Below are 57,671 nucleotides of genomic sequence, written 5' to 3'. Positions count from 1 at the left end.
CCCACCGGTTGCTATAGTCAACTTTGTGAAAGCACAAACTTTTGAAAGTACGTCACTTTCTAACTGGCGAAACCCTGCTTCACCTTCTTGTGCAAATAACTGATTGATAGATTTACCTGTTGCTTGGGCAATGACATTATCCGTATCCACAAATCCATAATTCAGTTCCTTTGCCAGTAAGCGCCCAACTGTCGTTTTACCAACGCCCATAATGCCAATTAAGTACAGGTTGACTCCTTGTAATAAGCTGCTCACCAGTTACTTCGCTCCAATTGTGAGTTTTGAGTCACAGTTTCTAATTATAAACTTAATGACTCATATATGCCTATTCAAGCAATGCCTGGGTTGGGCTTGACTAACGCACTTTATTATGTATGACTGGAGAAGAGCGATCGCTTCTTTGACTAGCTAGATTGCTGCAAATATAAAATTACTTGATTTCTAATTAAGCGACTGCACTTAACAAAGACACAATATACTGATTGAGATTTACACCTTCATGTTCAGCAGTCTCAGCTAAACGACGATGTAGAGATTTTGGCATCCGCACTAACAACTTACCTCTATAACTATTATCACTGCTGGGTAAAGGAATATCATCGCTAGCTTCATAAGCTGTTTCAATCCACAATTCTCGTGCCTAATTAATGTTTGCCATTGTCTCTTCTAGGGACGGCTTCGGCTTCTCAATCTGCTTGTTATTCTGGTTCAGTGTCTTCATTAATCCACTCTTCTAAATTTAATAGTTCAACTATTTGCTGTACATAAACTCCTTTAACTTTTTCAGGACTTACGTAACTGGCACATTGCGATCGCTAGCAGATAGTACTTTATTACTATATAGGACTTACGCAACTGGCACAAACAATGGGTGGTACGGGACTGCATAACGGAAGAATCTAACTCAAACCAAGGTCATACGAATATCGGGGCGTTTGAGTTGCTGAATCAAATAATTAGAAAGTAATTTATGCTTAATTTGATAAATAGTATCACCCGTTTGATAGGCTATATTCTTTAATCGAACCCAAACCAACATTGCACAAGCAATATGATTTATTTGAAGACGAGCTTTACGACATTGACAATATTGAATGCCTGTTAATTGTTTTATTTCTCTGTGAAACTCTTCAATTTTCCAACGAATTTTACACACCTCTTGTACAACATCCGTGGAACTTTGAGATAAATCGTTAGTTACGACATAATCCGTTTTGTTGATAGAAACAGTAACCCTGCCAGCTATGTCATTAAGTTGCATAATAAGAACATGAAGCTCTTTAAAAGTAACTATGCCACCACCAGCCAAGAACTTTTTAACGACGGAACAAGTCACACAGCTTCATGTTGATCTAAAAGAGAGCGACCAACCGCATGTTAGAGAAAGAATTCTAATTATTCTGCTCCAGAATGATGGTAAACCGCAACACGAAATTGCTAAATTTTTAGGTTGTTCAGCAAGAACAGTAGCATATTGGTGTATGCATGGAGATCCAGATAATTTAGAAACTCTACATAATAAAAGAGAATACGAACATTACCGAAAAGCTACGCCTGAATATATTGAACTGTTATTAAAAACTGTTGACCAAGAAGCATCAGATTTAGGTTATGAATTTGGGAAATGGACAGCAGAAAGATTAGCTACATATTTAACCGAGAAGACAGGTATTGATTTAAGCAGTTCTCAAGTGAGGAGAATATTAAAGAGAAAAAAGTATAGTTATATTTGGGCGAAATATTGGTTAGAAGATAAATAAAAACCAATAGAAAGGGCCGAGTTTAAAGAAAAGCTGGCTCAATATTTAACAATAGCACGAGAAGAACCAGAGCGTTTACAGGTGTGGTTTTGGGACGAGAGCGGGTTTAGTTTACGTGTGATTCGCCGGAAGAATTGGGGTAAAAAGGGAAAACGAAAAAATGTTCCAGGGCAACGGCGCTGTGGTCGCGTTAATGTGATGGGAGCAATCAGAGAATCAGACCGGAAACGGGTATGCTTTTTTGTCAAAAAAGGTAATGCAGATATTTTTTATGAGCAATTACAACAATTAAATGAATTAATTAAACAAGAGTGGCTAAGTAAAGGGAACCTTGGGAGAGATTTCTCCAAGCATGGGTCGAAGATTATTTTAATTTTAGACAATGCTAGTTTTCATAAGCGCAAAGATATTATAGCTAAAATATCTCAAGAATTTCCCAACTTTGTTTTAGAATTTTTGCCTGCTTACAGCCCTGATTACAACATTATCGAATTAGTTTGGCACTCATGTGAAGAATATATTGCTTACCGCCTGTTTAAATCAGTAGATGAATTGCAAGCACTACTAGATAAACTGTTAAACCAAGATGAGTTACTGATTAAGTGGCATCGGAAAATCAAAAATAAAGGCAATGTCAACTATGTTGCAGCTTAAATGCTGATTAGCTTACCAGTCAGGGGATCGACGATGGCAGGAGCCTTCCCACTCACAACTGTAAGATTATTTGTGTTAGCCATCTTATTCTCCTTGCTTAAATGATCTTTGAAACCTGTTGATGTTTTAATCTAACAGGATGTCTCAAAAGTAAGAAAGCTCACTCAACCGTATCCTGCCAGTAGAAAAAATACTTAAGTAGGACAGCATTACGAGAGCCATGAATCGACCGTACCATATTACGTAACAATTTCGTCGAACTTAAGAGGGTCATAATTGTAGCAATTAAGCCGGAAAAAAGACGAGAATTTACTACCCCTATTGCTTGAATCACACCATGCTCGTTACCACTATATTGACGTTTAGTTGTTTTTATTTCTATGGCATATCGCTTATCAATTACCGTATCATCAAAAACTAGACATGCGTTATCACTCACTTGGATGATATTTTTAACATTATCCCAAAGCAAACGTGGTGTTAGCTTTTCGTTCTTGAGATAGCCGTTAATTTTATCATGACTAATCTGATCTAAATGCTCCGCCAGATTTGTCAGAGTATAATTAATCTGACTACTTAACAAGTACTGGCAATAGTTAAGTTTAGTAAATCTCATAAACTAGAGAATTTATTTTATGCATCCTCAAATAATTTTCTCATGATTTGAAGAATATTTAACACAGCCGATTCCTGTGACTAATTTCTGCAACTCATTCCAGATACGCCACTTTTCTATAGTACGTAAATACTATAAAATAGCGATTGCCCTGTGCCAGTTGCGTAAGTCCTGATCAACATAAATAATAAATCGTAAATTTATAACAAATTTAATAACTTTCTTTAGGTGACTTGACAATTGCTGGTTAGGTATTTTTAGAGTTAATGAAAAAATTAACAGAACTTGTTTGAAACTTTATTCAAACAAGTTCTGTCTATCTAAATAATCCGGATTTTTACTGTGGTGGGTCATTTTAAGTATACAAAATACTTTGTTTCTAACAGCACATTGTCGTTATTCTAAAAGTTTGGTTATGACAAGCACTAAGCAATTAAATGTTGATGATAAAGGTATAAATGATGACTAATCTACTGCGCTCGCCTAAAAAATAATGCAAATTTGAAGTTTTGACACAAAAACTACTGCATATTTCACCCCAATAAGCCTGAATTAATAAATAGTAGGATGAATGAGGCATCAACTATGACTCGAATTCGTGACGTTGTACAAAAAGCCTTAGCAACTGGCTATTTGACAGTGGAAGCTGAAAATCAACTACGACAACTGTTGACTACCCGGTATGGCTTGGAAGATTTTAATGCTTTCATGACTTTGCAGGAAGCTGCAATGACTGGTGAGGTCAAGCAGGAGTCTAGAGAGCGGTGTGGCATCAAGTAGAGACGTAGCCTACTACATCATCACCGACGGGGGCGTTTACCATCATTTTCAAAATCATCATCATCATCAAAAAATTCCCAATCATCATCATCTGCTTGATTGGTAGTCGGTGGCTGATAAGGGGGAATGATTACTCGATAATCAGCATCGTAAATTGATTCAGTTTTTCCCGCAGCCGTATTTTTTGGCTCACGGTAGCTGTAGGAATAAACTGAACTAGATTGAGAATTGCTTTTGGCTTCTGATTGAGTTTCGTAAGTTGTTGAGTCTCTAGGCTGTTGAGTTTGAGGATTAGGCGCTGACTCTGACTTTTTATCAAAGTTCCAATCATCATCTTTATTGCTATTTGTCTCCCAATCATCAAATACATCACTGCTAGGCTCTTGTTTTTTACTAGCTGGTGGTGGAGGACTGACAGGGCGAGATGTAGGTTCTTCTCTCCGGGTTGCCTTTGCACGAGGTGAAGTCGCGCTTGCTTTGTTAGGAGTTTGGCGTTGTCCTCCCACAAAATAATTGGATAAGTTAAATAAAGTAGCAATCAATATAGATGTGAAAGCACCAGTGGCAGTACTGAACAAAATCCATATCGCTAGTGGTAATGGTTGAGTTCGCACTCCCAAAAATACTAGCGATATGGCAGGAGACCAATTTTGGAGTAATAACAGCGTTAGTCCTCCTAGTACCGCCACCAATAGAATTAAGCGAATTACAGCCATAGCAATTGTGTCAGTTGTCAGTTATCAGTGGTCAGTTGTCAGTTGTCAGCTATCAGTTATGAGTCTGATTATTCTTCACTGACTACTGACACTAACAGCCATCTCTATGATTACCCTTTTAAGATGATTGTGAAATTTATGATAAATCCACTGAGGGCGTTAGCGACGGCCTTGCCATCTCTGAATTGGGATGCAGTCAATATCTAGTTGATCTAAAGCACGGGCAACTACAAAATCAACTAAATCCTCGATGGTTTGAGGATTGTGATACCAGGCGGGAATAGCGGGGACAATTCTAACTCCAACTTCTGCTAAAGAGGTTAAGTTACGTAGGTGGATGAGGCTAAAAGGCGTTTCACGAGGAACAATGACCAGCTTTCGCCCTTCTTTGAGTTGGACATCTGCTGCCCGTTCTAGTAAATCGGAACTCAAGCCAACCGCTAGCTTTGCCACTGTACTCATGCTGCATGGAATGATCATCATCCCCAGAGTGGCAAAGGAACCACTGGCAATACCGGCTCCAATATCACTCCAAGGATGGCAGCGCAGTTTCCCCAAAAGTGCCACTCCAGCTTGCTCTCGCCAAAATTGTTCTTGTTGAGTTGGTTCTGGTGGCATCCGAATTTCCTGTTCTGACTGCCAAACCATGTAAGTTGATTTAGAGGCAACCAATTCAATACTATACTCCGCTTCTAGCAAAAATTTGATCGCGCGAACAGCGTAAATCAGACCAGATGCGCCCGATACGCCTAAAATTAAAGGACTAGTGTTATTTGACACGCAACATTTACTGGATTTTACTCATCCTCAGAGTAAGAGTCTAGGTCATCAGACTCAAGATCATTTGGTAAGTAGAGGTCTGAAAGCTCCTCATGGGAACCATTGCCAGTTGAACCTTTGGCTAGACCATCGCTGCCAACTGTTACCAAATCAATTTGCTGACGGTAGTAATCGACACTTTTAACTTGCACGGCGACGCGATCGCCTAGTCTATAGGAAGCGCGATTTTTGCGACCAAATAGTGCTTGTTGTCTGGCGCGATATTCATACCAATCATCTTTAAGAGAACTGACGTGTACCAACCCTTCCACGCGCAAAGGCACACCAGGATTACTGTTGGATTCCACCTCAGCTGCTGGTACTTCAATTTCCACAAAGAAACCGTAGGATTGGACACCAGTAATCACGCCTTGAAATACCTGACCGATGCGCTGCTTCATCAGTTGGGCTTTTTGTAGCCCGGCTAAATCGGCTTCAGCTTCTTGGACTTCTTTTTCTCGGTCGTTGATTTGGACGATTACCCTAGTTAAATCGCTTTGAAGTTCTTGTTGCAATTCTGGGGGTAAAACGTTCCAGTTAATTTCCTCGTGGCTGGAGGAGTGGCGCAGGTTAACGCGCTCTCTCACACGGGTATTGCGGCGATCGCGTCCGTTTTCGAGTAGCGTGTAATACACTCTCTGCATGAGCAAATCTGGGTAACGCCGTAAGGGAGCGCTAAAGTGAACATATTGCGCTAGTGCCAGACCAAAGTGAGATCCTTTGGTGGTGCTGTACGCCGATGCCTTGAGTGTATCTTGTAATAAGTATGTTAGAACTTGCTCCGAGGGAGATTCCCCAAAAGCTGTGGTCAAATGCTGATAATCTAAGGGTTGGATATCAACTTCTGGATCTAGTGTGAGGTCAACGCCTAAATTGACTGCCAATTTCAGCATTTCCTGGACATCTTCAACATCGGGTGTGCCTTGGACTCGCCAGATGGCGGGAACACCAAGAGCATTTAAGTGAGTTGCAGTCAGTTGATTAACTAGCAGCACCAATTCCGTGAGTAGCGATCGCACTGGTAAATCATTCACCGCCACAGTCCCTAGAATCCCCTCATCATAATAGGCGTTTTGACTGGGCGGCAGATTCAACTGGAGGCTACCACGAGTCAAACGTACCTGTTTGACAGCTTTTTGCAAGGCTTGAAGGTCTTGCAGTATTTGGGAAACCTGTGGTGATTGATCTTTAGCTTCACCTGTAAGAATTGCTTGGGCAAGTTCAGTACTCAGTGCCGTTTCTACATTAATTACACTGGATTGAATTTCCCACTCCAACACTTGTCCCGATTGGGGATCAATTGTAATTAAAAAAGAGATAGTTAAGCGATCGCTCCCAGGTACTAAAGAACAGCGTTCTGCCACACTTGCGGGCAACATTGGCAGCACCAATTCTCCTAAATACACTGATTTTCCGCGTTTGAATGCTTCTCTATCTAGGGCTTCGTCAGGTTGGACATAGTGACAAACATCGGTGATATGAACGCCCAAAAGCCAATTTCCGGCTAGGTTTTTTTCTAAACTAAAAGCGTTTTCTACAACTTTGGTGTCGCCGCCATTTACCCCTTCAATAGTGAGAGTAAACAAATTACGTAAATCTAAGCGATTTTTCAGGTCTGCTTTCAGCAGCTTTTTGGGTAACTTAGCGGCTGCTTCTAGGACATTATCTGGAAAAGTCCGGGAAAGGTCGTGTTTGCACGTAACTAAATCTATATCAGCAGCTGCTTCGGCATCGCTGCCGAGAATTTGCACGACTCGACCGAGGGGAGGATATTGTGCCAAGGGGTAACGCAAAACTTCCACATGAACCAGGTGATCGATCGCTTCTTCCAACTTCGCCCCGTTAGGTTGGATTTTGAGTTCAAACAGCAATCGATCATCTAAAGGCACAGCCCGGAAACCGCTTTCCACCTGCTTAATTCGTGCCAGTAATGTGTGGTTGGAACGTTCTAGAATCAGCTTCACCTCCCCTTCAGGAGAGCGACGGCGACTGCCTTCTTTGAGAACTCTGACCAAAACGCGATCGCCATTCCAAGCATTACTCAGATGACTTTCGCGGATGTAAATATCCTCAGCTCCTTCCACATCTTGAATAGCAAAGCAAAAGCCTTTACTAGAACAACGGAGTTTTGCCTCGATTATTCCCTCTTCTGAGACACGGCGGTACTTGCCCCGTTCTTTCACCAAAAGACCGATTTTTTCGAGAACATCTAAGGCAATGTGAAGTTTTTGTAAACTTTTTTCATCTTCACAGCCAAGTTTCTTTTCTAAAACTTTCCGAGCTACCAATTTATCATCGGTGAAATTGGCCAGGAGTGTAGCGATTGAAAATTCCATGCAGTGAACCGACCTTTGGTCAAAACATCATTTTTTGTTTAATCTGGTTCTTTTCTGTATACCCTCACGGCTTACAGAAACAAGCTGGAAACGAATTACCCTCAGACAAAGCTTCCTCAGTTCTAAGGAAAGGAAGCCCGACCCAGCAAGAGCGGGAAACTACTTCCGCAGTTCCTTTGCAAGGAAGCCGACTCACGGACAACTCTGAGCGTATCCGAACTTCTCACTGCACGATGCTCTCAGAGTTCGCCTGCGTTCAAGTCTCTTCACCTAACCAAACTTCAGATTGCACGCCTGATTAAAATTTAGCCCCGCTAGGTAATTACGCGACGGGTTTTTGAGAAGCTGGGTTTAGAGAATCCATGCTGCCCAAAAGCGCTATGCAGGGGAGCCACTGCGGTGAGGCAGCCGCAGTATTGGCGGGTTCCCGTCGATAGCGCCACGGAGAGCGAGTCATCGAGCGTCTGGGGGACTGCCGAACCCGAAAGGTCTTGGGGTCTCCCCAAGTGGAGGAGCCAGCTGCGTGGGCGGGTCTCCTGACTTGAGCGGACTGGCGTCAAGTGGCGTGGAAACTACAGGTGTTTGATTGTCTAGAGTGAAGGTAATTTTACGCCATTAGACTCTGATTTTTAACTAGGAGGAACTGCCGGTGAACCCAATTTTCCCACATGTAGAATCGGTAACAATTAGGTCAGCAGGTTAATAAGCAGTGAGGGCGAACCTTATCTTCATTATTGTAGATTTAGAGCGCATTTCCAGAAAATAGTTCTAGATATCCCGTTGGGTAATTAGTATAGCATTGCAGGCAAGACTACCCACGTCAGTTAGCACTAACCAAAAATTTCCTCAAAAAAGAGCTATTGCTACAATTGGGACACAAGGCAAAGCAAGAATATTACCTTGATGGCCTAGAGCAAATTATGAATTATTTTAATTGCTGACTATCAGCCAAAAAAAAAGGAGTCTAAATTAGGCTCCTAAGTTAACTTCAGGTGAAAGGGCGGTTTTTAACTAACCGCCAGTTGATTGTCGCAGTTGACACTACAGAAATCAGGTGACACCAAAGACAATCACTAAGCCCAAAACAGCCCCAAACACAATCAAGGCGTAAAATTGAGCGCGACCGTTTTCTAGGTACTTCAGACCTTCACCACTGACAAGGGTAAAAAAGCCTGTGAGGTTAACAGCACCATCGACAACCCGGAAATCAACTTCCATAACTTGTCTAGCTAGGCGACGCAAGCCGAGGACAAAAACGCGATGGTAAATGTCATCGAAGTACCACTTATTGAGGGATAACTCGTAAAGTGGTTTGATTTTAGCAGCGATCGCCGCCGGGTCAATTTTCCCTCGCAAATACATCAGCGAAGCTAAGGTAATTGCAATCAAGGAAATTCCCACTGAGGCACCCGCCATGATGTAGAATTCCGTCGGATTGAACTCGGAAGCTTTTTCTATAACTTCGGTGATTTCGCTAGGAGGAAAGATAAACTCTTCAAAATAGTTGGCGTAGGGAGTTCCTAGCAAACCAATCAAAATCGAAGGCACAGCTAACAGTGCCAACGGTAGAGTCATTGTCCACGGCGACTCGTGAGGAGAATCACTATGATGCTCGTGGGAGTCATGGGAGTCATGGGAATCATGGTGTTCACCAGTGGCAGCCAATTCTCCTTTTTTCATCGCCCCAGGCCCAAAATTCGGGGCTGGTTCTTCTGATTCTAATTCCAGGACAATTGTCGCTGCCGCCTTCTTGAGTTTTTGCTTGATTTTCTCGTTATTGCCCCGGAATTCGCCTTCAAATGTCGAGAAATACATCCTAAACATATAGAAAGCCGTAATCCCGGCAGTTAGCCAGCCAATGAACCAGAGGAGTGGGTTAGCTTCAAAAGCTTTGCCCAGAATTTCATCTTTTGACCAGAAGCCAGCAAAGGGCGGAATACCAGAAATTGCCAAGCAACCAATCAAGAAGGTAATTGCCGTGATCGGCATATACTTCCGGAGACTGCCCATCAAGCGCATATCTTGCGCCAAAGCGGGATCGTGACCCACAACACCTTCCATGCCGTGAATTACTGAACCTGAACCCAAGAACAGCATCGCCTTAAAATAGGCGTGGGTCATCAGGTGGAATAGTCCAGCACTGTAAGCACCAATTCCCATTGCCATCACCATGTAACCGAGTTGGGAAATGGTGGAGTAAGCCAAGCCTTTCTTAATATCGTTTTGAGTAATCGCAATGCTTGCCCCTAAAAACGCCGTAAACGCCCCAGTAAAGGCAATCACGTTCATTGCTGCTGGAACGTGTTCAAACACTGGGTACATCCGCGCAATCAGGAAAACACCTGCTGCCACCATCGTTGCTGCGTGAATCAAGGCAGAAATGGGGGTGGGGCCTTCCATTGCATCTGGTAGCCAGACGTGGAGGGGGAATTGGGCAGATTTCGCCACTGGCCCTAAGAAAACTAAAATCGCAAACAGGATAGCGAGAAAATTGCTGATAGAACCTGATTGGACTAGTTGGGACAGGCGATCGCCCATGACATTAAATTCAAAGCTTCCTGTTGCCCAGTACAGCCCCAAAATGCCCAGTAATAGACCAAAGTCACCGACGCGGTTGGTGACAAAGGCTTTTTGAGCGGCATTGGCTGCTGATTTGCGATCGTACCAAAAACCGACCAGCAAGTAGGAACACATCCCGACCAGTTCCCAGAATATATAAATCTGTACTAGGTTGGGGCTGAGTACCAGACCTAACATTGAAGAACCAAACAAACTCAGATAAGCATAAAACCGCACGTAACCGGGATCGTGAGCCATGTAGCCATCGGTGTAAACCATGACTAAGAAGGCTACCGTGGTAACAATCACCAGCATTAGGGCTGTCAGGTGGTCAATAGTGTAGCCCATGTTCAGGTGAAAATTACCTGCTGCTGCCCACTCCAAGGTGCGGTTATAAGTCGCGTGTCCTTGAATTTGACTCCATAGCAAGGCAAACGACAGCCCCATAGCTGCTCCCATCAGGGAGATAATCACCACAGCGTTAAGCTGCCGTAAGCCGTTTGTCACCTGATTGAACGAGATTAATCCTAGACCGACCAGCATTGCCCCAAAAAGAGGTAATACTGGAATCAGCCAGGCATACTGATAGATTACTTCCATCACTGACGCCTACTTTTAGAATTCTTAACTAACGTGTCGGAACTGTTAATAATTGTGACACACACCCTTTAGGATAAAAATAACCCACCCAATGATGATTGGGTGGGGTGTTAAGCATGGCTTTAGATTTGGTCATTGGTCATTTGTCATTTGTCATTGGTCATTAGTCCCATGCGCCATACTTCTCTACGAGAGGCTGCGCCAACGACAACGCTCAGTACAAGTGCCCCATGCCCAATGCCCATCAAGCTGACCGATACTCTAAGTCCACTGTTTTTGAACTTTTGTAGATTTTGGGGCAACTGCTATATCTGGCTTTAATGTTTTCTAAAGCTAGACGTAAATCTTCTGTGCCGCGAAAGCTTTCTAAGCGATCGCCAATAGTGCCATTTTCAATCAATAGTAAAGTGGGTAGTGATTTTAGCCTATAAGTTGTAGACAATTTAAAATTTTGATCGGCGTTAACTGTAACTAATTTAATTTCCTCCCCACATTGGGCTTGAAATTGCAACAATAATGGGTGGATAATCCGACACAAGCCACACCAAGGTGCTTCAAAATTAACTAAAACAGGAATAGGAGATTCTAAAACTTCTTGAGTAAATGTCCGTTCACTAACCGACAAAACCATGACGCCTCTTGGATTATAGGGTTTTTATATGAAACTACCTATCAGCTTTAAAGTGAAGGATTGCCAAGTCAGTAACTGCCGATAGATGCTTTTAGGAAGTAAATCTCAGGACACAGAATAATTAGGCAAAAATTCAGCGCGTTAATCTGTCTCTGAATCAAAAAGCCAGCGCTACTTTCACGGTGGCTTTTTTGAATGTTAAACTCCTGATTACCGTCTTTACCTGAGAATTTGACTGAATCTGTCACTTACTCCCAAGTACAAAGCAACTGATCAACAACTACCAATCTAAAATCTTTAGCTGACTGAACGCACCTCCACTAGATAGATCCTTGAACTTATCCTACATTGATTTTGGGGCAATTGATCATCTGAAATTCTCATTTATTTGTGATTTTATGCTGACATTGGGGATCGCCTAGATTTACCATTTTATTCTACTAGTTGCTGCCAGCAACAGTGGGTGCGACCACCAAAGCAAAGCGATAAAAATCGCAACTCCCAAATAGGCAGGGCGGAGAAATTCATACCATTTGAGAGATTGACGTCCATCGATAATTGCTTTGAAGGGAATAATTGAAGTCCGTTGTTTGGCAATTTCAAAAGCTTCGCCATAGCGATCGCTTAAACGCCGATCCCCGTGCCAAACCCCAAACAAGTGATGCAACACCAACCCAATGGAAGTCACAATGGTAAAGGTAGTACCTAGCCACAGAGTATGGGCAACACACCAAATTATTTGTCCCACCATCTGGGGATGACGGGTAATCCGAATAATTCCTGTTTCGTAAAGATGAACTTGGGGCTTTTGAATAGCAGCAATTTCTAGTAGATTGAAGGTAGCAGGATATAAAAACAAAAACGAGATCGCTGATAGCACCCAAACAAATTCTTGCACTCCTGGCACTCCTTGTACCTGCCAAAGTTGCAAACCATCATAGCGGTGTCCAAAAAAGTAAATAATTAATATTACAGCCAACGGGAGGCTAACTAATGCAAAGAGAATGCGATAAAGCCTTGGGCCAATGTATTTTTCTGCCCAAGGGCGTAAAGCAGCGCCTCCACTGTGAGCGATCACAAAAACTATTTGTAACGCCAGTATGACAAAATGACTAGGTGTCAACCAAGAAATCAGCAGCATATTACACGGGTGAAATAATTTAAAGAAAATCGAACTCAGTACAACCAATACCACAAAGTATTCCAAAGGAGACTTTAGTCAAGATGTTGTGCCACTGTCTTTTTCGAGTCAAGCTTTCAAGTTTAATATGCAACAAATCATCACTGGCTGATTGTTGCCCAAGCTGATTTGTTGTGTGCATCCGCTCCTTTTAAAGTTTGTGGTTTGAGCCTTATGTCTGACCTTCCTTTCACTTTAGATCAATTACGTATTCTGAAAGCGATCGCTCAAGAAGGAAGCTTCAAGCGTGCCGCCGATAGTCTTTACGTCTCGCAACCTGCGGTGAGTTTGCAAGTTCAAAATCTCGAACGGCAGCTAGATGTCCCCTTATTCGATCGGGGAGGACGACGCGCCCAATTAACCGAAGCAGGGCATTTACTCCTAAGCTACGGGGAAAAAATCCTCAGTCTGTGTCAAGAAACCTGCCGCGCGATCGAGGATTTACAAAATCTCCAAGGCGGTACTTTGATTGTCGGTGCTTCTCAAACGACTGGCACTTATCTTTTGCCCAGAATGATCGGAATGTTCCGACAAAAATATCCCGATGTGGCAGTGCAATTACACGTCCACTCTACCCGACGGACAGCTTGGAGTGTCGCTAACGGACAAGTTGATCTGGCAATTATCGGCGGTGAAATTCCGGGTGAACTATCAGAATCTTTAGAAGTTATTCCTTACGCTGAAGACGAACTAGCGCTGATTTTACCTGTCTTTCATCCCTTTGCAAAACTGGAAAAAATTCACAAAGAAGACTTATATAAATTACAATTCATTGCCTTAGATTCCCAATCGACTATTCGCAAAGTAATTGACCAAGTGCTATCACGCTGTGAGATTGATACCAGACGTTTTAAGGTTGAAATGGAACTAAATTCCATTGAAGCAATTAAAAATGCTGTGCAATCTGGTTTGGGGGCTGCCTTTGTCTCAACTAGTGCGATCGCTAAAGAGTTACAAATGGGCGTTCTGCACTGTGCCAACATTGAAGGCGTCGTCGTCAAACGGACACTGTGGCTGATTTTTAATCCTAATCGGTATAGATCCAAGGCCGCAGAAGCTTTTAGTCGGGAAATTTTGCCCGAATTTGCTAATCCTGGATGGAATCAAGATGTGTTAATATTGGCACAAAAAAGCATCGTGGTAAGTACTTTGGATGGAGCAACGCCCATCTCATCCGGCGAAGGCTAAAATCAGGTCATTTGTCCTTTGTTTTTTGGTAAACGACCAATGACCAAATAATTCGTAACACTCGCCAAACGCGAGAAGCAAGCTACGTAATTCGTAATTCGTAATTATTAACCCATCGCTGTTCGTGCAGAGTGCTGTAGGCAAGCCAGAGGTTAGACATCACTTAAAAAGTTTCCTGTTCCTGATAAAGAAATTTAGTTTCTATGTAATCTGAATGAAGTAATTACGAATTATTAATTATGAATTATTTTAAATAATCACGAAAATGGAAGTTTACTGCACTCGTCCCCGTTGCCCACGCCCACAAAACTATTTTGTCGATTTAGATGATATTACGACGCTGAGAACAATGCAGCAGAAGTACTGTACTACCTGCGGTATGCCACTGATGCTAGATGGTCGATATGTGACAACGAAGCTGCTCGGCAGGGGCGGGTTTGGAGCAGCCTTTTTGGCACGCGATCGCCGAATACCTGGAATGCGTCAATGCGTAGTTAAGCAGTTTCAACCAGCCGGTAATTTAAGCCCAACTCAATTGCAACAAGCACAGCTGATGTTTGAGAGAGAGGCGGAAGTTTTAGCACAACTTGGTAACGATCACGAGCAAATTCCTGATTTATTTGCCTTCTTTCCAGTAATAGTTAATGGCTTGCAAGCAGGACAGCAAGACCAATTTTTTTACTTGGCACAAGAATACATTGATGGGCAAAACTTAGAGGAAGAATTAATTCAAAATGGCAAATTTTCTGAGCAGCAAGTGTTGGAGGTGCTGCAAGAAATCCTGAAGGTGCTAAAGTTTGTCCATGATCGAGGCATTATCCACAGAGACATCAAACCTTCTAACATCATGCGTCGTCGTGATGGTAAACTTTTTTTACTCGATTTTGGTGCAGTTAAACAAGTAACAAACGCTGCACTTGGTTCTGCGGCTTCTTCCACAGGAATTTATTCTATGGGATTTGCACCACCTGAGCAGATGGCTAGGGGTCAAGTATTCCCATCTACGGATTTATACTCATTGGCTGTAACTCTAGTTACTTTGTTGACAAATCAGGAAGCAATTGAATTATTTGATGCTTATAGCAACCAGTGGAAATGGCGAACGCAAGTGACTGTCAACCCTCGCCTTGCTGACATTTTAGACAAGATGCTGCTACCTGCTCCTAATCAGCGCTTCCAGTCAGCCCAGGAGGTTTTAGATGCACTTAACTCACAGCCTCAAGCCCCTACACAACTTAATTCGGCTTCTGTAACACCTTCTGTAACACTTTTGCCACAACCACAACCAGCCAAAAGTTCTAGTCCCGTCGTCCCCCAGCGTTCATCAACTCAACCAGTGTTTTCTACACTGGAATTATTAGGTGGGGCGGCATTTAGTGGATTTGAGGGTGCATTGATCGCGATCGCCCTCTTCAGTCTAGTAAAATCACCAATAGCTACTTTCATTGTCGCATCTGTAATTTTGGGGATACTGATATTTGTCCAAACCAGGCGGTGGATTGAAAAGTTCGATTTATTAATTATTCCGGCAATTACTTTTGCGATTATTTTTTTTATCCCCTTTTTACAAGGAGGTATTGGCATTCAGGCAGTAGTTGTTTTAGCAGTTGCAGCAGGCTTAGTAACTATTTCATTAACAGCCGTATTTCGACTTATTTATAATTTATTATCTCTCTTGCTTTAAAAAAAACCTGGTGCTAACAGCTATCTATGTCTCAGAAAAACGAAACACTTAGCCTTTTCTTAGCCGCTGTCATCACCATTGGCTTCATCTTTGGTGGCTTATGGTTTTTGATGGAACGATGGGCGCAAATAAATGGAACTGTTCCTAAACCTTCAGAGACTGGCAACACAAGCAACACAAGCAATCCCCTAAACCAGTTTGTCAACAGATGTAACGTGGCAAATCTCCCAGAGGGGACATTCAACTATGGTGGTAGCACAACCTGGGCACCCATCCGTAAAGAGGCAGACTCCGTTCTGCAAAGCCTGTGTCCTCGGTTTATTTTACGCTACACTCAACCTCCGTCAGGTCAACCAGGATCAGGAACTGGCATTCGGATGTTGATAGATAATCAACTAGCTTTTTCTCAATCTTCTCGCTCAGTTAAAGCTGAAGAAAATGCAGAAGCTAAACAAAAAGAATTTAGTTTAAAAGAAATTCCGGTGGCAATTGATGGTATTGCGATCGCAGTTAACCAGAGTCTCAATATCCCTGGCTTAACTGTCGCCCAACTCAAAGACATCTACACAGGCAAGATTACCAACTGGCAAGAAGTCGGTGGGCTAAATTTACCAATTACAGTCTACTCTCGCAGCAAAGAAGCTGGGGGTACAGCAGAGTTTTTTGTCGAAAATATTTTAAATAAAGAGAATTTTGGGACTAACGTTAGTTATATTAACACCACCACTGAAGCGGTACGAAAAGTAGCTGCAAGTCCTGGAGGAATTTACTATGCTTCTGCCCCAGAGATTGTACCTCAGTGTATGATTAAGTCCATACCACTAGGGCGCACAAGCGGTCAATTTGTGCCTCCCTACCAAGAACCCTTTATACCTCCATCTGAATGTCCTAATAAACGTAATCAGTTGAATAGTCAAGCATTTCGGAGTGGAGACTATGCAATTACCCGCAATTTATTTATAATCGTTAAACAAAATAATCAAACAGATCAGCAAGCTGGAGAAGCTTATGCAAATTGGCTGCTGACACCTCAAGGTCAAGAACTGATCGAAAAAGCTGGATTTGTTAGACTTAAATGATCAAAGTGGTTAGATTTAGCAAAATAATCAAATTAGGACTTACGCAAAAACTCTCTTAAACTCTTATTTCTCAGTGTTATCTGCCTCTGGAGTAGTTCGTTTTTTATCTCAAGACCTAAGTTCTACAAATAATAAACATTTTTACTTTATTCAAATTTGTTCATGTCCCAAAAGAATGAAACCACAGTTTTAGCCTTGGCTCTGTTGCTGACAGTTGGAATAATTGGCGGTGGTTTTTGGTGGTTTACTAACAACTCTGGTTTCAAACTTGGTAATACTCCAAATCAGGAGACAGGTAGCAATCCATCCTTACAAGACCGCATTAGTTTTGGGGAAAAATCCTTGACTCCGGGTGAAATTTCTCCAGTTAAAAAATCGGGAGTACAGGCGATCGCTGCTAAAAGTTATGATCAGGCGATCGCCAATTTCACAGCTGCCCTAAAACTCAACCGTAACGATCCAGAAGCGTTGATCTTTCTTAACAATGCCCGAATCAAATCTTCAAAGAGCTACACCATTGTGGCTTCTGTACCAATAGGCACTGACCCGAATACTTCTTTAGAAGTTTTACGTGGTATCGCTCAAGCCCAAAATGAAATTAATACCTCTGGGGGAATCAAAGGAGTGCCGTTGAAGGTAGGGATAGCTAACGACAACGACAATCCAGAAATAGCCAAGCAAATCGCTTCCAGCCTAGTCAGCAATTCAGAAGTATTAGGTGTAGTTGGGCCGATTACTAGCGATTCCACCTTAGCCGCAGGTACTATTTATACTTCTGGAAAACTTGTAGCAATTTCCCCTACCAGCACATCTGTAAAAATTTCTAACTTTAGCCGCTACGTTTTTCGCACGGTTCCCAGTGATTTTATCGCTGCTAGAAGTTTGGCCAACTATATGGTGAAAACCTTGCAGAAAAAAAATGCCGCAGTTTTCTTTAATTCTCAGAGTAACTATAGCCAGTCTTTAAAGTCTGAGTTTGTTTCATCTGTTTTACTGGAGGGTGGACAGGTATCCAGCGAATTTGACTTATCCAAGGTGGATTTTAGTGCGGCTAAAAGTGTAGAACAAGCAACTAAACAAGGTGCAGAAGTGTTGATGTTAGCTGCTAACGCTGAAAGTTTGGATAAAGCGCTGCAAGTAGTTCAAATTAACCAGAAACGGTTAATTCTACTCTCTGGAGATGATGTTTACACCACCAAAACTTTAGAAATTGGCAGACAGCAAGCTGCGGGGATGATACTAGCAGTTCCGTGGCATATTGATGGCGATCGCAAGTCAGATTTTCCCCAGAAATCTCGGCAGTTATGGGGTGCTGATGTGAGTTGGCGAAGCGCCCTCAGCGATGATGCCACTGTAGCTTTGATTGCGGCATTAGAACGCAATCCCACGCGATCTGGAGTTCAAGAAGCACTAACTTCCTCTGAGTTTTCTGCCACTGGCGCTTCTGGTACAATTCGGTTTTTAGCATCAGGCGATCGCAATGCCCCAGTCCAACTTGTAAAAATCGTTCCTGGTTCTCGTTCCCGCACTGGTTATGACTTTGAACCAGTGCGCTCGTCAGCAATAAAAAATTAAAAATTAACCAATAGTTAACCTGGAAAAACTCTCAACATGGGAAATTCAGCTTTATGGGCAATACTTTCGTTTCTTGATGAGTATTCCCATAGAGCAAACCTAAGATTTTACACGCTTGTTTCTGCCATCAGGCAAAAAACTGAGCCAATAAAATTCTGTATGGTTAGTGAGAAATCCGGGTAATACTGCCCTGACTATTTAATAAACTTTGCCTTTCCTTAACTTGTCATTAATTTTCAGGTAACAAAATACAGAAGTGGGGATTTTTAGCACCTGGTTAGGTAGTGCAGTCTTGAGGTTTTTTCAAGTAAGTAACTGCCGAACCCAGACGGCTAATGGACAAGTGGTTTAATACCTTGTCCCTTGTGAAGAAAATCAAGAATTAAGAGCAAAATTATGCTGAATACAACACCTTTAAAAAGGTTATTGCAAGCAACCGCAGTACTTGGTTTCGCTATGCTTGCAGTTATTGGCACAGATCCTGCTCAGGCTGTTAATTTGAAAACATTTAATATTTCGGGAAATTTTGCTCCTACGCCTCTTGATGGTTCAGTAGGGCTACCTGTGAATTTAGTAAATGCTTCTTTTAATGGGACTTACACAGTGGATCTGGATCAATTACCCGCTTCTAGTTCTTTTGTAGATTTGACAAGTTGGACTCTCAACTTAGTTAATGATAATACTGTTTTGCGAACATTATCCAACAGTTTAGCTGGCAATACAGCTTACATTGAAGAGAACATACTTGCTTTTGCAGACGCAGGCTTATTAACAGAGCAAAACAAGAATTTGTACAGTTTTGAACTGTATTTTGACAAGAATTTTACAGGTCTGGGTAGTACCACTGATGGAAAATTTTTGGACAACAGCGACTTTGGAAGTGTGCAAAGCTCCGGCATTACTGCCGTTACTTTCGCTAAAAGTGAGCCTGTTCCTGAACCTGGAAATTTTGGTGGAATAGTAGTTGTTGGTACTATCGCTTTGTGGCTGAAAAGAAAGCAAAAAGCTTAAGTAGCGGCATAACTTTGCTTATGCTCAACGGTGTTAAGTTTTTCGGAATTTCGGAACAAATAAAACACGGCGTCAGCAAACTACCTATTTTAAATCAATGAAACGCTTGCAGTAGATGAATGACGAATTACAAATTACGCATAGCGATATTAGCGAGATAAAAATTACCAAGGAGATGTGCTTTGAAACGATTTACAAAGTTCTATTTTGCTCTAACATTTTTGCTACTACCGTCCTCGATCATACCGTCGATGTTTCTCGGCTCGGCGATCGCAGAGGATTCCTCTCCACACGAAGCAAACTCAACCATCAGAAATCAGCCAGATGCAGCGCCAGACGTGGTGCGATACTTAAATGATCCAGCCAAGGAACCCAATCTGCCGCCGAAGTTGCTCAAAAAACTGCTTCAGGAGCGGATTAAATACGTCTTCGTAATCTTTAACGAGAACCACTCCTTCGACAACGAGTATGGAACGTTGCCCGGTGTTAACGGACTCTACTCAGATGGACAAAAGCCTCGTGACCCAAAGAAAACGCCGGGCTTCACCCAAACCTACACAGATGCTAACGGCGTGAACGTCACAGTTCAGCCATTCCGGATTGGGTCTGAGCAGAACGCCAGCGCCGTTGATAGCGTTGACCACTCGCACATCGGACTTGCAACCAAGATCCACGTTGTGGACGGCAAGCCACAAATGGATCAGTTCGTCTACGACGAATACACACGCTTCGCGTCGAAGGGTGGAGCCGCCAACATTGCTGAGGGCAAGCAGTTTGCGCGTCTAGTAATGTCGCACATCGACTGCGACACCATTCCATTCTTCTGGAAGTGGGCTAGTCGTTTCACAGTCTTCGACAACATCTTTGCAACTGAAGACACGCCCTCAACCCCGAATGCAGTGGCGATGATCGCGGGACAGGCGGGTGAAACGCAGTGGGTCAAGCACGGTTCAAGCGGCAAATCTTACACCGTGGGCAGCCACACTGGCACGACGCAGGGTGTACCCCTGGTCAACGACCCACAGCCATTCTATGGCTCCCAGTTCGACACAACAACGAACAACAAGCAACCTGCTGGCACGAAAGAGAGCTACGCCGATAACAACATCTCCTCGAACCTGACCTTCGCCAGCCTGCCGCTCACCTTCCAAGGACGCAATATTCGGTCGGTCTTGGCTGGCAACAGGAATCCTTCATTCGATCTAGCCGACATCCAGCAGGATATTCCCTATATCCAGAAACTCCAGACTGAGCCTGTCAGTTGGCGCTGGTATCAAGAAGGCTACAATCTTGAGCCGACCGATACCAACGGGATCGCTTCCCACAATGCCTACGTCACCCATCACAACGGCGCACAGTATTTCGGCTATATTTCCAACACGCCGGAGGTGAGCAAAAATCTCCGTGGGCTTGGTGACTTATTTAGCGACATAGCCAACAATGCGCTGCCCAAAGGCGGCGTGTTTTACATTCGTGGCGGCTACACGAACCAGCAGGGTCTGAAGCCACCGATCACGAACCCCAAGACGCCTGCGGATGAGATCGCCGCGATTAATGCGGCGAAGTCGGGCGATGACGATCATCCGGGCTACAGCGATCGCCAACTCAGTGAGGGGATGGCGGCCAGGGCGATCAATGCGATCGTGTCAAATCCGAAGGTCTGGCAGCAGAGTGCTATCATCATTACCTACGACGAGTCCGATGGCTTCTACGACCATGTGCCACCGAGGATCTTGTCCTATGGGCCTGACGGGTTGCCACTCTCCCGTGGTGTCCGTGTACCACTGATCCTAATTTCACCCTACGCCCGGACGCACGCTGTCTCCCACGTCGAGGGCGATCACAACTCGGTGATCGAGACGATCAACACGATCTTTGATTTGCCTGCGCTTGCCAGCCTGCCCGATGAGGCACAGGCACTCGCTGCCGGCAACTCCCCGGAGTTCAACAAGTTCGGTCCGCCAGGATTTGAGCAGAAGTACCTCGGACCACGAGACATCAATTCGCCGATCACCGACAGCCTGCTGTCGGGCTTCGATCCGAAGCGTCTGCTAGGCATCTCGCCGCCACTGCCAGCCTCCTTTGCGAAGATTCCAGATAGCGTTGTGAACACACTACCGCACTACGGTGGTGAAGGCTGCCGAGCGATCGGGATCACGCCGGAGGACAAGCGCCAGGGGATAGTCAACAAAATCCCCAAGGGCTTCAACCCACTACCAAGTACTTATCCAGCAGCTAACCCTTAAAGTGCTGTGTGCTGAGTAAAAAAGTGAGATTTCCCACTCAGCACCCTTCAATATCCCTGACTTTTCATGGTATCTGGAAAACCTCTCTCTAAATCTCTCTCCTAAAAGGAGAGAGACTTTGAATTTTCCCCCTTAGAGTGCCGGGAAGGGAGTTAGGTTTTTCGTGGGCTTTTCCACATGAACTGAATTGTCAGTTCAATATCCTGGTTTTTCGACATTCCTTAAGGAGAATTCATGCGCTTTGTGTTAGTCTTCGTGACTCTGCTTGGTGTCTGCTGCTCGATTTCCCCCGCTCAGGCAGGTTCGGTGATTAAACGTGTGAAGGAACACAATGTGGTTCGCTGTGGCAGCGTCGAGCGGACAGGTCTGGCAACTGAAGCCGAATCAGGTGGCTGGAGTGGTCTCAACGTCGATATCTGCCGTGCGATCGCTGCCGCCGTCCTCGGATCTTCTGACCGCATCGAATATCATCAGTACGAGACGCCGAAGGACTTCGACGCTGTGCGTAACCAGCAGGATGATGTATACTTCCTTACAGGCTCGGAGATTGAGGAGCAGAAGCTGGCTGGTAAACTGCTGCCTGGTCCGACTGTCTTCGTAGAATCCAATGCGGTGATGGTGGCATCCACCTCGGCTGCACACCATGTCAGCGACTTGGCCGGAGAAAGCATCTGCTTCATGATTGGCAGTTCAGTCGAGCGGAGCCTCACAGCTTACTTCGGTGCGCTCCACAAGAACTGGTTCCGTCGGGCATTCTCTGAGGATGGGGAGATGATTGATACATACAACGTGCAAAATTGCCACGAGATCGCTGGTGAAATCACGACCCTTGCAAATATCCGCCTCGACTCTGGGGTGAACCGATTATCGAGCCGCATCCTCCCGGAGTCGCTGACGACTTTTCCGGTAATCGCTGCCACCGGAACCGAGGACGCTCAGTGGTCTGCGATCGTCGCGTGGACAGTGCATACATTGATCAACGCCGAAAGACCGGAAACACCCTGGTATGCAGGCGGTGCTGGGGCGATGCCGATTTCTGCACCAGAACTCGGTCTTGATAAGGAGTGGCAACAACGAGTTCTCACATCTGTAGGTAACTATGGCAACATCTTTGATCGCCATCTGGGGAAAGGCTCACTACTCAAGCTTGATCGCGGATTAAATACGAACCATTTCCGAGGAGGACTTCTTCTAAGCCCATTCCTCGAATAATTTCAACCAAGAATAAATGTTTTTAATTTTGAATTTTGAATCGTTAATATAACTTGGCTTTTAAAGTAGTTAGAAGTGAGGATTTGTCAGAATTCGTTAATAAAACACCCGTTCTCCAAATACAATCTCAAGTAGCAAGCACCTATCAAGTCAAGCACTTGTATTGAATCGACGCGCGGGTAATTTACTATGTCCCAAAAAAACGAAATACCTATTCTTGTCTTATCCATCCTAATCACGGTCGGGCTAGTAGCTGGCGGTTTTTGGTGGTTCAGCAAAAAGTCTGGTCTTGAGCTAAATACAATTAATTCTGGTAACATCAAAACGCCCCAAACTGCATCAGAACAAGCTAGTGGCAAGATTTTCACCTCAGTACAGGATGTTCCTACAGGATTATTTAATTACGGAGGCAGTACATCTTGGGCACCGATTCGACTAGTAGTTGATCCAGCAATTCAAGCGGCGCGACCAGAGTTTCGGCTGCGTTATGTAGAACCTAGCAATGCATCTCCTGGTTCTGGTACTGGTATCCAGTTGCTGATAGACGGTCAATTAGCTTTTGCCCAGTCGTCCCGACCAGTTCTAGATCAGGAATTAAGCCGTGCCCAGCAGCGTGGGTTCACTTTAAAACAAATTCCTGTAGCAATTGATGGTTTGGCGATCGCAGTTAACCCGACTATCAACATACCTGGACTAACGATAGACCAGTTAAAGTCAATTTACATAGGCAAAGTTAATAATTGGAGCCAGGTGGGCGGCCCCAATATTCCGATTAAGCCTTATTCCCGCCGTATTGCTGATGGCGGTACGGTTGAGCTTTTTGTCCAAGACATCTTGGGTGGTCAAGCTTTCAGCTCCAATGTGGAATTTATCTCCACAACCACCCAAGCCTTGCAAAAATTAGCTGGTAGTCCTGGTGGTATCTATTACGCTTCTGCCCCAGAGGTGATTCCTCAATGCTCAATCAAAGCCTTGCCGTTGGGGCGGACGCAAGGGACATATATTGCTCCTTACCAAGAACCTTCTGTCCTCCCGTCGGAATGTCCTGGTAAACGGAACAAATTGAACATTGAGGCTTTCCAATCAGGAAAATACCCGATTACCCGCAATCTGTTTGTGGTGGTCAAACAGAATGGTCAGACTGAGCAGCAAGCAGGTGTCGCTTACGCCAACTTACTGCTAACTCAGCAGGGACAGGAACTGATTACCCAAGCTGGGTTTGTCAAAATTCGCTGACACTGCGATCCACTCAAGGCAGAGTGGCGAAAATCGCCGCTCTGAACTGTGCTTTAACCAGCTCTATTAATTGACTCTGCTGGCAAGCATATTAGATTATCCCCTTGAGTGAGGATTAAGCCGCGTTGACGCAGCTTGCCCATCAAGCGGGTGACGGTGACACGAGTGGAACCAATCGCGCTACCAATTTGGGCATGGGTGAGGGGAAAAGGCAGACAATAACCGCGAATCACATCTGGATCAGTGTCGCTCATTGCTGGCTCTCCATATTCCTCAATCAACAATGTGAGAAATCCTAAGAGTCGGTCAATTGTGCGGCGTTGTCCCAAGGCACTCAGCCACAGTAGCTTACGCTGGTGCTGATACCTAAAGGCATCCATAACTTCACGACGGAAGTGAGGCCAATTATCTAGGTCGTGCCAATACATCCACAGCACCGCAGTTTGGTCAACATGGGCGTAAGCCTGGAGTGTAAATGGTGATTGAGCAACAATTTCAAATGGCTGTCCCGCTCCCACAAAACCCAAGAACGCTTCTTCTGGGGTTCTGTTGATTCGTCGAGACGTTAACTGACTAGCAGTCGCACTAACTTGTGCGGTTCCTACCATGCGGATCGCACCCCTTTGCACTAAATATAGCAATCCAGGTCGAGCTGGAATGCGCTCATCTTTGCTAAAGGTGCGGCAGCGGTAGTGTTCTTGAGCCCAGTCAAGAATTCGTTGCCAAGTCAAAAAAGGCCGTGATGCCTCAGAAAAGGAGGATTGAGATTGCATAGGTAACAAAGAGCGATCGGCTGAAAACAAAGACGTGTAAATAAAAAGGTGCAAGGAGTGTCTTTGTGTTGGCGAGGCAGGCTTAACGCCCAACAGCGCCAGCCATACAAAGAATAGAAAGCAAATTACTCTCTACTCTTTTGTTATACTTCCTACTGTACAATGATGGTAGTAAAGTTTACTTACTATTCATCGATTATTCATCAAATTTTATCCTCTTCTCATTTTTCTTCATCTAAATTTAACTTATACCGCAAGATAGATGATAAAAATTTAGAAAATATATTTTACATGGTTATTTAAATAAAATTACGTGCATCATAAATTACTAGATAGCAAATATACATCAATCAAACAGCTACTATATAGTTATTTAATAAATATCTTAAGTATTGATACTTATGAAATAAAAAACACAATCATAAAAAATGAAGAAAAGAATCTATATAAAGGTAGAGATAATAGTAGAGTTTTGTATATTTCAGGTGTGGCTCTGCGACTGTCAAAATCTCAGAATCGAAAAGCTATGGAGCTTGCCAGTGCGATCGCCTCAGATGTATCAGGGATCTGTAGGGGCATTTTTAGTATCCAAGTAGTTCCCCCTGGTTGGATACATTTTGAATTGACTCACTCCACGTTAGCGACTTGGTTACAAAGTCTGGTAGTGGGGAGTTTAGGGGGAGACAAGGGAGACAAGGGGAATAACCCATGCCCCATGCCCCATGCCCAATGCCCCATGCCCAATGCCCCATACTTCTCTACGAGAGGCTACGCCAATGACAACGCTACTTCGACGCCGCTCAGTACAAGTCAGTACAAGTGCTCAATGCCCAATACTTCTCTACGACAGGCTACGCCAACGACAACGCTCAGTACAAGTGCCCAATGCCCAATGCCCAATTCGTTATTTGCTGTTCAATATGCCCATGCACGCTGCTGTTCGCTAGTGTTGCTGGCTCACCGAGAGGGATTGATTCAACTTAGAAAACCTGTTCCAAATGCTAGTCCAGCTTTTTGGAGTGTTATCGCCCCCAACCCCATATCTTGGCTCAACTGTGATGGAACACTGCGGTTAAATCACCCAGATGAGCGTCAGCTAATTGCCGAGTTAGTACAAGTGGTAGATAACATAAAATGCCCTGATATTAGCGGTTCTGTGAAATGGGAAAAAATAGCGCTGAATTTGAGCCAAGCTTTTGAAAAGTTCTGGTCTAATTGCCGGATCTGGGGTGAAGTGAAAATTACGTCACCAGAGGTAGCCCAAGCCAGACTTGGATTGCTGATGGCTACTCAGTCAGTATTAAGATATGTGCTAGAGGAACATTTGGGGGTTTTTGCGCCCTTGGAGCTATAAATAGGTAATGTGGCTTAGTACAACATTTCCGAAATTGTTAGTTTTTTTAAACGCAGAGGGGAGGCAGCGCGTTGCGTATTTTCCCACGCCACTCCCTCCAACGGAGGGAACCTCCGCAAGGGGGTGGTTCCCCGTTGTAGCGACTGCCGTCACGCTGAGGGAAGCGCAGAGGGGCGCTGAGAATTCACTATGAATTTATGAAGTTCTGTAGTTAGGCAGAAAATAAAAACTTTTATCACAGCTATTGACTCAATGCATCACCTCGGCTACATTAGCAAGTGTGTGAGGAGCGAACCAGCAGGGACACCGAGACGAAACACGGCCAGTCGTCGGTGTCCTTTCTGATTTATATGGGTTAGGTTTCAAAAAGTGCCCTGACTACAGCAAAAACTTTTCAATTGCTACTGCTGCTCCGTCTTCCTCTACACTAGGAGCTACCCACTGCGCGATCGCTTGCACTCCTGCTGGTGCGTTACCCATAGCTACACCAAGTCCAACATATTCCAGCATTTCTATATCATTGAAGTTATCGCCAATCGCCATAACGTTGGCTAACTGTAATCCCAGCAATTCTTCGGCTAGGTAACGCACAGCAGTTCCCTTATTCACAGAGGCGTTAGTTGCTTCAAAAAAGGTAGCAACAGATGTTGTCAGATAAAGTTCGGCAGGTGTGTATTGACGGCGCAAATTCCCCAATAGCTGGTTGATCACATCAGTGTCATCAGACAAAGCAAGAATTTTTGTCGGTTCATTGGTTAAGGTTTGGCGCAAATCACCCACGGGAATCGGGATAACACCAGAACGTTCTGCATAAATTTGGGTTTCTCTAGTTAACTCACGGACGTATAGCTGATCATTGATGTAAAAGTGGACAGATAGAAGCGATCGCAATTCAGGTTGTTCAAAATAGTCGATTAGCTGGTGGGCAATTTCCCTGGAAACAACCCAATGGCGATGAATTTTTTGGGTAATTGGGTCTTGAATCCAGCCTCCTTGATAAGCCATTAATGGTAGAGTAGAGCCGATATCTTGGTGAAAGCGCAAGGCGGAACGATACATTCTACCTGTAGCGATCGCCACTTGAATTCCTCGTGCTTGGGCGGCAATAATCGCTTGCTTTACACCTGTACTGACGGTGTTAGACTCTCCAGCGATTGTGCCATCTATATCCAAAACTAGTAGTTTAATGTCTTTTGCAGCAGCCTGATGATCAGTAGATGCCAAATGTGTGGCAGATGCTTTCTGCATGATTTCCTAGATTTTAAGTTTCAATAAGAGGTTAACAGGCTCTAGCAAGCAGTGGGGAGTAGTAGAAAAAATTCGGTTCTCTAGTCACTTACGTACTTATAGATACCTATTAAAAGTTGGTTGTCCTGGGCTTACGTACTAAAACTGTAAATACGTAGACATCACTTTGTCTAAAATTATATGCAAGAGCAATTAGGGGCTGGCAAATAAAAAATACTCAACTAGGATTGGGTAATTTATTTGTTGGAAGTCCCTTAGTACGCAAAAACGGCGCTATTGTTGCCAAAGCCAAGCTGAACGAGCATCTGAAATTGCTAAAATAGCGCTATGTCTGAAACTTTCACTCCTGCAACCGCAACACGCCCCACGTTCATCCTCGTCGATGGACACTCCCTTGCTTATCGTTCATACTTTGCTTTCGCTAAAGGGCGAGATGGAGGACTGCGTACCCAAACGGGGATTCCTACCAGTATATGTTTTGGTTTTGTGAAGTGCCTGCTAGAGGTAATGGCAACACAACAGCCCCAAGCAATGGCGATCGCTTTTGATTTGGGTGAGGCAACTTTTCGCCACGAAGCTGACGAGACTTATAAAGCCGATCGCCCGGAAACCCCAGAAGACTTCATTCCCGACTTAGCAAACCTGCATGAGTTGCTCAATGGCTTCAATCTACCATTTTTTACTGCCCCTGGTTTTGAGGCAGATGATGTTTTGGGAACCTTAGCACAGCGAGTAACTGCTGCTGGGTATAGGGTGAAGATTCTTACGGGCGATCGCGATTTATTTCAACTGATCGACTCTGACAAAGAAATCACTGTTCTGAATTTTAGTCCAGATGCCCTCAAGCGCTCTACAAATAGCATCACGGAATTTGAAGCAGCACAAGTCAAAGAAAAAATGGGCGTTTTACCTTCACAAATTGTTGATTTCAAAGCTCTTTGTGGCGATAAATCAGATAATATTCCTGGAGTCAAGGGAATTGGTGAAAAGACAGCAGTTCAGCTGCTAAATACCTATGGTTCTCTTGATCATATTTATGATGCCTTAGATGAAATTAAAGGCGCAACTCAGAAAAAACTCGCAAGTGGTAAAGAAGATGCCGATAAGTCTCGCTATTTGGCAACCATAGTTTTAGATGTTCCGATAGAATTTGATTTAGAAGGTTGCAAATTAAAAGGGTTTGATACAAGCGTCTTATCACCAATTTTAGAAAAGTTAGAATTCAAGTCTTTTTTAGGCAAAATCAACAACCTTCAACAACGTTTTGGTGGCAAGATTGAAGAAAAACAAGAAGCCAAAATAGATGCAATTAATCTCAACTCTAGTAACTCAGAATTTAGTGCTGATGAAGATAATGATTTGTGGTTTTTCAGTGCTAGTGATACAGCAGCAGTTCCACAACAATCTACTTCTCCACTTACACCACGCATTATCAATACCGAAGCCAAACTAACTGAGTTAGTGAAACTTTTGCAAAAATTCACTAATCCAGAGACTCCCATTGCTTGGGATACTGAAACCACCGATTTAGAACCAAGAGATGCTGATTTAGTAGGAATTGGTTGCTGTTGGGGAACGCAACCAGATGAGGTAGCCTATATTCCTGTGGGACACAAAACTGGGGAAAATTTGCATAAAGATTTGGCGCTAGAAGCATTACGCCCAATTCTTGAAAGTGCCGATTATCCCAAAGCTCTACAAAATGCCAAATTTGACCGCTTAGTTCTAAGGTGTCAAGGAATTAATTTGGTAGGAGTAGTGTTTGATACCATGCTAGCAAGTTACATTCTAAATCCAGATTCTAGCCATAATTTGATGGATTTGGGGCAGCGATATTTGGGATTGATAGCTAAAAGTTATTTAGATTTAGTTCCTAAAGGCAAAACCATCGCGGATATAGACATTCCCGCCGTAGCAGATTACTGCGGTATGGATGGTTATTCTACCTTTGGCTTAGTGCCAAAATTGCGTGAGGAACTGGAGAAATTTCCAGCTTTATCTAGGCTATTAGTGGAAGTGGAACAGCCACTAGAAGCCGTTTTAGCCCAAATGGAATATACAGGCGTTCGGATTAATTCAGCTTATTTGCAAGAACTTTCGCAGCATTTAGAAACTGAGTTAGCCAGGTTAAAAGAGAAAGCAACTGAAATAGCTGGGGAAAATTTTAACTTGGGTTCTCCGAAGCAAATGAGCCAAATTTTGTTTGAAAAGTTGGGGTTAAGTACTAGACATTCTCGTAAAATTCAAACGGGCTATTCTACAGATGCAGCAACACTAGAAAGACTTCAAGAAGATGATAACACTGGATTTGTTGAGGCGATCATTGAGTATCGGACCCTATCTAAATTAAAGTCTACTTATGTTGATGCATTACCTGCATTAGTGCGTCCAGATACCCAACGCGTGCATACTGATTTTAATCAAGCAGCAACATCAACTGGTAGGTTATCTTCTTCTAATCCAAATTTACAAAATATTCCCATTCGTACAGCTTTTAGTCGCCAAATTCGGAAGGCGTTTTTGCCAGAAGCTGGTTGGTTAATGGTGGCTGCTGATTATTCACAAATTGAATTGCGGATTTTGGCTCATTTGAGTCAAGAGCCGATATTAGTGCAAGCATATCAGCAAAATGAAGATGTTCACACTGTTACCGCGCGGTTAGTGTTTGAAAAAGAAAATATTACATCAGAAGAACGAGGTATGGCAAAAACTATCAATTTTGGCGTGATTTATGGAATGGGTTCTCTAAGGTTTTCCCGCTCAACTGGGATAGATAAGACCATTGCCAACGAGTTCATTAAGCGGTTTAATGAAAGATATCCGAAAGTTTTTGCATATTTGGAGCGAGTGAAAAAAGAAGCGATCGCTCTTGGTTATGTAGAAACTATTCTCGGTCGCCGTCGTTATTTTGACTTTACTAATAACAGTTTACGTAAATTAAAAGGCAGTAACCCAGAAGATATTAATCTGAGTAAATTGAAGAATTTGGGTGCTTATGATGCAGGTTTACTACGCTCTGCTGCTAATGCACCAATTCAAGGTTCCAACGCTGATATTATCAAAATTGCAATGGTGAGACTGCATGAAGTTTTGAAGAACTATCAGGCGCGTTTATTGTTACAAGTTCACGATGAATTAGTGTTTGAAATCCCCCCTCAGGAGTGGGAAGAATTACAACCGCAAATTAAGTCGGTGATGGAAAACGCAGTCCAGTTGAGTGTGCCGTTACTGGTGGATGCGCGTGTTGGTGATAATTGGATGGAGACGAAGTAAGTTGAACTATGACGCGAGCATCTCACTTTCGTAGAAAGCGTAAACCTCACCCCAGCCCTCTCCTTACTAAGGAGAGGGAGCAGGAATCTTCTTTCCCCTATGGTGTAGTATATTTGCTTTCACTGAGATGCTCCCACTTGTGACAAGGCTTTTAGCTAGAAAAGTGTCAATTAGTTTAGATAAAATTATCAAGAGTCAATACTTTTGACTCTTGATGATGGATTAAGCAATAGTTAAGAGTTAAGAGTTAAGCGCCACGCTTCAGCGCCACTTCTACCTGCTGTAACTCCTTATCTAAACGATTTTTGAGTTTTTCGGGTACAGGACGATTTGGGTAAGAACTGTAGTGTCCAGCTAGAGAGTTGAGGGCTGTTCGCATGGTTGTAAAGGAGCCAAGACCAGAAACAGAGTTAACTCGCTGATAGCGAGCTGAAAAGTCAGTAATTTTTTGACGCGTTTCTGCTTGAACTGCTGCTTTTTCTGGTGAATCTTGTGAGAGTTCCAGAGCTTGTCTCATAATATTGACCACAGCTAAGGTGTCTTGGCGATAATCCCCAGTCAAACTATCTGGACTGCCAGAACAGCCCATTAAGCCGATAGCTACAACCAAAACCAGCGCAAGCAAACGCGACCAATAGCGCTTCATATGCATTAAGTAAAAGAATACGTAAATTAATGTCCATCCTATCTTGAATTGGTATCTTGGGGATCAATTTAGTTAGGAGTGGGGGAGTAGGCTTGCCGTGAACGTAGCCGAATGGGAGTAGGGACGACTCCATAACCTGCAATTATGTCTGTAGTCCAGTGGACTCCTAAATATAAGCGGCTGATACCAAAAGTAGTATCAAATGCAAAAGCTTCTCGCTCCAATACCTCTTCAGCCAGTTTTGCTAAACCAAAAAGGATGAGCAGACAACTAGCAAGTCCGACAATACCAATTGTGGCAATTAAGGGAGCTAAACGAAGATGTATATAACGCAACCAGAAATTAGAAACTTGTCGGAGCATGCTTTAATGTTACTCATCGTTAGAAGGCGTAACCACGATTAGTCTTCTCTGCTTTAGAGGTTGTTAGAAAAGTATTTTTGGTAACATCAAAGCCTCAGAAACCTAGCCCCCCTTCACACCCCTTCACAAGGCAAGGGAATTTCAAATTATGTCTCTGGCTTACCTCACCCTCAATCCCTCTCCGATATATTGGAGAGGGAAGCTAGAGACTTGCATTTTATTTAATCCACGTTCCTAAAGAGGAATTTTTCATCAAAATTTTTACCTACCTTAAAAGGGCTACTCTTAACTCCTAATTTTTTGATAAAGAGTATCCCGTTGTTGATAAGGTCTTCCTAAAGATGCGATCGCAAATTGCAAAGTTTCCACTTCCATACATGTACCACCCAAAGCACCTGCCATTGTGGTAATATGTTCCTCCATTAATGTGCCGCCCATATCGTTGCAACCCCAAACTAAGGCTTCGGTTGCACCAGCAAGCCCCAGTTTTACCCAACTCTGCTGATGGTTAGGAATCCAATTACCTAAGTAAATTCGCGCCACAGCCCCTAGCAGTAGGGCATCACTCAAAATTGGTTGATCGCGCCCGACACGGCGACGTAAGGATTTGGGCGCTTCTTGTCCAACGAAAGGTAATAAAATAAACTCTGTGATGTTTGCTGGATATCCCTGATTGATGGCGGTTTTTTGGAGCGATCGCAATTTTTCTAAATGTCCAATTTGCTGCTCGTGGGTTTCAATATGCCCAGATAACATGGTGCTGGTGGTATGCAAGCCTAATTTGTGAGCTGTACTAACAATTTCTAGCCAAGTGGTTGTGTCAATTTTCTCTGGACATAGTATTCGCCTAACTTCATCGTCTAACACTTCAGCTGCTGTTCCCGGCATTGAGCCAACACCAGCATCGCGCAAAGCAGTAATCACATCAGCATATTCAAGTCCATCAAGTCTGGCGATAAATTCCACTTCCTGGGGAGAGAAAGCATGGAGATGTATCTGAGGAAATTCCTGTTTAATAGTTTCTACTACCTTGAGATAGTAGGGCAAAGATTTACCATTTATCTGCGCTTGTGGATTTAATCCCCCCTGCATACAGATTTCCGTCGCACCCCGTCGCACCGCATCTGTCGCTTTTTCCAAAATTTGCGCCGAATCTAACCAGTATGCACCGACATCACCATCATCTCGACGGAATGCACAAAAACTACAGTGTTGCTCACAAATATTAGTAAAGTTGATATTACGATTAATTATGTATGTAACCGTATCGCCTGCTTGAGTGTGGCGGAGTGTGTCGGATGTAGCACGTATTAAGGCGATCGCCTCCGGTTCAGTTTGTTGTAATAATACCACTCCCTCTTCCAGAGATAAGTCGTATCCCATCAATGCACGTTCAAGAATTTTTTCAACAGCAATTTCTGTCAGCATTACTTTATTCATTTCCCAATAAATCTTAATTGTACGAGGTTATAAATAATTAAATTTTACTCAATAAATACACCTATTTCTGGAGAATTCTCAGAGCAAACAGAAGTTTTACCTTTCAAATTAATCTCAAGAGATTTCTTTTGTTTAGTTTTTTTAGTTTCCCTTGAAATAATCTCACAAGGCTCAAAATCTTTAAAGGAATCCTCATTTACTAAACTCGCTGAAATATTATTCACACAATATGAACTATACATAAGTTAAACTATAAATACTGTTAAAATTAAGAAAATTTAGCTAGAGTTTTCTGGGACTGATTCTCGCTTGCTCAAGATTTTATAACTTTCAGTAGCAGTTTTTAAGCAGTATAAAATTATTGACAATAATTATTAATTCCTCTAAGATTTAAAAGTAATTGAAAATCTTTTGCAATTCTTTTTTGGTGCTAACCGTAACTAAATATCATGCCCAACAACTTCGCTCTAGGTAACGAAAAACCTTGGAGCCGCCGTCAATTATTGAAGCTGGGACTAGCAGGTGCTGGAGTAACTGGTGCGGCTGCACTTTGGCAGATGTTAAATTTACAAAGTCAGTCAATCGTCAAAGTGCCACCACTCGATATGGACGCACCAGACGACGTTACTAACCCGATGAAGATGTTAAGGAATTTTGATTATGGGACGGTGAAGCAAGAGAATGGGCGGACTATCCGGGAATTTCAGTTAACTGCTGGTACTTCCATTATAAAACTCAATACTGCTGTCTCTTACAACATTTGGGATTTAAATGGTCGCATACCAGGGCCAACGCTACGGGCAAAAGAAGGCGATCGCATCCGCATATTATTTTTCAACAAGGCGGGGCATTCTCACTCTTTGCATTTTCATGGGGTTCATCCGGCAGAAATGGATGGTGTTCGCCCAGTCAGGAATGGTAGTGCGACAATTTATGAATTTGATGCTGAACCCTATGGTGTACACCTGTACCACTGCCATATTCAACCAGTCACCCGTCATATCGCCAAGGGGTTGTACGGGATGTTTATCATAGATCCACCTACTCCCCGTCCCCCGGCTGATGAGATTGTACTAGTGATGGGTGGCTATGACGTGAATGATGATAGTCATAATGATTATTACGCCTTCAACGGTCTGCCCCACTATTACATGGATCATCCAATTCAGATTTACAAAGATCAGTTGATTCGGCTGTATATCCTCAACATCATTGAATACGATCCGGCAGTGACGTTTCATCTCCACGCCAACTTCTTTGATGTCTATCGTTATGGCATGAGTATGAAGAAGAGCGAGAAAACAGATGTGATTACGATGGGTGTAGCAGAAAGGCACATCTTGGAATTTGCTTTTCGCTACCCAGGTAAGTATATGTTCCATCCCCATCAGGATGCGATCGCAGAAAACGGTTGCATGGGTCAATTTGAAGTCCTTGCTGAGAGCAACTCTCAAAACCCTGTGAAAAATTCCTAACTAGATAATTAATAATTCGCAAAAAGTTTTCAAACAACTATTTGATAAATAATGTCATTATGTGCGAGAGTAAAATCTATGACAATGTGTCAAATATAACTAACTTCTAGTAATATCAAATGTTTCAATTTATACCTTTTTCTTGGTGTGAGGACTAAAGATGATAAAACTTCGTTATATCTGTTTAACAGCAGCAGCAGCTCTAATAATTACCTTGAGTTCCTGTACCAGTAGACCAATTGCAGAAAATCCATCAGCACCAGTTGTTAGCCCTCAACCTACAGAGGCAGTAAGTAATAACAGTCATAGTAGTAACAGTGGTAAAGAAAAAATTAACATTAACACTGCTATATTGTCAGAATTGGATAAGTTTGAAGCTAAACTAGGTGTTCCGGCTTTATCGAACAAAATCCAGGCAAATCGTCCCTATGGCAGCCCAGAAGATTTAGTTACTAAAAAAGTAGTTACCCAAGACCAGTTCAATCAAATTAAAGACCAGGTTGGTGTTCAAGAAGTGGTACTCACCGGTGAGGCCAAAGATATTGACTATATGACTAAATTAGGCTTAATGAAAGGGCATCTTTTAGTAGCAAAAGAACTCCTAGAACAGAATCAGCCAAAACAAGCAGAACCTCATATTGGACATCCAGTTGAAGAGATTTACGTTGATGTAGAAGATCAACTTAATGAGCGCAAAGTCAAAGAATTTAAGACAACTTTGGTAAGTTTGCAAGATTTAGTGAAATCTAGTGCTAAGGATAGCAAAGTTAAAACTAGTTTTGCTTCTTCAATGCAAGCAGTTGATTCTGCGATCGCAGCTTTGCCAGCAGATCAGCGCTCAAAACCGGGATTTGGGCTACAGGTAATTAACGAACTACTAGATTCGGCTAACTCCGAATATGGCGCTGCGATCGCAGATGCTAAAATAACCGCCCCAATTGAGTATCAAGACTCCCGTGGTTTTGTCTTTTACGCCAATGAATTATACAAAGGAATTTCTAGTCAAATAGCTCAAGCAGATCCCCAAGCACACAAAGCGATTGACGCTAGTTTCGCTGAACTCATAACAGTTTGGCCTGCCGCAATTCCACCAGCGAAAGCAGTCAAAACACCTAATGATGTTACCAAGCTGGTGAAAACCATTGAGGAAAACTCTCAAAAAGTGATTGACAAATCCAATACCCAAGCATAGCGACAACACATTGATTTAATGGGAAGCATAGGGTAAGGAGTTTAAAATGAGGAAATCGTTAGGAGTTACGAATTAGGAATTAGGAATTACGAATTACGTACTCCTAACTAATTACACTCCATTCATTACTTGAACTAACAACTGATGCAAGAACTTGACTACAAAAAAACCATTGATCTGTTGAACGCCATCATGGAATTTGAACTAGCAGGGGTAGTCCGCTATACACATTATTCTTTAATGGTCACTGGCCCTAACCGTATTCCAATTGTGGCCTTTTTCAAAGCACAGGCGAGTGAATCTTTACTTCATGCCGAACAAGTGGGAGAAATTCTCACCGGTTTAGATGGGCATCCATCACTGAAAATTGCCCCAATGGAAGAAACCTACCAGCATAAAGTCAAGGATATCTTGGAAGAAAGTTTATCCCATGAAAAAAAGGCATTGGATTTGTATAAAAAGTTGCTCGAAACTGTCACCAATGCCAGCATTTATCTGGAAGAATTCGCTCGCGGTATGATCGGGCAAGAAGAGATGCATAATCTCGAACTGAAAAAGATGCTACGCGATTTTAGCTAATAGTCATTAGTCATTAGTCCTTAGTCAATTGTACTGACTTTGCCTGCCCTGAGCTTGCCGAAGGGTACTGAGCGACGCGTTGCCCTGAGCTTTGCCGTACTCCGCAGGAGTTGCAAGCTACGCGTAGCGCGATGCCCTGAGCTTGCCGTACCACTTCGTGGAAGCAAGCTACGCGTAGCGTCTCGTAGAGAAGGGTCGAAGTAGCTTTGTCGTTGGCGCAGCCTAAGAACAGAAGTATTAATTATTCGCTAGGGATTAATGACATAGGACAAAAGACAAAGGACAAAAAATGAATTTTAGTACTGCTCTACCTACTTTTGTAATCACACTCCGAGAAGGAGTGGAAGCTGCCCTTGTTGTTGGCATTGTGCTAGCTTTGCTGAAAAAAGCTAAACAATCCCGACTGAACTCTTGGGTATATGCTGGTGTCGGCGTTGGCATTGTTATCAGTGCCTTAATAGGTGTGCTATTCAGTTGGGTAATTCAAGTACTGGGAGCAGTTAATCCTCAATATAGCTCCGTAGTTGAGCCAGCGCTAGAAGGTGTGTTTAGTGTGCTAGCGATCGCCATGCTCAGTTGGATGCTAATCTGGATGACTAAACAAGCCAGATTCGTAAAAGCTACAGTTGAAGGAGCAGTAACAGAAGCGCTGACACAAAATTCAAATGCTGGTTGGGGTGTTTTTACTTTAATTTTAGTTGCCGTTGTCCGCGAAGGCTTTGAAACTGTTCTGTTCGTTGCGGCTAATTTTCAACAGGGATTAATGCCAGCCTTGGGTGCTATTGGTGGTTTGGTAGCGGCATCCGCCATTGGGGTGCTGCTATTTAAATGGGGTGTCAAAATTAACATCCGCCAGTTTTTCCAGGTGATGGGCGTTTTATTAGTGTTGATTGTCGCTGGGTTGGTAGTTTCAGCCTTGAAACATTTTGACGATGCCGTGGCTAATCTTGCCCTTAGCAGTCGTGCCACAGAAAACCTTTGTTTCTATTACGAACGCTTTACTAAAGTCCACTCCTGTATTTTGGGGCCAATGGTTTCAAATACTTCCCCAATCTTGCCTGACGAACAGTTTCCTGGCATTATTCTCAAATCTTTATTTGGTTATAGAGACAATCTCTATCTTGTACAAGCAGTGGGATATGTGACCTTTTTACTCACCATTGGCGGGCTGTATTTCCGCAGCCTTGGAAGTGCTTCTCCTGAAGGTAAAAAAAATATCCCCTTTGCTCAAAAACCAATTAGTTCTGCAAAAGATTAAAAGCACAGTCATCGAAGAGGATACGACTTACGCAAAAGTAGACGCTGTAGGGGCAATTCATGTAGCTTTAGCTGACCGCAGGGTATTGCCCCTACCGTGTGTAGCTTTGCATAAGTCTTAGCTCTAAGTCCGAGAATTCTCAGCATCTTCTCAGGCAACTTCTAATATCTTTTTAATCTTGCTTTCAGAAATGAATCTTATACTGATAACAATTCAATAAACGCAGGGCTTTAAAGTCTGATGTCAACTCGCAGTTTTACTCTCTCCCGATACTTATTACTCTACTTGTCGCTGATTTTGCTGACATCTGTTGTAATAATGCGTAGTGCGTCCTATGCAATACTTTTTAATCCCGCTACCGATATCTCAACTTCTACAGCTAAGGGAAAACAGACGGCAGTTCTCGCAGGAGGATGCTTTTGGGGAATGGAAGCGGTTTTTGAGCATCTCAAAGGTGTTTCTGATGTCGTCTCCGGCTTTTCTGGTGGTAGTGCAACAACCGCAAACTACGAACTTGTCAGTTCTGGATTGACTGGTCATGCTGAGTCAGTAAAAATCACTTATGATCCATCAGAAATCTCATATAAGCAGCTTTTGAAAATTTACTTTCTGGTGGCACATGACCCAACACAGTTGAATCGACAAGGCCCAGACTCAGGAAAGCAATATCGTTCAGTCATTTATTTTGCTAACGACGAGCAGAAGCGGGTCGCCCTTGATTATATCAATCAACTAAACAAAGCACACATCTTTCATAAACAGATAGTGACTCAACTACTTCCCTTGAATGGTTTTTATCAAGCTGAAGAGTACCATCAACACTTTATTGACCGCAATCCCAATTACCCTTACGTGGTAGTAAATGACTTGCCGAAGTTGGCTCAACTGCAATCACAGTTCCCCAATATATATAAGAAGTAAGCTTTAATTATTCACGCCCACTTACTTATAAACTGGAAACGAGATTTTAAATGATATTTATTGAGCTAAATGTCTTATGGTGCAAACAACGTTTCCTTAAGCTGCTGACAAGCCTTTTCAATTGCATCTATACTACCTGGATTTACCAGACCAAAATAATCAAACACATAGACTCGGTTATTTTTAGTTGCTTGGAGTTGCTGCCAAAAAGCTTCATTTTTCAGCGAATCTAAAAGTACTGCTGACGAATTTCCTTGCGGGGGATTAACCAAAATTATCACCTCTGGATTTGCTTCTAAAACTTTCTCAGCTGAAAGCGTCACATAGCCAGCAATTGGACTTTTTCCTTGTAAATCTGCTGCGATATTTTTCGCCTGAAATTTCGCCAGCAAATCCCCTGCCCAACTATTTTTATTCGGTGCTAAAATTGGTTGACGACTAACCAGCGCTAGAGTAGAAAAACCCTGAGTTGGCTTTTCTGGCAAGAAAGTTTTGTACCGATTTAACAAAGGCTGGGGATCAGCATCAATTGATTTAGCAAGTGTTTTAGTAAGTTCTTCTAGAGATTCCCAGTTATTCACCTTAGTAAGAAAGGTCGGAATTCCTAACTGCTGAAGTTTTTGAATTAGAATGTTAGAAAAACCTTCTGCACCAATAACTAAATCTGGTTTGAGTGCTACCACTTTTTCTAAATTTGGCGGATTTTGACCTTCGCTAACACGGGGAATATCCTTGAATCTTGAGTCATTCTTAAATAATCTACTACCAGTAATTCCGACAATTTTCGTTTGATCAAGTCGAGAGATAATGTCAGCAGAAAGAGAAGAAAGAGCAACAACTCTTTTGGCTGATCTTTTGGGTAATTGCTGAGAATTTATATTTGTCGTCTCAGTAGGGTTTATGACTTTTGTTTGTGGCTGCTGAGTGGTTGCAGTCGTGCAAGCAGCTAAAACTATACTGATCAAAAGTGCTAAAGAAGATAAGAGCCAACGACGATGCATATTAAAATTCCTTCTGGGGTAAAAATGGACTAAGAAGCATACTCAGCACCACATTCAAAAATAGCAAATGTTGCTTTTAGTTCACAGAGCTAAAAATCAGGGTATTCTTGGTTCAAAAATCCTACTAGTTTTGGCAGATTTTCACTAACCAACGTAGAGGCAAAATCTACCCAATAACAGACAAAGCTTGCCCTGTATTCAGGTGTTTTATACTGCCCTGTATGCATTTATATCTCTATAAAAAAATGTGGCAACACAAATAGGTGTTTGGCAGTCTTGAAAAATAGGTTTTAAAACCCTTACTACTTAACTATATAATTCGATACACGTTGTCCACAATTATCTGAGTTGGGGTCGATGATTATCGTAAATTAAAGGGTTTAAGCGCGAACGTCAACACGTAGCTCGTCCTGAACGGTTAGGCTCAAACTCCCTTCAGTTATCCTGCGGGAAGTAAGCTACAGTCCTTCGACAAGCTCTGACTTTTCACTCTTATCTGGAAAACCTCTCTCTAAATCTCTCTCCTTCTAGGAGAGAGACTTTGAATTTTCCCCCTTAGAGTGTCGGGAAGGGGGCTAGGGGGTTAGGTCTTTCGTAGGCTTTTCCACATAACGTGAAAAGTCAGCGACAAGCTCAGGAACCATCGGAGTTTAAATAAAAAAAAGTCTGAACTCTCTTCTCTACGAAACGCTGCACTTGGGCAAGGTGGCACAGTGAGTAAGACCTGTCTAACTGCTCAGTGACCACGCGAACAATGCGTGAATTTTGGATTTTGGATTGTTAATGTGTCCATCTACTGGTAGGTATGTCTAACCATTCCTTGAACGATTCCTTGAACGTTGCAAGAGCAACATTATTTTGGCGGTGTCTATTCGCTGTTGTTTTCACTAGTAGTTCGTTACTCCCCAACTTGGGAAGCGAACCAGTAAGGGCGCAAGGAACTGAGTATTGTCAGTTATCATCAACGGCGGTGCAAGAAAAAGAAAAGTTGCGTTTGTCAGCCTTCAAAGGCAATGAAGATGCTCAAACGCGCTACCAAAATATGGTAGAAAAACAGGCAGAGGAATTACACGAGTGCCGCACTCGGACTTGGCCGCAAGTCCAAGCCATTTGGTTGCGCTTGTATCCCTGTGACATTCGGCCAGGAACAATTGATCAGATTATGGATCGGATTGTTAACCGTGGCTATAACCAAGTTTATTTGGAAGTATTTGACGACGGACAGGTATTATTGCCAGCAAGAGCTAACCCGACGGTTTGGCCTTCTGTGATTCGCACTCCAGGGGCAGAAAACATGGATATACTCGCCACAGCAATTAAAAAAGGTCGGCAACGCGGTTTGAAGGTCTACGCCTGGATGTTTACCATAAATTTCGGCTATACTTATGCCCAGCGCCCAGACAGAGAAGGTGCGATCGCTCGTAATGGCAAAGGTCAAACGAGCCTTTATGTTGTAGATAACGGCTCTCAAGTATTTATCGACCCCTACAACCTGCAAGCAAAACGCGACTATTACCAATTAGTACAACAAGTTTTGCGCCGTCGCCCAGATGGTTTGCTATTGGACTACGTGCGCTATCCCCGACAAGCTGGAAGTGATTCCATCGCCACCAAAGTTTCAGATTTATGGCTATTTAGTCCTGCAACCCAAGAAGCTTTATTTAAACGGGCACAGAATTATAAAGGGCTGGACTTGATTCGCCGCTTTTTGAGTAAGGGATACGTCACTGCTGGAGATATAGCGGAAATCGATAAACTTTATCCCCAGGAAGGGGAACCCCTTTGGCAAGGACGCATTCCTCCACCAGCACAAAACTTAATCCTGCCTGCAACCGATAGACAGCCACTTTTACAATGGGAGTTATGGCAGCTCGCCGTTGCCCACGCTATGCAAGGAATTCTAGATTTTGTTAACATCGCTAGTTATCCCGCAAAGCAGCAAAGTATTCCTACAGGAGTGGTGTTTTTCCCTGAAGGCAATCAAACTCTAGGACAAGGCTATGATTCCCGTTTGCAACCTTGGGATCGGTTCCCGACTACATTGGAGTGGCATCCCATGTTATATGGGAGTTGCGGTAATGTTAGTTGTATTGTGACGGAAGTGCAACGGGTTTTGAGTATGGCAAAACCGGGTACGCAAATAATCCCGGCTTTAGCTGGTCAGTGGGGAAAATCGATCAGTAATCGTCCATCGCTAGAAGTGCAAATGCAGGCACTTCGACAATTTGCCCCTCAACTCAAGGGAGTTAGCCATTTTGCCTATTCTTGGCAATATCCTGAGAGTGATAACGATCGCAAATTCTGTCGGGTTAAGTAGACTTATTCCAGAAGTAGTGAAAGGGATCGAATTTCCCTTTCAACTTTCACCTTTGATATCTCACCCCGATTTCCAATCGTTCCCGATATTCCAGGAATTTCTAGCATGGTTCAGACTCCAGTTAAAAAACTAAGTTTTGAAGAGTTTCTAGAGCAATACCCTGATGGTGGCATTTACGAACTGATCAACGGAGAGATTATACCAGTGGAGCCAACTAGAGCGCACAAGAATGTGGCAAGGTTTTTAATGCTTGCTTTCAATGATGAAATTAGACGCTTGGGATTAGACTATATTGCTGACAAAGATGTGATCATTAGGACGTTTACTGATACTGGGCAAGAACAAGGCAGAAAACCAGATGTGAGCGTAGTTAGTGGTTCACAGTGGAACAGCAATGTTCTAGCCTACGGAGCGCTGATTGAGCCGATTCAACTTGCTGTGGAAGTCACCTCAACAAACTGGGATGATGATTATGTTGATAAATTAGATGAGTATCATCGGCTTGGTATCCCTGAATATTGGATTGTAGATTATCTGGCGATCGCTTCTCGCGCTGATCTCGGTAATCCCAAACTCCCCACAGTTTTTGTTTATCAGTTAGTTGATGGTCAGTATCAAGTCCAAAAGTTTACGGGTAATGACCGCATTCTCTCTACTACCTTCCCAGAACTAGCGCTGACTGGTGAACTACTCAGACTTGCCTACGGCTGAAGTCTGAGCTTCCCAATTCATCGGGAATAGCCTCAAAAAATCCATAGTTTTTTTGGTCTTACATTCCCTCCAAGGGCAGGAGTCCTGGTTCCCAAGACCCAAATTTTTCTCTTGCGACATATACCTATTAGCTTGGTTTTCGCTTGTGGCATTGATGTTCAAGACTTTAACTATCCTACCAGAAAATCCTGGGGATTCGTCATACATCTGGAATTTGTTTTTACTTGTAAAAAATCAATTCCAGATGCAATCCTCATCCCCCGCTCACAATCCCCACCATTAGAGTACATTGAAGGTGGGGGCTTGGCTTCCGCGACCCGTTAAAGAAGTTGTGGCTGCAAGTCAAATCCAAAAACTATGAGAAGAAATGGTATGGACTCCCTTACACGCGAAAATACATCGCACCATGCGATCGCGCCACTTATTTGAGCGCAACCAACGGCTATTAGTTGCTGTCTCTGGCGGACAAGATTCTTTATGTTTAATAAAATTACTTTTAGATTTACAATTTAAATGGGGATGGCATTTAGGTATCGCTCACTGTGATCATCGTTGGCGTTCTGACTCCCAAGCTAATGCTAACCACGTCGAAAACTTAGCTAAAACTTGGGGTATATCCTTTTATTTAGAAACAGCGATCGCTCCGGTAAATAGTGAAGCTGCTGCACGCGATTGGCGTTATCAAGCTTTAAGTGCGATCGCTCAGGCAAATAATTATCAATATATAGTTACAGGACACACCGCCAGCGATCGCGCCGAAACTCTCCTCTACAATTTAATTCGCGGTACCGGTGCTGATGGCTTACAAGCCCTGACTTGGCAACGCCCTCTAACTACGGGCATTATGCTAATACGTCCACTTTTAGAAATCACTCGCACACAAACAGAGCAATTTTGTCAAGAATTTAAATTACCAATTTGGGAAGATTCCACCAATCAAGATTTGCAATATGCCCGCAACCGTATTCGCCAAGAATTATTACCATATTTACGGGCAAATTTTAACCCCCAAGTAGAATCCGCCTTAGCCCAAACAGCAGAACTTCTCCAAGCGGAAGTGGAATATTTAGAAAAAGCTGCCCAGGAGTTGCGGGAAGAGGCGATGGGAGATGAGGAAGATATTACTTCCTCATCCTCCTCATCTCCCTTTGTTTTTCCCTTGAGGTTAAATCGTCGGGTATTGCAGAAAGCACCATTGGCGTTGCAACGTCGCGTGATGCGTCAGGTATTGCAGCAAATACTGACTGACGCAGCGAGTTTTGAACACATCGAAAAATTAACGGCTTTAATTATAGCACCCAACCGATCGCAAACTGATCCATTTCCCGGTGGTGCGATCGCTCAAGTAGAAGGCGATTGGATCTGGTTGAAATAGTTAGGAGTTACACAAAACTACAGGCTGTAGGGGCAATTCATGAATCATACGTGTCAACTTAATGTAAAACTTATGTCCCACAAGGAACTGAAGTTCCTTGCTAATAGCTTAAGTCATCTAAAGATGACTAAATAATCTGAAAAATCTTTAGTCTACTTCAGTAGACTTGGGCTATTAGCCCTGAAATTTATTTCTGGGCGGGCGTGGAAGTCAACAAGAGCGATTTCTAGCTTAAGTTGACACCAATGTTCATGAATTGCCCCTGCCTGAAGCGGAATACGATAAGGAGAACTGGAAAGATGATCCTTACTTTTAATCCAGATAAATACAAGGAATTATTAACAGCTTATCTTCCGAAGCTGATAAAAAGTGAAGCTGAAAAAAGTGTGGGTTTTGTCTGTGTAGCCGCGACTTCTAGTCGCCCGGCGAGTAATAAATTAGACTTTTCAAACATCCTCTAAATTTGTAGTTAGGCTTTAGCTAGGCTAAAGTCCCTTGTCTCACCAAAGCCCCAAAACTTGTTAAGACGCTAGTAATTCTAGCTGAGGCATTAAACTTTGGAGAGTGTGACGCAACTGTGCGATCGCTTGGAGTTGAGAATCACCAATTTCCTGGAATTGATCCAAAGATTGTCCAATTCCTTGCAGCTTTTGCCGTAAGCCATCTAGAGAATCCTGAATTGGTTGTAGTGCTTCTTCATAAAGATTCACTCGACCACAGCATTCAGCAGTTGTTCTTCGCAGGGACAGCAAGTTTTCCTCGATCGCTTTGAGTTCTTGGCGTTTTTCATCCAAATCGTGAGTTTGATTGTCAATCAATCCCTGATTTAGCTCAATACCAGCACGGATCTGCTCAATCTCACGTTCTAACTTTTGGATTTCCTGTGAATATTGTTGTCGCTGGGTTTCAATTTGTAACAGAATCGGTTCTAAATTAATTTTGTTGTTGCTTTCTTTTTCATCAGCAACAGTATATCCTTGCCGCCGTAACAGTACAGCTTGGTGTTGCTTGAGAAAGTTCTGATGCTGTAACATATTGCGGCGTTGTCCCACCAAACTGGAGTTTAGCATCTGATAGAGGTCTTGTTCATCCGTTAGTTCCATTTCCAAATTGATCTGGTCATGGTCAGATGCGTGATTGATTTTAGTTTGGAGTTCTTGTATAGTTTCTTGTTTATATTTCAGTTCTTGTTCTTGATCGTGAACAAAACTAGCGTCTATTTCCACCTTATATTGCAAGTCTTGCACTATTTTTTGTAGTTCTTCTAAAGGCTTTTTCTCCAAAGCTTCCACATCAACTTGCTGACCGAGAACTACATCACCAGATGTTGCAGCCAAAGACTGAATCTGTTGATATAACTCTTCTTGGTTTCGTAACTGCTCTTTGATTATCCGAGCATACTCTTGCTTGCTGGTAAGGTCTGCTCTATTCACCTGGAATTGGGCTGTGTGCTGGGCTAGAGAATTTTGTGCTTGTTCCCATGCGTTTTGGCGATCGCTAAAGTTTTGTGACAAACCCTCAACTTCTGCTTGCTGTTGAGCGATCGCAATTTTTTGCTGCTCCAATTTTTGCCAATGCGGGGTTAGAGTCGCTTGCTGCTTTTCAACCAATTCAAAGGCCAGATGCAGGTGTTCTCTGACTGTTTCCGTGGGCGCAGCACTACTAGACAAGCGATCGAGTAACTCACTCATCACCCGACTTTGCTCCTCATCCAAAACCGTCCCTTGTTGAAAATCCGCTTGACGTTCCTCTAGGCGACGCTGCTCACCCTGCAATTGCTCCCAAGCGCCTTCCAACTCCTGGCGATTGCGCTTAACTTCTGCTTGTAACCGTTCAATTTCCTGGCGCGAGGTGTCAAGTTCCTGTTTTTGCTCCTCCAGACGTTGCGACTCATCCTCCATTTCTTGCAACTGTTCTGATCGTACTTCCATGTCCATTTCACGGCGATTCAACTCTTGCGCCTGAAACGTCAGCGACTGCTTCCACTGATCAATCTCATCTTCCTTGAGCTTAAATTTCTCCAATTGGCGGGAAAAATTCTGCAAAATGTTGACTAGTGGACGCCCTGCTTCTTGAATTCGCTGCACTTGACGATTCGGATTCAGTTCAACCAGTACCAAAGCACCATAATTTAATTTACTTGCGTCCTCAGACGGAATCACATCTTCCGACACAGTACTCCAATTCTGGTCTGTTCGCTGACAAGCTAGCAGTTTCAGTTCGGTTTTAGCACCGCCACCGAGTAAACCACCTTTCTGTTTTTGTACTTCTGCTAAATACAGCACACCGTTAGTCCTTTATTGATGAACTTAAAGTTCATGTTTTGGGATATACCTTAAATAATTCTGTTAACTTGTCTGACTGAACCGAAGTTTAGGAGAACAAGACAGACAAAACTAGAGACGCGAGATATTACATCTTGATACTTATAAAAGCGTCTTGGCCGCGCCTTTATATTTTGTACTGATGACAGTGATGATGACTTCCGTGTTAACACTAGCTTTGTTGAGGTGTATTACGAAAGATGAAGGTTTATAGCTTAATGTATTCTCGGATGAGAACAAGGAACAGGGTAATAATCTTTCCAATACTCCATAATCAATACTTAAACTATCTACTCAAAAAATGGAAAGATTGCGAGACACAATTACAGGGCTTACGCAAACAATAGCTGAAAAGAATGATTTTTAGGTAGGGGCAATAGCCTGCGGTCAGCTAAAGCTACATGAATTGCCCCAGAGTGCGTATAGTTTTGCGTAAGTCCTAAATTAATAAATAATATTAACGGGATTACAAGGAGTACTTTTTAGATAAATGCAGGGAAATTTAAATGAAATTGATATTTGCAGTATTTTGCAATTGATTGAGTTGGGACAGCGAACTGGGGAACTATGGGTAGGAGCTACTAGTTCTCACCATCACCACAAACTGGGTGGAGACGGAGCTAGCAAATATCGCCTCAAACAACAGTCTTGGTTCGTATTTTTCCTGAATGGTCAAATTATCTATTGCCAAGAAGGCGAGAGTAGTTTATCCAGAATCACGGATTATTTACGTCATTACCGAGTTGAGATGCGACTCACCGACAAACAAATTGCCTCCTTACCATCAACCGATGCTTCAGAGTATACCTATCTTTGGGCACTCTTGGAGGGGAATATCATCAACCCAAAGATAGCTGGTAGTATCATTCACAGCTTGGTGCATGAAACCCTTTTTGACCTGTTGAGCTTACACCAAGGTAACTTCATCTTTCATCAGGGTGCGGCACTTGCCCCGCAATTAAATACTTTCGAGATTGCTGCTTTTGTTAAAAAAATTACCAAGCAGGTGCAAGAGTGGAAGCAATTCTATCCACACATTCAGTCTCCAGAACAATTTCCAGTGCTATCTGACAAAGTTCAGCTCCAATCTTCGCTATCAGAAGCAACCGTGAATAAACTACAACATTGGGCTGATGGTAAAACCTCCTTGCGTCAACTGGCTCGCCATCTCAACCGAGACATTTTGACAGTCGCTAAAGCAATATATCCATATGTGCAACAGGGTTGGCTACAACTAGTATATTCAGTCACAGCTAAACCAGAGACTCAGACGGCTAGCGGCGAATTGAAGGGAAAACACAAGGGGCGGATAGTATCTATTGACGATGCGATCACCATCGGTGAAACTATAAATTCCATCTTACAACCACAAGGTTATGAAGCGATCGCTCTCACCAATCCCTTAGAGGCACTGAGTCTGGTTTTTCAACTCAAACCCGATTTGATTTTATGCGACATTGCCATGCCGGAATTGGAGGGGTACGAGGTTTGCGCCATGCTGCGACATTCAACAGCATTTCGGCTCATACCGATTATTATGCTTACTGGTAAAGATGGATTTATTGATCGAGTCAAAGCTAGCATGGTCGGGGCAACAGATTATTTAACAAAACCATTTACAGACACTGAGTTACTTATGCTCGTAGAGAAATATATCAACAACCAATGAAAATTGGGCATTGAGCACTTGTATTGAGCGTTCGCGTAGCGTCTCGTAGAGAAGTCGTTGGCGCAGCCTCTCGTAGAGAAGTATTGGGCATTGGGCATTAGTTATTAATCACTTAACTCCTAACTCCTAACTCCTAACTCAGCACTCCTGAGGGACATAGAGTACATAAAACATAAAAAGATCCAAGATTTGTTGATCTAGTAAAATATCAGGTAAAAAATGTTATCACAGAGTCAGCTAACTCAGTGAAAGGTCATATCCAGGAAAATAGTGAAAAACTAGAATTAATTTATACAGTTAATACTTACGGAGGAATCAGGGAATGTTCCAACTAGGAACGTCTACATCAGGAGGTAGATAGACACTTATGAGTACAGTTCTGATTGTGGAAGATAGTATCGCGCAAAGGGAGATGATTACAGACCTCCTAAAAGCAACTGGCTTAACTGTTACCCATGCCAGTGACGGATTAGAAGCATTGGAGGCAATTCAAATAGCACCTCCCGATTTAGTGGTATTGGATATTGTCATGCCCCGGATGAACGGTTACGAAGTTTGTCGGCGGTTAAAATCCGATCCAAAAACCCAAAATGTCCCTGTAGTAATGTGTTCTTCCAAGGGCGAAGAATTTGATCGCTATTGGGGGATGAAGCAGGGGGCAGACGCCTATATAGCTAAACCATTTCAACCAACCGAGTTGGTGGGAACAGTTAAACAACTGCTGCGAGGATAAGGATAAAAGCAATATGGTCAGCAAACCGGACTTTTTAACTGGCAGTGGTCAAGACCATTTCCGACCGGAATTACAAGTAGAAAGTCCTGAAGGTGAGTTACATTTGAGGTTTTACATTCCCTCGCATCAGGAGTTTGCACTACAAGCAACTGGCATCCGGGAGGTAATTGAACTAAGCCCTGATAGAATCACCCCAATTCCGAATGCTTCTCCTTTACTTTTGGGTACTCTAAATTTACGAGGTCGAGTTATTTGGGTGGCTGATTTGGGTCAATTTCTTGGGGAAGCAACTGCATTAAACACAGATAGAGCTGAAATTCCAGTGATTGCCATTGAAGAGCAAGACACAATAGTGGGTTTAGCAGTAGAGGAAATCGGTGGTATGGATTGGCTGGATGTCCAGAATCTCATGCCACCAAATAATGTTCCCGATACTATGGCTCCCTTTTTACGTGGAGAGTGGTTATTACGTGCTAAAAATAATCAGTCTCTACGACTACTCGATCAAATGGCAATTTTACGGAGTGCTAGGTGGGCAGGATGAAATTGGAGGAGGAAATGGCAGCAAGTATTGATAATCACGAGCCAACATATCAACAGGCGATGAACGCCTATGTTCAGACGAATTATGAGGTTGCCGCCACTTTAGTTGACCAAGTGGTGCAAAATTATCCAAATGACCCTAACTCTCATTTGTTGCGGGGTCACATCTACTGTGTTTTGCAGCAATACGATGTCGCAAAAGAAGAATATAAAAAGGTATTACGCTTGACTGACGATCAAGAAATTATTGGTTTTGCCAATAGTGGAATTGAGAATATCAATCAATATTTAGAGTCATTCAGTGGGGAGATTGATCCATCAGGAAGTCAAGAGCAAATAAATTTCCCAGAGATGTCTGATGCACTGGCAGATCGCGAACAAGAATTAGAAGATTTAGGCATTAGTGAGGATTTTGACAGCAATAACCTTGATTTGAACTTTTTTGGAGAGAATCAAGAAACTGTGAATGGCGTTGAAGAGCTATCTTCAAAAAGTCCATTTGACACCCCTACAGAAGATAGTATTGGAACAGTAAAAATATCAGATTATTCTACATCTGTTGGTGACGACCCTTTTGCCTTCAATGAAGAATCACAGGAAGAAGAGTCAAATCGCAAGGATGAGGAGAAAACCGAATTAGACTTACCTGCTTTTTGGCAAGAAGATTTATCAGAAGATAGTCTGGAAGAACCATTAGTAAATAGTCATTTCTCAGAGCATGGGATAAATTCTGTTCATGAAAATTCAGCTATTGACAATAATAATTCTTCAGATTCTAATTCCCCAACTGGCAATAGTGAGAATAATTTATCTGATTTTTTGAGTGAACCAAAGTCTCCAGAGCTTAGTATTGGAAATTTAGAATATAAAAAATCTAATTTTGGAGAGGAAACTTTACTGATTGTTGAAGAAGAACTTAGAAATGGTTCAGCCGCAACAAATAGCTTGGAATCCAGCAGTCAACATGATTTGCCGCAAACCGAAACAGATAATTGGTTGAAACCAATAAAATTGGGAACAGAGTCGGCTTTTGTGGCGGATTTATCAGATTATTCTTCATCTTTTAGCAGCAATCTACCTCTGGAAAAAAAGCAGGTAAAATCAAGTGAAATTAGCGGTGAAAATGGCTTTGATGACGATGAAAGTTTTGATATAGAAGCATTTGAGTCGGCCTTTGGCTCCGAGGTGTCAAGCTCTTATGAAGACTCAAACAATATACTAAATGGAGAAAATTCTCAGAGCAATATTGAGTTTTTAGATGACTTTGAGGAATTTGACGATTTAGGCAACATTCCCGGCTTTGACATGATGGAAGGAGATTCTAACTTCGGTGATCTAGCAAGGCATTCTGATCGATCAGAAACTAGTGGCAATGGACGCCCTGAAAGCGCCGAGGCTTTTTTAAATAATGCAGCTAGCGATCGCGACGAGGAACTATTCTCGATGACTGGTTCCCATGAAGCAGTTCCTGTCTTTAGCCAAACAGATGTCTCAAAACTAGAACCCAACGTTAACGTCGAGCAAGGCTGGTTAGCACCATTAGAGAATGCCTCCATCGAAAGGAAACAATGGCTAATTGCTGGAAGTGTGGGCATTGTCTCGGCGCTGGTTGTAGCTACAGTTAGCTTTGTCGCCACCACATTTTCGCCAGCCCAACAACGAGAATCAGTCCGAAACACAGGTTGGGCGATGTCACTAGCAGCTGGGATTGCAAGTTTTAGTACCGCAGGCTTCATGGGGAATCTGGCGCTTAAACAAATTCGGCGCACAACTGATGATCTCCAAGCTCAATTTGAAGCTGTACGTCAAGGAAATCTGAATGCTCAAGCCACAGTGTTTTCTGAAGATGAATTGGGGCATTTAGCTACTGGCTTTAATGAAATGGCCCGGGTAATTTTCACGACTACAAGTGAAGTCCAACGCAAAGCCGATGAACAAGAGGAAGCCAAAGAAAACTTGCAACGACAGGTAATTCGTTTGTTGGATGATGTGGAAGGAGCTGCTAGAGGAGATTTAACAGTCCAAGCGGAAGTGACAGCCGACGTACTAGGTGCGGTAGCTGATGCTTTTAACCTGACAATTCAAAACCTCCGAGATATCGTCCAACAGGTAAAAGTCGCAGCCAAGGATGTGACAAAAGGTGCAACCAACTCTGAAACCTTTGCTAGAGCCTTATCTGGTGATGCTTTGCGCCAAGCAGAAGAGTTGGCAGTAACGCTGAATTCTGTACAGGTGATGACTGACTCGATTCAACGGGTAGCAGAGGCGGCGCGGGAAGCTGAAACCGTCGCCCGTGATGCTAGTACGATCGCTATCAAAGGTGGAGAAGCAGTAGAAAATACTGTGGCGGGGATTTTAGAAATTCGAGAAACCGTTGCTGAAACCACCCGAAAAGTGAAGCGGTTGGCGGAATCTTCCCAAGAAATTTCTAAAATTGTGGCGTTGATTTCCCAGATTGCTTCCAGAACAAACTTGCTGGCACTGAATGCTAGTATTGAGGCGGCAAGGGCGGGAGAAGCTGGACGCGGGTTTGCGATCGTCGCAGATGAAGTGCGCCAGTTAGCAGACAAATCTGCTAAATCCCTGAAGGAGATTGAACAAATTGTGATGCAAATCCAAAGCGAAACAGGCTCTGTAATGACCGCGATGGAAGAAGGCACACAACAAGTAATTAAAGGCACAAAATTAGCAGAAGAAGCCAAGCGATCGCTCGAAAACATTATTCAAGTGGCGAATCGCATCGATATTCTTGTGCGCTCGATTACCAGCGACACTGTGGAACAAACTGAAACATCCCGCGCTGTGGCTCATGTAATGCAATCAGTAGAACTCACCGCCCAAGAAACTTCCCAGGAAGCACAGCGAGTTTCAGGTGCCCTACAACACTTAGTAGGTGTATCCCGTGACTTGATCGCTTCCGTTGAACGTTTCCGAGTGGAAACTATGGAAATCAGATAAATTGTCATTTGTCCTTTGTCCTTTGTTATTTGCTAATGACCAATACTTCGGCAACGCTCAGCACAAGTGACCAATGACCAATGACCAATGACCAATGACCAATGACTAAAAAACTATGCTGCCGGAACAACAACAGCGGATTTTGGGTTACTTTATCGAAGAAGCCAGGGATCACCTGAATACCATTGAGCAGGGGTTGCTGAATCTAGAGAGTACCTTGAACGACCCGGAAATGATCAGTGAAGTCTTCCGGGCGGCTCACTCCATCAAAGGAGGAGCGGCGATGCTTGGATTGACTAGCATCCAGCATACCTCCCACCGTCTGGAAGATTGTTTCAAAATTCTCAAAGATAATCCGGTTAAGATTGACGAAAAGTTAGAGTCTTTATTTCTCGGTGTATCTGATACTCTAAAAGCGCTGTTAGAGCAGTTGAGCGCACCTTATGGTCTTTCTGAAGATGCGGCTAATACTTTGATGTCAGAAACTGAGCCGGTCTTTGAATGGCTGTATCAGCATTTGGAACTACTTGTACAACAAGGGAACAGTGGAGTAGCCAGCAGTCATGACGCCACAGAAGTACAGACAAACTCTGTAGAAGATAATGTCTCTACACTTACAGAACCATTCCTGCGGCGAGATATTCCCGGTTTGGCAGAAGACACCCATCAGGAATCCCCAGAAATATCCTTCCCTGTAGCACCCCAGGAGGTGCGAGACGCTCCCAGACTCGCTAACGCTGCGCTAACGCCAGTCACCGCTAAAGAAAATAATAACTGGAGTGAGTTTCAAGCCCGAGTGCTGCAAACACTGCGGGAAATGTTGCAACTATTTAAGCAAACCACAACACCCTCAACTCGGCAAAACCTTCAGCAATGCTGTTACCAGTTAGTCAAACTTGGTGAGACTTGGAATTTGTCCAAATGGTGTGGTTTGTGTCAAGCAGCAGCCAGTGCGATCGGCAATCCCGAAAATACTTATCTGACTTTAGCTAAAATTGTCATTACCGAAATTAAGCAAGCCCAAGAATTAGTCCTGCAAGGTAGAGAAGCTGAAATTGCAATTAGTCAACAACTAGAAGCGCTTTTGAGCTTTGCAGAAATTGAGTTATTAGAAATTACCCCTAATTTGTTTGATGAACAGTTTGCGGCTTTGACAGAATTATCAACTGTCTCAGAGCCAATTCTATTTGGTAACACCGAGCCGTTAGTCGTAACTAACCTCACCCAGGCAACTGAGGAACTTAATCTAGACAAGGATATTAACGTTCGCCCCTATCTTCAACAAGGGACACTACTAAACGCTGCAACTCACACTAGTCTTGCTTTCACTGCACATGAGGAAGCACATCCAATCAGTAGCAATATTGATCCCAATGGGCCAGAGGTAGGAATAGCTGAGTTAAATACGCTTGCCGATTTATTTGAAGATGAGACTAACGTACTAGATGAAACTTGGCATCAAGAAGAAACCTTAAATATTGTTGCGATCGATGACTTTGGAATTGATTTCACCAGCACTGACCCTAAGGACGATCATCGGGATTTATTCGATTTACTCTCCTTTGATGAAGACATCATCAACGAGCAGCACCCAACAACCACACCCACGACAAAAGATTTATCCCTGTTATTTGGCGACAACTTCCTAGAAAAAGAGAATTCAAAACCGCAAAATCAACAAACATCTCCAACGACTCTAGAGTTGAGCGATATTAACGTACCTGATCTAAATTTAGATTCTTCTTCTGCTGAAAATTTACAAGAATTTACTGATATTCCTAGTGATCCAAACCAGTCTCCTGGGGAGATTGTCCAAAATAGTGTCAACAAAAACGATCTCGTTGAAGATTTATTGACACTGCCATTAGATGATGATATTGAACTATTGCCTACAGGCGAAGTGACTCAACCAGAAACTGAGGCGAGCGCCAGTGTGGAACTATCTAGTAACCAACAAAACAGTTTTGATGACTTATTGTTAGAAACGAGAAATGCAAATTGGGTACAACAAATTACCCCTAGTGACTACATAGAATTACCCCAGCAAACAGACTTGTCTTTGGATAGCCTGTTTGCTGAAGTGCAAGAACAGACACTACTGCCTACAAGTGAATCAGAAATTAGTGATTTATTTGATACATCTCCGGCAACAGCACCTGAGTTTTCGGAATCAGAAAATGATCTCAACAGCTTCTGGAGTGAGGAAACCATAGAGGAACAGGACGATTTCGATTCCTTAATTGAGCAAAATGTGGAAAGGGCGTTAGAGGAGAGTTTGTTTGAGGGGGTGGGTGATGACATTTTTGCCCACAGTCAGCAGCCCATACCGAATCCGATCGCCAGTTTTGACATAGAAGAAGATTTTGATCTCAATTTCCAGCAGCAAGAGCAGCTAGATTTGATATTCTCATCAGATTCTGGAGATGATTTATTTGATGAGTTAACACCGAGTAACTCAACTATTTATCCTGCAATCAACGATGCTTCCACGACTGAAACGCTGTTGTTTGCGCCGCATCCAGAGTCAGAAATCATCGGGCGATCACAACAACCGGAAGCTTTAGATTTTGTTCCAGAATTTACTAATCAGCCCCCAGATATATCTGCTGTTGATGTCGAACTTAATTCATTGAGTTCTTTCGATGAAAATCCGCAACTGCTGTTTGAAGATGTAGCTACAGATGACTCTACCTCTATTCAGATGGAAACCACAGATAATACTGTGGATAAACTCCCGGCTAGAGAAACTTCTTTAGATATCAATTTTGGGGAAACTTCAGATTTAGTATCATTCCAAGTACAGCCAGATGATTTGTTCGGCTCTTTCGATGAAAACACCGAGGATAATTGGCAACTGCTGTTTGAAACGGTTATTCAGGAAGATGTAGAAACCAATTTGTGGGATCTAGGAGAGACATCTGAAGTTGCACTAGTATCAGAGGGAGAAAATGCTATTATTGCCCCGACTGAAGAATTGGCAACCACAGAAACCATTGAAGTAATTGCTCCAGAAGATGAATTTGCCGACTTGGCAGCATTACTAGGAGAGGAAGTAGCACCCATCGCCAAAGCGAAGGAGATCCCAGAAGTAGATTTTGCTGCCCTGGAAGAATTGCTAGGTACAGATAACGACGAGGCGGCTGCTATATCTAGCGATGTCTACGAGGGGCTACGCCAACACCAGCCCTTGAACACTCAACCAGTTTTGGCTAAAAATGCCATTCCATCACCAGCCACAGATGAATTTGGGGACTTAGAGAAGTTGCTGGCACAAGCAGATCAAACAATATCCCATTCCCCAGTAGTCAAATCTAACACCAGCAAAATTATACGTCCCTCTACTCGTCGGGCTGCGAGATTTGAAGAAACGATGAAGGTTCCAGTTAAGCAACTGGACGATATGAGTAATTTAGTTGGGGAGATGGTGGTAAATCGCAATACCTTAGAGCAAGATAATGAACGGCTGCGGCAGTCATTAGATAACTTGCTGATTCAGGTACAACAACTCTCGGATGTGGGCGCAAGGATGCAGGAGTTGTACGAGCGATCGCTATTGGAAGCTTCTCTGTTAGCCGGACGCAAAAAGAAAGACACCGGGTTTCCAGTCTCTGATTTCAATGCCGACAGGGGTTTTAGTGAGCTAGAAATGGATCGCTTTACTCCTTTCCATACACTCTCCCAGCAGATGATTGAGCGCATTGTCCGCATCCGGGAATCATCTAGTGATATTGACTTTGTTACCGAAGAAACCGAGCGAGTAGCGCGGCAATTCCGCCAAGTAACCACACAGCTACAAGAGGGATTAACAAGAGCGCGAATGGTGCCTTTTGCCCAAACTATCGATCGCTGGCGGCGAGGAGTACGTGATAATGCCATCAAGTGTGGCAAACAAGTGGAGTTGGTGATCGAAGGTGGTGATACCTTAATTGACAAGATGATTTTGGATCATCTCACCGATCCGTTAACTCACATGCTGAATAATGCGATCGCTCACGGTGTTGAAACGCCAGAAGAGAGGCAAGCTGCTGGTAAACCACCGGTGGGAATCATTACTATCCGGGCTTTCTACCAAGGCAACCAAACTATCCTTTCCGTAGGCGATGATGGCGCAGGTATCGATTCCGCAAAAGTTAAGGCTAAGGCGGTGAAGATTGGCATGATTACAGAAGCGCAGGCAAAAGCCATGTCTCGCTTGGAAGTCTACGATCTGCTGTTCCAGTCTGGTTTTACGATGAAAGACCAGGCAGATGAAATTTCTGGTCGTGGTGTGGGTATGGACGTAGTACGCTCCGAAATTAGCGAAATTCGGGGGACAGTAAACACTGATTCGGCCATCGGCAAGGGAACCACCTTCACTATTCGTTTACCACTGACTCTGAGTATTTGTAAAGCTCTCTGCTGCGTTTCTGATCGAGCTAGAATTGCCTTCCCTATGGACGGTGTAGAAGATACGCTGGATATACCAGTCAAAAATATTCAGCACGATGCCAGTGGGCAATCATTTATTTCCTGGCGCGATACGGTGCTGCCATTCCGCCCCCTGAGGGAACTTTTAACCTTCAATCGCCAAATCAGTCGCGGCAATGTCTATGGCGGCACCAGAGATGATGATATGGTTTCGGTAGTTGTGGTGCGATCGGCAAATACCCTGATTGCTCTACAGATTGACCTAGTGTTAAGCGAACAAGAAATTGTAATTAAGCAATTTGAAGGTCCAGCGCCTAAACCCATTGGTGTAGCTGGTGCAACAGTCCTGGGTGATGGTCGGATTATGCCTATTGCTGACGTGCTGGAAATAATTGACATCTTCCAGGGACGGATTTCTACACAACTTGGTGGCAATTCTTGGCAACAGAAACCTACTCCCCTAGATACCTCTCCTGCGAAGATTGACCCAACAGTGCTGATCGTCGATGACTCAATTACAGTTCGAGAATTGCTCTCCCTGACCTTTAACAAAGCAGGTTATCGCGTAGAACAGGCGCGTGACGGTCAGGAAGCTTGGGACAAACTCCGCTCCGGTCTGCCTTGCGATATCGTATTTTGTGACATTGAAATGCCGCGTTGCGATGGTCTGGAGTTACTCTCTCGCATCCAGAAAGACTCTAACCTTAACCACCTACCGATCGCGATGCTCACCTCGCGGGGGGCAGATAAGCACAGACAAATTGCCGCTCAACTCGGTGCTAGTGGCTACTTTACCAAGCCCTATCTCGAAGAAGCTCTACTTGAAGCTGCGGCGCGGATGTTGAAAGGGGAAAAACTTCTTAGCACTACGAGTAATGTTTAAGCTGAAAAAGATTTAATTTGCATAACCGAATTAAACATAACTCTTGTGGGGTAGGCCAGAAAGCTCATACAGTTCAGTTAATACCATTTCTTTGTGAGGCTGCGCCAAACCCTTTTAACTTCTTTCTTCCTTTGCGTCCCTCTCTTCTCTACGAGAGGCTGCGCCAAGGAGACGCTGCGCGTAGCTTGTCCTCCGCAGGAGTACGCGGTTCGTTTTTCTTTCTTGTACTTAAATAAACCTCATCTAAGTTGAGAACCGTAGTTTTCGCCCTCACCCTAAATCCCTCTCCCAAATATGGGAGAGGGACTTTGAAATTCTGGCTCCCCTTCTCCCAAATCTGGGAGAAG

41 protein-coding genes and 4 pseudogenes (1 of these 45 running past the window's edge) are annotated in these 57,671 nt (G+C 43.3%); 26 read left to right on the top strand and 19 right to left on the bottom strand.

The window, feature by feature from the left end:
- The 3 genes and pseudogenes from ACYTXL_RS07305 to ACYTXL_RS07295 all read right to left on the bottom strand — a co-directional run.
- Nucleotides 1-255: part of a shikimate kinase coding region (locus ACYTXL_RS07305; RefSeq protein WP_461924122.1), annotated on the bottom strand (this coding region is incomplete at its 3' end). The annotated region extends 202 nt beyond the left edge of the window; the window shows 255 of its 457 annotated nt.
- Between the two features lie 190 nt (nt 256-445).
- Nucleotides 446-631 carry a toxin-antitoxin system HicB family antitoxin gene (locus tag ACYTXL_RS07300; RefSeq protein ID WP_461924121.1) on the bottom strand — a complete coding sequence of 62 codons (186 nt, stop codon included), beginning with the start codon at nt 629-631 and terminating at the stop codon, nt 446-448.
- A 273-nt stretch (nt 632-904) separates the two neighbouring features.
- Nucleotides 905-1,237 (bottom strand): annotated as a pseudogene (locus ACYTXL_RS07295) (IS701 family transposase); the annotation flags it as partial.
- A 55-nt stretch (nt 1,238-1,292) separates the two neighbouring features.
- Between ACYTXL_RS07295 and ACYTXL_RS07290 the strand changes: the two are divergent.
- Nucleotides 1,293-2,414: pseudogene (locus ACYTXL_RS07290) on the top strand (IS630 family transposase).
- Between the two features lie 307 nt (nt 2,415-2,721).
- Here the strand turns inward: ACYTXL_RS07290 and ACYTXL_RS07285 are convergent.
- Nucleotides 2,722-3,030, bottom strand: a pseudogene (locus ACYTXL_RS07285) (IS701 family transposase); the annotation flags it as partial.
- Nucleotides 3,031-3,615: 585 nt separating this feature from the next.
- Here ACYTXL_RS07285 and ACYTXL_RS07280 point away from each other — a divergent pair.
- The gene (locus tag ACYTXL_RS07280) at nt 3,616-3,810 is read left to right on the top strand and encodes a hypothetical protein (protein WP_334908184.1); all 195 of its coding nucleotides are present in this window, start codon (nt 3,616-3,618) and stop codon (nt 3,808-3,810) included.
- A 20-nt stretch (nt 3,811-3,830) separates the two neighbouring features.
- Here the strand turns inward: ACYTXL_RS07280 and ACYTXL_RS07275 are convergent, their stop codons facing one another.
- The 6 genes from ACYTXL_RS07275 to ACYTXL_RS07250 all read right to left on the bottom strand — a co-directional run bounded on the left by ACYTXL_RS07275 (nt 3,831) and on the right by ACYTXL_RS07250 (nt 12,612).
- A complete protein-coding gene (locus tag ACYTXL_RS07275) occupies nt 3,831-4,526 on the bottom strand; it encodes a LapA family protein (protein ID WP_461924120.1) in 696 nt (231 codons plus the stop codon).
- A gap of 159 nt (nt 4,527-4,685) precedes the next feature.
- Entirely contained in the window at nt 4,686-5,306 is a 621-nt protein-coding gene (locus ACYTXL_RS07270) for a flavin prenyltransferase UbiX (protein ID WP_461924119.1), read from the bottom strand.
- Between the two features lie 17 nt (nt 5,307-5,323).
- Nucleotides 5,324-7,681 carry a ribonuclease R family protein gene (locus tag ACYTXL_RS07265; protein ID WP_461924118.1) on the bottom strand — a complete coding sequence of 786 codons (2,358 nt, stop codon included), beginning with the start codon at nt 7,679-7,681 and terminating at the stop codon, nt 5,324-5,326.
- A gap of 1,050 nt (nt 7,682-8,731) precedes the next feature.
- A complete protein-coding gene (locus ACYTXL_RS07260) occupies nt 8,732-10,840 on the bottom strand; it encodes an NAD(P)H-quinone oxidoreductase subunit 5 (protein ID WP_461924117.1) in 2,109 nt (702 codons plus the stop codon).
- Nucleotides 10,841-11,084: 244 nt separating this feature from the next.
- Nucleotides 11,085-11,471 carry a thioredoxin family protein gene (locus ACYTXL_RS07255; protein WP_461924116.1) on the bottom strand — a complete coding sequence of 129 codons (387 nt, stop codon included), beginning with the start codon at nt 11,469-11,471 and terminating at the stop codon, nt 11,085-11,087.
- Nucleotides 11,472-11,895: 424 nt separating this feature from the next.
- Nucleotides 11,896-12,612 (bottom strand): NnrU family protein, encoded by a 717-nt coding sequence (locus tag ACYTXL_RS07250; RefSeq protein WP_461924115.1) that lies wholly within the window; start codon nt 12,610-12,612, stop codon nt 11,896-11,898.
- 213 nt (nt 12,613-12,825) lie between these two features.
- Between ACYTXL_RS07250 and ACYTXL_RS07245 the strand changes: the two genes are divergently transcribed.
- The 8 genes from ACYTXL_RS07245 (at nt 12,826) to ACYTXL_RS07210 (ending at nt 23,882) form a co-directional block, all read left to right on the top strand.
- Nucleotides 12,826-13,839 (top strand): LysR family transcriptional regulator, encoded by a 1,014-nt coding sequence (locus ACYTXL_RS07245; protein WP_292795544.1) that lies wholly within the window; start codon nt 12,826-12,828, stop codon nt 13,837-13,839.
- A 265-nt stretch (nt 13,840-14,104) separates the two neighbouring features.
- Nucleotides 14,105-15,523 carry a protein kinase domain-containing protein gene (locus ACYTXL_RS07240; RefSeq protein ID WP_461924114.1) on the top strand — a complete coding sequence of 473 codons (1,419 nt, stop codon included), beginning with the start codon at nt 14,105-14,107 and terminating at the stop codon, nt 15,521-15,523.
- Between the two features lie 26 nt (nt 15,524-15,549).
- The gene (locus tag ACYTXL_RS07235; protein ID WP_461924113.1) at nt 15,550-16,602 is read left to right on the top strand and encodes a PstS family phosphate ABC transporter substrate-binding protein; all 1,053 of its coding nucleotides are present in this window, start codon (nt 15,550-15,552) and stop codon (nt 16,600-16,602) included.
- A 162-nt stretch (nt 16,603-16,764) separates the two neighbouring features.
- Nucleotides 16,765-18,177: an ABC transporter substrate-binding protein gene (locus tag ACYTXL_RS07230; RefSeq protein WP_461924112.1), complete on the top strand. Its 1,413-nt coding sequence runs from the start codon at nt 16,765-16,767 to the stop codon at nt 18,175-18,177.
- Nucleotides 18,178-18,603: 426 nt separating this feature from the next.
- Nucleotides 18,604-19,188, top strand: coding sequence for a PEP-CTERM sorting domain-containing protein (locus ACYTXL_RS07225; protein WP_461924111.1), 585 nt, complete (start codon nt 18,604-18,606; stop codon nt 19,186-19,188).
- A 182-nt stretch (nt 19,189-19,370) separates the two neighbouring features.
- Nucleotides 19,371-21,434 carry a phospholipase C gene (locus ACYTXL_RS07220; RefSeq protein ID WP_461924110.1) on the top strand — a complete coding sequence of 688 codons (2,064 nt, stop codon included), beginning with the start codon at nt 19,371-19,373 and terminating at the stop codon, nt 21,432-21,434.
- A 234-nt stretch (nt 21,435-21,668) separates the two neighbouring features.
- Nucleotides 21,669-22,646: a type 2 periplasmic-binding domain-containing protein gene (locus ACYTXL_RS07215; RefSeq protein WP_461924109.1), complete on the top strand. Its 978-nt coding sequence runs from the start codon at nt 21,669-21,671 to the stop codon at nt 22,644-22,646.
- Between the two features lie 189 nt (nt 22,647-22,835).
- Nucleotides 22,836-23,882: a PstS family phosphate ABC transporter substrate-binding protein gene (locus tag ACYTXL_RS07210; protein ID WP_461924108.1), complete on the top strand. Its 1,047-nt coding sequence runs from the start codon at nt 22,836-22,838 to the stop codon at nt 23,880-23,882.
- A gap of 53 nt (nt 23,883-23,935) precedes the next feature.
- Here the strand turns inward: ACYTXL_RS07210 and ACYTXL_RS07205 are convergent, their stop codons facing one another.
- Nucleotides 23,936-24,655, bottom strand: coding sequence for a Crp/Fnr family transcriptional regulator (locus tag ACYTXL_RS07205; protein WP_292795523.1), 720 nt, complete (start codon nt 24,653-24,655; stop codon nt 23,936-23,938).
- 526 nt (nt 24,656-25,181) lie between these two features.
- Between ACYTXL_RS07205 and ACYTXL_RS07200 the strand changes: the two genes are divergently transcribed.
- Nucleotides 25,182-26,009: a DALR anticodon-binding domain-containing protein gene (locus ACYTXL_RS07200; RefSeq protein WP_461924107.1), complete on the top strand. Its 828-nt coding sequence runs from the start codon at nt 25,182-25,184 to the stop codon at nt 26,007-26,009.
- Nucleotides 26,010-26,387: 378 nt separating this feature from the next.
- Here ACYTXL_RS07200 and ACYTXL_RS07195 read toward each other — a convergent pair whose 3' ends face one another.
- Nucleotides 26,388-27,257, bottom strand: coding sequence for a Cof-type HAD-IIB family hydrolase (locus ACYTXL_RS07195; RefSeq protein ID WP_461924106.1), 870 nt, complete (start codon nt 27,255-27,257; stop codon nt 26,388-26,390).
- Between the two features lie 327 nt (nt 27,258-27,584).
- On the opposite strand from ACYTXL_RS07195, the gene polA reads away from it, so the two are divergent.
- Nucleotides 27,585-30,530 (top strand): DNA polymerase I, encoded by a 2,946-nt coding sequence (gene polA, locus ACYTXL_RS07190; protein WP_461924105.1) that lies wholly within the window; start codon nt 27,585-27,587, stop codon nt 30,528-30,530.
- Nucleotides 30,531-30,777: 247 nt separating this feature from the next.
- On the opposite strand, the gene psb27 is transcribed toward polA, so the two are convergent.
- From psb27 to ACYTXL_RS07170, 4 genes and pseudogenes are all read right to left on the bottom strand, one after another.
- Complete coding sequence (gene psb27 / locus ACYTXL_RS07185) at nt 30,778-31,182, bottom strand: photosystem II protein Psb27 (protein ID WP_461924104.1); 405 nt, start codon at nt 31,180-31,182, stop codon at nt 30,778-30,780.
- 182 nt (nt 31,183-31,364) lie between these two features.
- Nucleotides 31,365-31,538: pseudogene (locus tag ACYTXL_RS07180) on the bottom strand (phosphatase PAP2 family protein); the annotation flags it as partial.
- A gap of 285 nt (nt 31,539-31,823) precedes the next feature.
- Nucleotides 31,824-32,966 (bottom strand): 7,8-didemethyl-8-hydroxy-5-deazariboflavin synthase subunit CofH, encoded by a 1,143-nt coding sequence (cofH, locus tag ACYTXL_RS07175; RefSeq protein WP_461924123.1) that lies wholly within the window; start codon nt 32,964-32,966, stop codon nt 31,824-31,826.
- A 56-nt stretch (nt 32,967-33,022) separates the two neighbouring features.
- Nucleotides 33,023-33,202 (bottom strand): hypothetical protein, encoded by a 180-nt coding sequence (locus ACYTXL_RS07170; RefSeq protein ID WP_461924103.1) that lies wholly within the window; start codon nt 33,200-33,202, stop codon nt 33,023-33,025.
- Nucleotides 33,203-33,427: 225 nt separating this feature from the next.
- On the opposite strand from ACYTXL_RS07170, the gene ACYTXL_RS07165 reads away from it, so the two are divergent.
- The 5 genes from ACYTXL_RS07165 (at nt 33,428) to msrA (ending at nt 38,403) form a co-directional block, all read left to right on the top strand.
- Nucleotides 33,428-34,453, top strand: a complete 1,026-nt coding sequence (locus tag ACYTXL_RS07165; RefSeq protein WP_461924102.1) for a multicopper oxidase domain-containing protein — start codon at nt 33,428-33,430, stop codon at nt 34,451-34,453.
- Nucleotides 34,454-34,613: 160 nt separating this feature from the next.
- Nucleotides 34,614-35,645 carry a helix-hairpin-helix domain-containing protein gene (locus tag ACYTXL_RS07160; protein ID WP_461924101.1) on the top strand — a complete coding sequence of 344 codons (1,032 nt, stop codon included), beginning with the start codon at nt 34,614-34,616 and terminating at the stop codon, nt 35,643-35,645.
- A gap of 144 nt (nt 35,646-35,789) precedes the next feature.
- A complete protein-coding gene (locus ACYTXL_RS07155; RefSeq protein WP_461924100.1) occupies nt 35,790-36,224 on the top strand; it encodes a ferritin-like domain-containing protein in 435 nt (144 codons plus the stop codon).
- A gap of 289 nt (nt 36,225-36,513) precedes the next feature.
- Nucleotides 36,514-37,482: an FTR1 family iron permease gene (locus ACYTXL_RS07150; protein ID WP_461924099.1), complete on the top strand. Its 969-nt coding sequence runs from the start codon at nt 36,514-36,516 to the stop codon at nt 37,480-37,482.
- Between the two features lie 240 nt (nt 37,483-37,722).
- On the top strand, nt 37,723-38,403 hold the full coding sequence (gene msrA / locus ACYTXL_RS07145) for a peptide-methionine (S)-S-oxide reductase MsrA (protein ID WP_461924098.1): 681 nt from the start codon (nt 37,723-37,725) through the stop codon (nt 38,401-38,403).
- A 74-nt stretch (nt 38,404-38,477) separates the two neighbouring features.
- On the opposite strand, the gene ACYTXL_RS07140 is transcribed toward msrA, so the two are convergent.
- Nucleotides 38,478-39,404, bottom strand: coding sequence for an ABC transporter substrate-binding protein (locus ACYTXL_RS07140; RefSeq protein WP_461924097.1), 927 nt, complete (start codon nt 39,402-39,404; stop codon nt 38,478-38,480).
- An 805-nt stretch (nt 39,405-40,209) separates the two neighbouring features.
- Between ACYTXL_RS07140 and ACYTXL_RS07135 the strand changes: the two genes are divergently transcribed.
- From ACYTXL_RS07135 to ACYTXL_RS07120, 4 genes are all read left to right on the top strand, one after another.
- Entirely contained in the window at nt 40,210-41,721 is a 1,512-nt protein-coding gene (locus ACYTXL_RS07135; protein WP_461924096.1) for a family 10 glycosylhydrolase, read from the top strand.
- Between the two features lie 105 nt (nt 41,722-41,826).
- Nucleotides 41,827-42,432 carry a Uma2 family endonuclease gene (locus ACYTXL_RS07130; RefSeq protein ID WP_461924095.1) on the top strand — a complete coding sequence of 202 codons (606 nt, stop codon included), beginning with the start codon at nt 41,827-41,829 and terminating at the stop codon, nt 42,430-42,432.
- Nucleotides 42,433-42,799: 367 nt separating this feature from the next.
- Nucleotides 42,800-43,807 carry a tRNA lysidine(34) synthetase TilS gene (gene tilS / locus ACYTXL_RS07125; protein ID WP_461924094.1) on the top strand — a complete coding sequence of 336 codons (1,008 nt, stop codon included), beginning with the start codon at nt 42,800-42,802 and terminating at the stop codon, nt 43,805-43,807.
- 299 nt (nt 43,808-44,106) lie between these two features.
- A complete protein-coding gene (locus ACYTXL_RS07120) occupies nt 44,107-44,268 on the top strand; it encodes a hypothetical protein (RefSeq protein ID WP_461924093.1) in 162 nt (53 codons plus the stop codon).
- A 60-nt stretch (nt 44,269-44,328) separates the two neighbouring features.
- Here ACYTXL_RS07120 and hmpF read toward each other — a convergent pair whose 3' ends face one another.
- The gene (gene hmpF, locus ACYTXL_RS07115; RefSeq protein WP_461924092.1) at nt 44,329-46,092 is read right to left on the bottom strand and encodes a pilus motility taxis protein HmpF; all 1,764 of its coding nucleotides are present in this window, start codon (nt 46,090-46,092) and stop codon (nt 44,329-44,331) included.
- A gap of 529 nt (nt 46,093-46,621) precedes the next feature.
- Between hmpF and ACYTXL_RS07110 the strand changes: the two genes are divergently transcribed.
- The 5 genes from ACYTXL_RS07110 (at nt 46,622) to ACYTXL_RS07090 (ending at nt 57,324) form a co-directional block, all read left to right on the top strand.
- Complete coding sequence (locus tag ACYTXL_RS07110; RefSeq protein WP_461924091.1) at nt 46,622-47,800, top strand: response regulator; 1,179 nt, start codon at nt 46,622-46,624, stop codon at nt 47,798-47,800.
- A 367-nt stretch (nt 47,801-48,167) separates the two neighbouring features.
- On the top strand, nt 48,168-48,533 hold the full coding sequence (locus ACYTXL_RS07105) for a response regulator transcription factor (protein WP_069073698.1): 366 nt from the start codon (nt 48,168-48,170) through the stop codon (nt 48,531-48,533).
- A 13-nt stretch (nt 48,534-48,546) separates the two neighbouring features.
- Entirely contained in the window at nt 48,547-49,077 is a 531-nt protein-coding gene (locus ACYTXL_RS07100) for a chemotaxis protein CheW (protein WP_334907638.1), read from the top strand.
- A gap of 14 nt (nt 49,078-49,091) precedes the next feature.
- The gene (locus ACYTXL_RS07095; RefSeq protein WP_461924090.1) at nt 49,092-52,034 is read left to right on the top strand and encodes a methyl-accepting chemotaxis protein; all 2,943 of its coding nucleotides are present in this window, start codon (nt 49,092-49,094) and stop codon (nt 52,032-52,034) included.
- 115 nt (nt 52,035-52,149) lie between these two features.
- Nucleotides 52,150-57,324 carry a hybrid sensor histidine kinase/response regulator gene (locus tag ACYTXL_RS07090; RefSeq protein WP_461924089.1) on the top strand — a complete coding sequence of 1,725 codons (5,175 nt, stop codon included), beginning with the start codon at nt 52,150-52,152 and terminating at the stop codon, nt 57,322-57,324.
- Between the two features lie 148 nt (nt 57,325-57,472).
- Here the strand turns inward: ACYTXL_RS07090 and ACYTXL_RS07085 are convergent.
- On the bottom strand, nt 57,473-57,671 hold a 199-nt coding region (locus ACYTXL_RS07085), incomplete at its 5' end, for a hypothetical protein (protein ID WP_461924088.1).

It is taken from the genome of Nostoc sp. (assembly GCF_054880495.1).
This window is presented reverse-complemented; position numbering and strand designations above follow the sequence as displayed.

What these genes read in the sequence shown, in the direction of transcription:
- ACYTXL_RS07245 (WP_292795544.1), top strand. Translation starts at nt 12,826, where the DNA reads ATGTCTGACCTTCCTTTCACTTTAGATCAATTACGTATTCTGAAAGCG.
- psb27 (WP_461924104.1), bottom strand. Translation starts at nt 31,182, where the DNA reads ATGCATATGAAGCGCTATTGGTCGCGTTTGCTTGCGCTGGTTTTGGTT.
- ACYTXL_RS07275 (WP_461924120.1), bottom strand. Translation starts at nt 4,526, where the DNA reads ATGGCTGTAATTCGCTTAATTCTATTGGTGGCGGTACTAGGAGGACTA.
- ACYTXL_RS07135 (WP_461924096.1), top strand. Translation starts at nt 40,210, where the DNA reads ATGTCTAACCATTCCTTGAACGATTCCTTGAACGTTGCAAGAGCAACA.
- ACYTXL_RS07250 (WP_461924115.1), bottom strand. Translation starts at nt 12,612, where the DNA reads ATGCTGCTGATTTCTTGGTTGACACCTAGTCATTTTGTCATACTGGCG.
- ACYTXL_RS07230 (WP_461924112.1), top strand. Translation starts at nt 16,765, where the DNA reads ATGTCCCAAAAGAATGAAACCACAGTTTTAGCCTTGGCTCTGTTGCTG.
- ACYTXL_RS07255 (WP_461924116.1), bottom strand. Translation starts at nt 11,471, where the DNA reads ATGGTTTTGTCGGTTAGTGAACGGACATTTACTCAAGAAGTTTTAGAA.
- ACYTXL_RS07120 (WP_461924093.1), top strand. Translation starts at nt 44,107, where the DNA reads ATGATCCTTACTTTTAATCCAGATAAATACAAGGAATTATTAACAGCT.
- ACYTXL_RS07155 (WP_461924100.1), top strand. Translation starts at nt 35,790, where the DNA reads ATGCAAGAACTTGACTACAAAAAAACCATTGATCTGTTGAACGCCATC.
- ACYTXL_RS07200 (WP_461924107.1), top strand. Translation starts at nt 25,182, where the DNA reads ATGGAGCTTGCCAGTGCGATCGCCTCAGATGTATCAGGGATCTGTAGG.
- ACYTXL_RS07110 (WP_461924091.1), top strand. Translation starts at nt 46,622, where the DNA reads ATGCAGGGAAATTTAAATGAAATTGATATTTGCAGTATTTTGCAATTG.
- ACYTXL_RS07150 (WP_461924099.1), top strand. Translation starts at nt 36,514, where the DNA reads ATGAATTTTAGTACTGCTCTACCTACTTTTGTAATCACACTCCGAGAA.
- ACYTXL_RS07105 (WP_069073698.1), top strand. Translation starts at nt 48,168, where the DNA reads ATGAGTACAGTTCTGATTGTGGAAGATAGTATCGCGCAAAGGGAGATG.
- msrA (WP_461924098.1), top strand. Translation starts at nt 37,723, where the DNA reads ATGTCAACTCGCAGTTTTACTCTCTCCCGATACTTATTACTCTACTTG.
- ACYTXL_RS07260 (WP_461924117.1), bottom strand. Translation starts at nt 10,840, where the DNA reads ATGGAAGTAATCTATCAGTATGCCTGGCTGATTCCAGTATTACCTCTT.
- ACYTXL_RS07265 (WP_461924118.1), bottom strand. Translation starts at nt 7,681, where the DNA reads ATGGAATTTTCAATCGCTACACTCCTGGCCAATTTCACCGATGATAAA.
- cofH (WP_461924123.1), bottom strand. Translation starts at nt 32,966, where the DNA reads ATGCTGACAGAAATTGCTGTTGAAAAAATTCTTGAACGTGCATTGATG.
- ACYTXL_RS07205 (WP_292795523.1), bottom strand. Translation starts at nt 24,655, where the DNA reads ATGCAATCTCAATCCTCCTTTTCTGAGGCATCACGGCCTTTTTTGACT.
- ACYTXL_RS07235 (WP_461924113.1), top strand. Translation starts at nt 15,550, where the DNA reads ATGTCTCAGAAAAACGAAACACTTAGCCTTTTCTTAGCCGCTGTCATC.
- ACYTXL_RS07195 (WP_461924106.1), bottom strand. Translation starts at nt 27,257, where the DNA reads ATGCAGAAAGCATCTGCCACACATTTGGCATCTACTGATCATCAGGCT.
- ACYTXL_RS07215 (WP_461924109.1), top strand. Translation starts at nt 21,669, where the DNA reads ATGCGCTTTGTGTTAGTCTTCGTGACTCTGCTTGGTGTCTGCTGCTCG.
- ACYTXL_RS07240 (WP_461924114.1), top strand. Translation starts at nt 14,105, where the DNA reads ATGGAAGTTTACTGCACTCGTCCCCGTTGCCCACGCCCACAAAACTAT.
- ACYTXL_RS07160 (WP_461924101.1), top strand. Translation starts at nt 34,614, where the DNA reads ATGATAAAACTTCGTTATATCTGTTTAACAGCAGCAGCAGCTCTAATA.
- ACYTXL_RS07130 (WP_461924095.1), top strand. Translation starts at nt 41,827, where the DNA reads ATGGTTCAGACTCCAGTTAAAAAACTAAGTTTTGAAGAGTTTCTAGAG.
- ACYTXL_RS07280 (WP_334908184.1), top strand. Translation starts at nt 3,616, where the DNA reads ATGACTCGAATTCGTGACGTTGTACAAAAAGCCTTAGCAACTGGCTAT.
- tilS (WP_461924094.1), top strand. Translation starts at nt 42,800, where the DNA reads ATGGTATGGACTCCCTTACACGCGAAAATACATCGCACCATGCGATCG.
- ACYTXL_RS07090 (WP_461924089.1), top strand. Translation starts at nt 52,150, where the DNA reads ATGCTGCCGGAACAACAACAGCGGATTTTGGGTTACTTTATCGAAGAA.
- ACYTXL_RS07095 (WP_461924090.1), top strand. Translation starts at nt 49,092, where the DNA reads ATGGCAGCAAGTATTGATAATCACGAGCCAACATATCAACAGGCGATG.
- polA (WP_461924105.1), top strand. Translation starts at nt 27,585, where the DNA reads ATGTCTGAAACTTTCACTCCTGCAACCGCAACACGCCCCACGTTCATC.
- ACYTXL_RS07140 (WP_461924097.1), bottom strand. Translation starts at nt 39,404, where the DNA reads ATGCATCGTCGTTGGCTCTTATCTTCTTTAGCACTTTTGATCAGTATA.
- ACYTXL_RS07210 (WP_461924108.1), top strand. Translation starts at nt 22,836, where the DNA reads ATGTCCCAAAAAAACGAAATACCTATTCTTGTCTTATCCATCCTAATC.
- ACYTXL_RS07165 (WP_461924102.1), top strand. Translation starts at nt 33,428, where the DNA reads ATGCCCAACAACTTCGCTCTAGGTAACGAAAAACCTTGGAGCCGCCGT.
- ACYTXL_RS07100 (WP_334907638.1), top strand. Translation starts at nt 48,547, where the DNA reads ATGGTCAGCAAACCGGACTTTTTAACTGGCAGTGGTCAAGACCATTTC.